The 57,150-nt window shown below is 45.4% G+C and carries 45 protein-coding genes (1 of these 45 cut by a window edge); 19 read left to right on the forward strand and 26 right to left on the reverse strand.

Annotated elements, in window-relative coordinates; all coding sequences use genetic code 11:
* Both VJL_RS13560 and VJL_RS13565 read left to right on the forward strand, forming a co-directional pair.
* Window positions 1-1,568: the 3' portion of a S41 family peptidase gene (locus tag VJL_RS13560; protein ID WP_038878683.1), read on the forward strand. It extends 22 nt beyond the left edge of the window; 1,568 of the gene's 1,590 nt are visible here — the last part of the coding sequence; its start codon lies off the left edge, out of view; the stop codon is at window positions 1,566-1,568.
* Entirely contained in the window at window positions 1,552-1,956 is a 405-nt protein-coding gene (locus VJL_RS13565) for a hypothetical protein (RefSeq protein ID WP_038878686.1), read from the forward strand. The genes VJL_RS13560 and VJL_RS13565 overlap by 17 nt, the downstream gene beginning before the upstream one ends.
* 75 nt (window positions 1,957-2,031) lie before the next feature.
* Here VJL_RS13565 and VJL_RS13570 read toward each other — a convergent pair whose 3' ends face one another.
* The 3 genes from VJL_RS13570 to hrpA all read right to left on the reverse strand — a co-directional run bounded on the left by VJL_RS13570 (window position 2,032) and on the right by hrpA (window position 7,509).
* Entirely contained in the window at window positions 2,032-2,547 is a 516-nt protein-coding gene (locus VJL_RS13570) for an outer membrane beta-barrel protein (RefSeq protein WP_038872315.1), read from the reverse strand.
* Window positions 2,548-2,762: 215 nt separating this feature from the next.
* A complete protein-coding gene (locus VJL_RS13575) occupies window positions 2,763-3,242 on the reverse strand; it encodes an outer membrane beta-barrel protein (RefSeq protein WP_038878755.1) in 480 nt (159 codons plus the stop codon).
* 214 nt (window positions 3,243-3,456) lie between these two features.
* Window positions 3,457-7,509, reverse strand: coding sequence for an ATP-dependent RNA helicase HrpA (gene hrpA, locus VJL_RS13580; protein ID WP_081634971.1), 4,053 nt, complete (start codon window positions 7,507-7,509; stop codon window positions 3,457-3,459).
* Window positions 7,510-7,684: 175 nt separating this feature from the next.
* Here hrpA and VJL_RS13585 point away from each other — a divergent pair, with 175 nt between their 5' ends.
* Window positions 7,685-8,269, forward strand: a complete 585-nt coding sequence (locus VJL_RS13585) for an FMN-dependent NADH-azoreductase (RefSeq protein WP_038878688.1) — start codon at window positions 7,685-7,687, stop codon at window positions 8,267-8,269.
* Window positions 8,270-8,322: 53 nt separating this feature from the next.
* On the opposite strand, the gene VJL_RS13590 is transcribed toward VJL_RS13585, so the two are convergent.
* The 6 genes from VJL_RS13590 to VJL_RS13615 form a co-directional block, all read right to left on the reverse strand.
* The gene (locus VJL_RS13590; protein ID WP_038878691.1) at window positions 8,323-8,820 is read right to left on the reverse strand and encodes a 4Fe-4S binding protein; all 498 of its coding nucleotides are present in this window, start codon (window positions 8,818-8,820) and stop codon (window positions 8,323-8,325) included.
* Entirely contained in the window at window positions 8,807-9,418 is a 612-nt protein-coding gene (locus VJL_RS13595; protein ID WP_038878694.1) for a TorD/DmsD family molecular chaperone, read from the reverse strand. Before VJL_RS13595 ends, VJL_RS13590 begins: the two co-directional genes overlap by 14 nt.
* Before the next feature lie 130 nt (window positions 9,419-9,548).
* On the reverse strand, window positions 9,549-10,400 hold the full coding sequence (locus VJL_RS13600) for a dimethyl sulfoxide reductase anchor subunit family protein (RefSeq protein WP_038878697.1): 852 nt from the start codon (window positions 10,398-10,400) through the stop codon (window positions 9,549-9,551).
* On the reverse strand, window positions 10,400-11,029 hold the full coding sequence (locus tag VJL_RS13605; protein ID WP_005433785.1) for a DMSO/selenate family reductase complex B subunit: 630 nt from the start codon (window positions 11,027-11,029) through the stop codon (window positions 10,400-10,402). The genes VJL_RS13600 and VJL_RS13605 overlap by 1 nt, the downstream gene beginning before the upstream one ends.
* Window positions 11,029-13,476: a DmsA/YnfE/YnfF family dimethyl sulfoxide reductase gene (locus tag VJL_RS13610; RefSeq protein WP_005442705.1), complete on the reverse strand. Its 2,448-nt coding sequence runs from the start codon at window positions 13,474-13,476 to the stop codon at window positions 11,029-11,031. Before VJL_RS13610 ends, VJL_RS13605 begins: the two co-directional genes overlap by 1 nt.
* Before the next feature lie 524 nt (window positions 13,477-14,000).
* Complete coding sequence (locus tag VJL_RS13615; protein ID WP_038878699.1) at window positions 14,001-15,314, reverse strand: MipA/OmpV family protein; 1,314 nt, start codon at window positions 15,312-15,314, stop codon at window positions 14,001-14,003.
* 273 nt (window positions 15,315-15,587) lie between these two features.
* On the opposite strand from VJL_RS13615, the gene VJL_RS13620 reads away from it, so the two are divergent.
* Complete coding sequence (locus VJL_RS13620; RefSeq protein ID WP_038878701.1) at window positions 15,588-17,621, forward strand: M4 family metallopeptidase; 2,034 nt, start codon at window positions 15,588-15,590, stop codon at window positions 17,619-17,621.
* A gap of 50 nt (window positions 17,622-17,671) precedes the next feature.
* Here the strand turns inward: VJL_RS13620 and VJL_RS13625 are convergent, their stop codons facing one another.
* A complete protein-coding gene (locus VJL_RS13625) occupies window positions 17,672-19,480 on the reverse strand; it encodes a ricin-type beta-trefoil lectin domain protein (protein WP_095760072.1) in 1,809 nt (602 codons plus the stop codon).
* A 335-nt stretch (window positions 19,481-19,815) separates the two neighbouring features.
* Between VJL_RS13625 and VJL_RS13630 the strand changes: the two genes are divergently transcribed.
* The 3 genes from VJL_RS13630 to VJL_RS13640 all read left to right on the forward strand — a co-directional run bounded on the left by VJL_RS13630 (window position 19,816) and on the right by VJL_RS13640 (window position 22,713).
* Window positions 19,816-20,166 (forward strand): VC1380 family protein, encoded by a 351-nt coding sequence (locus VJL_RS13630; protein ID WP_038872292.1) that lies wholly within the window; start codon window positions 19,816-19,818, stop codon window positions 20,164-20,166.
* Window positions 20,167-20,188: 22 nt separating this feature from the next.
* Complete coding sequence (locus tag VJL_RS13635; RefSeq protein WP_038878706.1) at window positions 20,189-22,129, forward strand: alkaline phosphatase D family protein; 1,941 nt, start codon at window positions 20,189-20,191, stop codon at window positions 22,127-22,129.
* A gap of 143 nt (window positions 22,130-22,272) precedes the next feature.
* Window positions 22,273-22,713 carry a tellurite resistance TerB family protein gene (locus VJL_RS13640; RefSeq protein WP_005451837.1) on the forward strand — a complete coding sequence of 147 codons (441 nt, stop codon included), beginning with the start codon at window positions 22,273-22,275 and terminating at the stop codon, window positions 22,711-22,713.
* Window positions 22,714-22,935: 222 nt separating this feature from the next.
* Here VJL_RS13640 and VJL_RS13645 read toward each other — a convergent pair whose 3' ends face one another.
* Both VJL_RS13645 and VJL_RS13650 read right to left on the reverse strand, forming a co-directional pair.
* A complete protein-coding gene (locus VJL_RS13645) occupies window positions 22,936-23,466 on the reverse strand; it encodes a 3'-5' exonuclease (protein WP_038872287.1) in 531 nt (176 codons plus the stop codon).
* Between the two features lie 82 nt (window positions 23,467-23,548).
* Complete coding sequence (locus tag VJL_RS13650; protein ID WP_038878709.1) at window positions 23,549-25,090, reverse strand: sensor domain-containing diguanylate cyclase; 1,542 nt, start codon at window positions 25,088-25,090, stop codon at window positions 23,549-23,551.
* A gap of 287 nt (window positions 25,091-25,377) precedes the next feature.
* On the opposite strand from VJL_RS13650, the gene VJL_RS13655 reads away from it, so the two are divergent.
* The 3 genes from VJL_RS13655 to VJL_RS13665 are packed head-to-tail and all read left to right on the forward strand — an operon-like array spanning window position 25,378 to window position 30,855.
* The gene (locus VJL_RS13655) at window positions 25,378-26,010 is read left to right on the forward strand and encodes a DUF2760 domain-containing protein (protein WP_038872281.1); all 633 of its coding nucleotides are present in this window, start codon (window positions 25,378-25,380) and stop codon (window positions 26,008-26,010) included.
* Complete coding sequence (locus tag VJL_RS13660) at window positions 26,010-27,974, forward strand: Hsp70 family protein (RefSeq protein ID WP_038878712.1); 1,965 nt, start codon at window positions 26,010-26,012, stop codon at window positions 27,972-27,974. Before VJL_RS13655 ends, VJL_RS13660 begins: the two co-directional genes overlap by 1 nt.
* A gap of 55 nt (window positions 27,975-28,029) precedes the next feature.
* Window positions 28,030-30,855: an Hsp70 family protein gene (locus tag VJL_RS13665; protein WP_038878715.1), complete on the forward strand. Its 2,826-nt coding sequence runs from the start codon at window positions 28,030-28,032 to the stop codon at window positions 30,853-30,855.
* Between the two features lie 351 nt (window positions 30,856-31,206).
* Here the strand turns inward: VJL_RS13665 and VJL_RS13670 are convergent, their stop codons facing one another.
* A complete protein-coding gene (locus VJL_RS13670) occupies window positions 31,207-31,401 on the reverse strand; it encodes a hypothetical protein (RefSeq protein ID WP_005377692.1) in 195 nt (64 codons plus the stop codon).
* Window positions 31,402-31,487: 86 nt separating this feature from the next.
* On the opposite strand from VJL_RS13670, the gene VJL_RS13675 reads away from it, so the two are divergent.
* Complete coding sequence (locus tag VJL_RS13675; RefSeq protein WP_038872270.1) at window positions 31,488-32,174, forward strand: DNA-3-methyladenine glycosylase I; 687 nt, start codon at window positions 31,488-31,490, stop codon at window positions 32,172-32,174.
* An 84-nt stretch (window positions 32,175-32,258) separates the two neighbouring features.
* On the opposite strand, the gene VJL_RS13680 is transcribed toward VJL_RS13675, so the two are convergent.
* Window positions 32,259-33,236 (reverse strand): Gfo/Idh/MocA family protein, encoded by a 978-nt coding sequence (locus VJL_RS13680; RefSeq protein ID WP_038878719.1) that lies wholly within the window; start codon window positions 33,234-33,236, stop codon window positions 32,259-32,261.
* 11 nt (window positions 33,237-33,247) lie between these two features.
* Window positions 33,248-33,535, reverse strand: a complete 288-nt coding sequence (locus VJL_RS13685; protein WP_038878722.1) for a putative quinol monooxygenase — start codon at window positions 33,533-33,535, stop codon at window positions 33,248-33,250.
* Between the two features lie 103 nt (window positions 33,536-33,638).
* Here VJL_RS13685 and VJL_RS13690 point away from each other — a divergent pair, with 103 nt between their 5' ends.
* From VJL_RS13690 to VJL_RS13710, 5 genes are all read left to right on the forward strand, one after another.
* Window positions 33,639-34,514, forward strand: coding sequence for a LysR family transcriptional regulator (locus VJL_RS13690; RefSeq protein ID WP_038878725.1), 876 nt, complete (start codon window positions 33,639-33,641; stop codon window positions 34,512-34,514).
* 332 nt (window positions 34,515-34,846) lie between these two features.
* Window positions 34,847-35,338 carry a prepilin-type N-terminal cleavage/methylation domain-containing protein gene (locus VJL_RS13695; protein WP_038872259.1) on the forward strand — a complete coding sequence of 164 codons (492 nt, stop codon included), beginning with the start codon at window positions 34,847-34,849 and terminating at the stop codon, window positions 35,336-35,338.
* Between the two features lie 271 nt (window positions 35,339-35,609).
* Entirely contained in the window at window positions 35,610-37,349 is a 1,740-nt protein-coding gene (locus VJL_RS13700) for an ABC transporter transmembrane domain-containing protein (protein ID WP_038878728.1), read from the forward strand.
* A 2-nt stretch (window positions 37,350-37,351) separates the two neighbouring features.
* Window positions 37,352-39,130: an ABC transporter transmembrane domain-containing protein gene (locus VJL_RS13705; RefSeq protein ID WP_038878730.1), complete on the forward strand. Its 1,779-nt coding sequence runs from the start codon at window positions 37,352-37,354 to the stop codon at window positions 39,128-39,130.
* 264 nt (window positions 39,131-39,394) lie between these two features.
* The gene (locus tag VJL_RS13710; RefSeq protein ID WP_038872233.1) at window positions 39,395-39,943 is read left to right on the forward strand and encodes an MSHA operon transcriptional regulator; all 549 of its coding nucleotides are present in this window, start codon (window positions 39,395-39,397) and stop codon (window positions 39,941-39,943) included.
* 47 nt (window positions 39,944-39,990) lie between these two features.
* Here the strand turns inward: VJL_RS13710 and VJL_RS13715 are convergent, their stop codons facing one another.
* From VJL_RS13715 to VJL_RS13750, 8 genes are all read right to left on the reverse strand, one after another.
* A complete protein-coding gene (locus VJL_RS13715) occupies window positions 39,991-42,213 on the reverse strand; it encodes a TonB-dependent siderophore receptor (RefSeq protein ID WP_038878733.1) in 2,223 nt (740 codons plus the stop codon).
* Window positions 42,214-42,439: 226 nt separating this feature from the next.
* On the reverse strand, window positions 42,440-44,416 hold the full coding sequence (gene fhuB / locus VJL_RS13720) for a Fe(3+)-hydroxamate ABC transporter permease FhuB (RefSeq protein ID WP_038878735.1): 1,977 nt from the start codon (window positions 44,414-44,416) through the stop codon (window positions 42,440-42,442).
* Window positions 44,413-45,288, reverse strand: coding sequence for an iron-siderophore ABC transporter substrate-binding protein (locus VJL_RS13725; protein ID WP_038878737.1), 876 nt, complete (start codon window positions 45,286-45,288; stop codon window positions 44,413-44,415). Before VJL_RS13725 ends, fhuB begins: the two co-directional genes overlap by 4 nt.
* A 12-nt stretch (window positions 45,289-45,300) precedes the next feature.
* Complete coding sequence (locus tag VJL_RS13730; protein WP_038872222.1) at window positions 45,301-46,065, reverse strand: ABC transporter ATP-binding protein; 765 nt, start codon at window positions 46,063-46,065, stop codon at window positions 45,301-45,303.
* Window positions 46,066-46,463: 398 nt separating this feature from the next.
* Window positions 46,464-46,679 (reverse strand): hypothetical protein, encoded by a 216-nt coding sequence (locus VJL_RS13735; RefSeq protein WP_038872220.1) that lies wholly within the window; start codon window positions 46,677-46,679, stop codon window positions 46,464-46,466.
* 99 nt (window positions 46,680-46,778) lie between these two features.
* Window positions 46,779-47,903, reverse strand: a complete 1,125-nt coding sequence (locus tag VJL_RS13740) for an HD-GYP domain-containing protein (RefSeq protein WP_038878739.1) — start codon at window positions 47,901-47,903, stop codon at window positions 46,779-46,781.
* A gap of 240 nt (window positions 47,904-48,143) precedes the next feature.
* Window positions 48,144-49,349 carry an aromatic amino acid transport family protein gene (locus VJL_RS13745; protein WP_038878742.1) on the reverse strand — a complete coding sequence of 402 codons (1,206 nt, stop codon included), beginning with the start codon at window positions 49,347-49,349 and terminating at the stop codon, window positions 48,144-48,146.
* Window positions 49,350-49,523: 174 nt separating this feature from the next.
* Window positions 49,524-50,714 (reverse strand): iron-containing alcohol dehydrogenase, encoded by a 1,191-nt coding sequence (locus tag VJL_RS13750; protein ID WP_038878744.1) that lies wholly within the window; start codon window positions 50,712-50,714, stop codon window positions 49,524-49,526.
* A 178-nt stretch (window positions 50,715-50,892) separates the two neighbouring features.
* Here VJL_RS13750 and VJL_RS13755 point away from each other — a divergent pair, with 178 nt between their 5' ends.
* Window positions 50,893-51,390 carry a hypothetical protein gene (locus tag VJL_RS13755; RefSeq protein WP_038872208.1) on the forward strand — a complete coding sequence of 166 codons (498 nt, stop codon included), beginning with the start codon at window positions 50,893-50,895 and terminating at the stop codon, window positions 51,388-51,390.
* A gap of 8 nt (window positions 51,391-51,398) precedes the next feature.
* The gene (locus VJL_RS13760; RefSeq protein ID WP_038878747.1) at window positions 51,399-52,826 is read left to right on the forward strand and encodes a GGDEF domain-containing protein; all 1,428 of its coding nucleotides are present in this window, start codon (window positions 51,399-51,401) and stop codon (window positions 52,824-52,826) included.
* Between the two features lie 37 nt (window positions 52,827-52,863).
* Here the strand turns inward: VJL_RS13760 and VJL_RS13765 are convergent, their stop codons facing one another.
* Window positions 52,864-53,496, reverse strand: a complete 633-nt coding sequence (locus VJL_RS13765) for an SDR family NAD(P)-dependent oxidoreductase (protein WP_038878749.1) — start codon at window positions 53,494-53,496, stop codon at window positions 52,864-52,866.
* Between the two features lie 289 nt (window positions 53,497-53,785).
* Between VJL_RS13765 and VJL_RS13770 the strand changes: the two genes are divergently transcribed.
* The gene (locus tag VJL_RS13770) at window positions 53,786-55,066 is read left to right on the forward strand and encodes an HD-GYP domain-containing protein (RefSeq protein WP_038878751.1); all 1,281 of its coding nucleotides are present in this window, start codon (window positions 53,786-53,788) and stop codon (window positions 55,064-55,066) included.
* An 81-nt stretch (window positions 55,067-55,147) separates the two neighbouring features.
* Here the strand turns inward: VJL_RS13770 and VJL_RS13775 are convergent, their stop codons facing one another.
* Window positions 55,148-55,750: a 2OG-Fe(II) oxygenase gene (locus VJL_RS13775; RefSeq protein ID WP_038872201.1), complete on the reverse strand. Its 603-nt coding sequence runs from the start codon at window positions 55,748-55,750 to the stop codon at window positions 55,148-55,150.
* 155 nt (window positions 55,751-55,905) lie between these two features.
* Window positions 55,906-56,673, reverse strand: a complete 768-nt coding sequence (locus tag VJL_RS13780) for a TerC family protein (protein ID WP_038878753.1) — start codon at window positions 56,671-56,673, stop codon at window positions 55,906-55,908.
* Window positions 56,674-57,150 lie beyond the last annotated feature (477 nt).

Raw genomic sequence — 57,150 nt, forward strand, 5'->3', positions numbered from 1 at the left:
CGTTATTAACCGCCCTCCCTATTGCACTGCTAGGTTGCGGTGGCGGCGGAGGTGACAGCACAAGTTCCGCGACGAGCAATGGTCTTTCTTGGTCTGCTGGTGATTTCTCGCAGACAGCAGCCAACTTAGCCAATAAATGCAGCGTAGCAAGAACGGGCACCGACCCGTATACCGGAAAAAATTACCCAGATAAAGCAGGCTCAACCCTGTATGAAAAGATGTTCCTTCGAGCATTTAGTAACGATACCTACCTTTGGTATGACGAAATCCCAGACAATAATCCAAACAATTATCCGTCTGTCGTCAACTACTTTGATTCACTCGTCACATCATCGACCACAGCAAGCGGCCAAAAGAAAGATCGTTTTCATTTCACACGTTCATACGACGAGGTGATGAAATCTCAACAAGCTGGTCTTGTTGCTGGTTTCGGTTTCAACTGGAAATTCGTTAATAGTTACGCGCCTCGAGAGGTGCTTATTTCTTACACAGAGGATGGTTCACCAGCATCACTCAATGGCGTTGAGCGTGGAGACAAGCTATTAAAAATTAACAGCGTGGATGTCGTTAATACCTCTTCCCAAGCAGAAGTGGATCTCATTAACCAAGCATTGTTCAACCCAGAGTTAGGACGTAATTACACGTTTACCTTTGAAGCGGTTAATGGCGGTATGAAGATCATTACACTCACCTCTTCTGATGTGGCAACAAGCCCTGTACGTAATGTAAAAGTTATCGACAACAACGGAACAAAAGTCGGCTACATGCAATACAACGCATTTGAAGTCACGGCACAGCAACCGCTTATCAATGCATTCAACCAGCTTTCAGCCCAAAATGTGGACGAAATCGTCATGGACTTGCGCTACAACGGCGGTGGCTTGATTTGGCAATCAGCGCAAGTCGGTTACATGCTGGCGGGTTCTCATCCAAACGCGACGTTTGGCGAGTTAATCTATAACGACAAGATCATGAACTCTGGCCAGGTACGAGATAACGTTTACAATTTCGTCGATAAAGAAATCAACTGGGCAACAGGAACGCTCACTAACAACCCTCTACCGACGCTTAGTGCAGAGCGCGTATATGTCTTAACGACGGATAACACTGCGTCTTCAAGCGAACTGCTAATCAACGGCTTGCGTGGTATCGACGTTGACGTTATTCAAATTGGCACAACGACAACAGGTAAACCTTACGGCTTCTCACCTCAGCAGAACTGCGGTAACGTGTATTACACCATTCAATTTAAATCTTCGAATGACAAAGGCTTTGGTGATTTTGCCGATGGGTTTACTCCTACGGCAAAAAATCTTGTATCGTCTAACATTGGTATAGATGACAAAGTGGAAGGTTGTGTAGTGGCAGATGACTTAACCAAACCATTGGGTGATCCATCCGAAGGTATGCTGTCTGCAGCGCTAAACTACATGACAACGGGGGGAACTTGTCCTCCAGCACCTGCAATGGCTCGCTCATATCAAGCAATGCCGAGACTAGGTGGCACTCCACTGACTCAAGAAATTGACCCACTTCGACAAGAGGCGATTCATGTCAAAATTAACTAAAACAATGATCTTACTCACTGGAGCTGGACTTAGCCTTGTACTGATGGGGTGTTCAACATCAAGCAACAGTGATGCAGTTAATGCGTTAAGTATTAAAACCTCCGCAGATACCGTGAGCGAAATCCAAAGTGCAATTAACACGATTCAAGGAACACAAGCACCGACGAAGATCGCATCGAATACCTTTGAGACGAACTCACACTTATTGATCGTGTCGGGGCAATTAATGGAAAAGCACAACATGCCATTAAACGGAGCAGAAACTGAGTTGCCCGATCAATATACCCTACAGTTACGCGGAGAAGATTGCGGGGTTTACTACGAGAAGGACGATAAATTTGTCCCTCTCACGAATATTCAATGTAGACCGAATCCAATTCAGGATTAATGAAAAAGCGCGCCGTCACTTTATCCAAAAGAACGGCGCGCTTCTTTTATTATCTATTGATTGCTCAATTTCTTTCTATAAGAAGTGGAACGTCAAGTTACCCGTGATGCTGCTTACTGTATCACTGTCTCCATCAATATCCACCCCAAAGGCTTGATAACTGGCACCGACAGAAATGTTGTCTAACAAGAAGTATTCCGCGCCAACACCATACATGTAAGAGACACCATCGTCTTTGTCCAAGTTGCTAAGGTTACCATTGTATTCGACGTTAAATGCGTTGATACCACCCTTCGCGTAAACGTGCAGAGGACCAAAATCGATACTTGGTTTAGCTGCTAGATAAAATGACGAGAAGTCCACATCGCCTCGATTACCGCCTAAATTCAAGTCAACTTGGCCGTGATTAAAATAACCTACTTCAATGCCGATCAGTGGCAAGATCCCCGTCCCTACATGAATGCCGTAGGTCGTGTCGTTTTCACTGTCTATGTCTGATTGACCAATTTGACCACCAGCATATAGCCAAGAGTCAGCAAGTGCTGATGTTGAGCATAGCGCCAAAGCCAATAACGAGAGTTTTGTTTTCATAGTTATACCTTTCCTGTTCGATTCCTGAACGGAACATCACGCGAACTGCATCGCGTTCCTTATGTAGCTAGCTAAATACTATATGCGAAAGTTTGATGGTTTTAAGACCGAGAAATGAATAATTTATGCTCAATATTGATTTGTGTGATTTACAGACAAAAAAACACCGGCGCGTTGCCGGTGTTTATCAAATAAATCTTCGAAATGTTCGACGATTATAGGAAGTGCAACGTCGCGTTTAGAGAGAACGTACCGATGTCGTCTTTACCTGCTGTGTAGTTCATGTAGCTTGCGCCAACAGACATTGGACCGAAAATGAAGTATTCAGCGCCGACACCGTACATTAGATCCACATCATCATCGTCTTTACCGCCAGACACTTTCTTATCCCACTGGTGGATACCACCTTTCGCGTAAACGTGCAGTGGACCGAAGTCGATGCTTGGCTTAAGCGCTGCGTAGTAAGAAGTCAGCTTAGTTTCGTGACCTGCGATCTTGAATTCACCGTGCTGAGTAACACCCGCTTCGATACCGATGATAGGCAGAATACCTGTACCTACGTGTACAGAGTATGAAGTGTCAGTCTCGCCTTTGAAGTCAGACTGACCTACAGAAGCACCACCATAAATCCATGAATCTGCCATTGCTGCAGAAGAAGCACTTAGAAGTGCCACTGCCAATAGAGTTTTCTTCATCATCAACCTTTACTCTTTATAATTACCCACTCCTGCACCGTCGCAGAGGTTGGTACTGCAAACACAAGGGAGGCGAATCATTGCCTCCCTTGTGACTTAAAATAACTTGTGAACAATTCTTAGCAAATACTATACCAACAGCGACCTAAACTGGACAAACCATTGATAAGTCGATGAACCTCACAAGAAAAACTGCCGCTATTGTACTTAGCGTTTAGCAAGCATCAATCGCATTTTTGACTCGTTTATCAGAAACCGGATACGGAGTGCCTAATTGTTGAGCAAAAAGGCTTACTCGAAGCTCTTCGATCATCCAACGCACTTCTTTCACGTTTTCTGGAATCACCATGCCTTTCGGAATCTTATTAAGTAGTTCTTTGTAATCACTCGCCACTGACTCGATTCTCAACATGTGTAAACGGTCTTTGTTTGGATCGATCGGTAGCTTCTCCATACGACGTTCAATGGCACGCATGTAACGCAGAATGTCCGGAAGACGCTTCCAACCACACTCTGTTGCGAAGCCTTTGAAAATCAAACCTTCCACTTGCGCTTTAATGTCAGATAACGCAAATGCCATGGTGAAATCCACTTTGCCTTTCAACTTTTTGTTGATATTGAAAGCCGTCGTCAGAATGGTTTCGACTTGTTGTGCAATATCCACAACTGTGTCACCCAGCTCTGCACGAACGTGTTCTTTCAGCGCATCAAACTTCTCAGGCTCCCAAACCAAACCGCCCTGCTCTTCGATAAGCTTATCGACACCACACGCGATACAGTCATCAATCAGATCCAACACTTTACCGTAAGGGTTAAAGTACAGACCCAACTTCGATTTGTTCGGTAAGTTGGAGTGCAGATATTTGATTGGCGACAGCACGTTTAACAAGATCAGACGACGCTGACCCGCTTGCATAGCCGTCACCTGTTCGTATTCAGTTTCGTACAGTTTGATTTCTACACTGTCTTTGGAATCCACAATCGCCGGGTACGCTTTAACGTCGTAACCACCGCGTTTTTGTTGATATACCTTAGGCAGCTCACCAAAGCTCCAAGTATGTAAGCCTTGCTGCTCAATGTCATCATCGGCGACTTTAGACAGCGTTTCTTGAACTTTGTCTTTCAGGCTTTCTTTCAACGCATGAAGGTCGCTATTTTCCTTCAACTTGCGATTTCTATGGTCAACCGCGCGGAAAGTCACCTTCAAGTGCTCAGGAATTTGATCCATATTCCAATCTTCGCGCAGAACTTCCACACCAGTCATTCGACGAAGCTCTTTTTCAAGCGAATCTAATAAAGGTGCTTCCATTGGCGTCGAGCGAGCTAAGAAAGCATCAGCATAGTTTGGTGCAGGAACAAAGTTTTTACGAATCGTCTTCGGCAGCGATTTAATCAAGCTCACCACAAGCTCATGGCGCAGACCAGGGATCTGCCAGTCAAAGCCCGCAGGCTCAACTTGGTTAAGGATCGGCAGCGGTAAGTGTACCGTCACACCATCGCTGTCTTCGCCCGGTTCAAACTGGTAGCTCAGCTTAAGTTTTAGGTTGTTTTGGTGCCAGAAGTTCGGGTAATCCAAATCGGTTACGTGGCTAGCATCGCCTTTGAACAGCATCTCTTTCTCGAAGTTCAGCAGCTCTTTGTTCTCTTTCGATGCCTTCTTCCACCATGTATCGAAGTGCTTACCAGAAACGACTTCCGTACCCACACGTTGGTCATAGAAATCAAACAACTCATCATCGTCCACCAAAATATCGCGGCGACGAGATTTATGCTCAAGCTCTTCCACCTCTTGCAGAAGTTTGCGGTTTTGCTTAAAGAACGCGTGTTTGGTATCCCATTCGCCTTCTACCAACGCGCTACGGATAAAGATCTCACGGCTCACCGTTGGATCGATACTTCCGTAGTTCACCAAACGGTTAGGAACAATCGGTACCCCGTAAAGCATCACTTTTTCGTGTGCCAAGACTGCTGCGCGTTTCTTCGACCAATGTGGCTCGCTGTAGCTACGTTTAATCAGGTGCTTCGCTAATGGTTCAATCCACTCTGGCTGAATCTTAGCGATGATGCGACCCCAAAGTTTTGAGGTTTCCACCAGTTCAGCAGACATGATCCACTTAGGCTGTTTCTTGAATAGACCTGATGCAGGGAAGATATGGAAACGAGCGTTACGCGCACCTTGATATTCATTCTTCTCTTGGTCTTTCATACCGATGTGCGACAACAAACCCACAAGAATAGAACTATGAACGCCATGGTAAGACGCAGGCTCATCGTTGAGTTTGAACTCCATTTCACGCATGGATTGGTGAATTTGGAAGTACACATCTTGCCACTCACGAACGCGCAAGTAGTTCAAGTAATCTTGCTTACACTGTTTGCGGAATTGGTTGCCCGTCAGCGCTTTTTGTTGCTTCTGGATGTAGTCCCACAAGTTCACCAACGTCAGGAAGTCTGATTCTTCATGGAAGAAGCGTTTGTGTTTGTCATCTGATGATTGCTGCTTGTCACTTGGACGCTCACGCGGGTCCTGAATCGACAATGCCGCTGCGATAACCATGACTTCTTTCAGCGCGCCTTGTTTTGGAGCTTCCAATACCATACGCGCTAAACGTGGGTCGATTGGAAGGCGGGCAAGTTGACGGCCAATACTGGTCAGGCGTTTCTTATTACCTTGAGAATCGGACGGTTTCGCTTCTGCGTTAATCGCACCAAGCTCTTCCAGCAAACGAACACCGTCTTGGATGTTACGTTTGTCTGGCGCTTCCACAAACGGGAAGGCTTGAATATCGCCCAAACCAAGTGCGGTCATCTGCAAGATAACCGACGCTAGGTTAGTACGCAGGATCTCAGGATCGGTAAACTCCGGGCGTGACTCAAAATCTTTCTCTGAGTACAGACGGATACAGATACCCTCTTCCACACGACCACAACGACCTTTACGCTGGTTCGCACTCGCCTGAGAAACTGGCTCGATTGGAAGACGCTGAACCTTAGTACGGTAACTGTATCGGCTAATACGCGCCGTACCTGGGTCGATAACGTACTTGATGCCCGGAACCGTCAACGAGGTTTCTGCTACGTTGGTTGCCAGTACAATGCGGCGACCAACATGAGGTTGGAAAATCTTGTTTTGCTCACCCGCCGACAAACGCGCGTAAAGCGGCACAATTTCTGTGCTCTTCAGGTTACGTTTAGACAATGCATCAGCGGTATCACGGATTTCACGCTCACCGTTCATGAAGATCAGAATGTCACCTAAACCTTCATCGCACAGTTCGTCTACCGCTTCGAAGATACCTTCAAGTTGGTCACGATCATTATCGTCATCACCGCTTAGTGGGCGGTAACGCGTTTCTACTGGGTAAGTACGACCTGACACCTCAATGATTGGTGCGTTGTTGAAGTGTTTTGAAAAACGCTCTGGGTCAATGGTTGCCGACGTGATGATCACTTTCAAATCAGGACGACGTGGTAGCAACTCTTTCAAGTAACCCAAGATGAAATCGATGTTAAGGCTGCGCTCGTGCGCTTCATCGATAATGATGGTGTCGTATTGATTTAAGAAGCGGTCATGCTGAATTTCAGCCAGCAAAATACCGTCCGTCATCAATTTGATTTGGGTATTTTCAGAGATCTGATCGTTGAATCGAACCTTGTAGCCAACAAACTCACCAAGCTTGGTTTCCATCTCTTCGGCAATACGGTTCGCAACCGAACGTGCCGCAAGGCGACGAGGCTGAGTATGACCAATCAAACCGAATTTACCGCGACCAAGCTCAGCACAGATTTTTGGCAGCTGAGTGGTTTTACCTGAACCGGTCTCACCCGCAACGATAACCACTTGGTTTTCTTCGATCGCTTTCGCAATGTCGTCGCGTTTTTGGCTGACTGGCAGGATTTCAGGGTATTCAATCGTTGGTTTGTAGCTACTACGTTGCTCCACAACCATCATGGATTTGGCGATGTCTAATGCGATTTCATCAAACACAGCGTTACGCGCTGCGTCTTTTTTGATTTTGCTTGCACCAGAGATTCGTTTACTCAAGCGGAAGCGGTCACGCATCATGCACTGATTAAGTGCCTTGCGTAGTGACGCCGCGTTATTTACTTGAGCCTGAGGCGTAGCATTCTGAGAAGCTTGTGCTTGAGATGCATTAGCCTGCTTCGCTTTGGCATTTTGCGCACCATTTGACGGTGTCGATTGCTCTTCAGCGGGATTCTTTTTTGGGGGCTGTGACGAAGTCAAAGCGTTTCCTATTCTTTTCATTACATAAAACTGCGCGGATTGTAGCACATAAGGGCTAGAACAAGATAACGGAAAGCAGCTTCAAGCAGTCATTCAATTTTTTCGAACAACTTAAGCGAATCCATCGGGTTTTGAGTCGCTGGGCATTGCCTATAATGCATCACATAGCCGAAAGCACTTATTAAAGGAAATCCATATGTCTCGTGTACTAGCTCTTAAATCAAGCATCCTTGGCGATTACTCTCAATCAAACAAACTGGTTGAAGACTTCATCAAAAATGTAGACCAAGATAAGCTAACTGTTCGTGACTTAGCTGCAAATCCACTGCCAGTGTTAGACTTTTCAGTTGCGACAGCACTACGTGCAACAGAAGATCTTTCACAAGAGCAACAAACGGTGGTTGACCTATCTGATACCTTAATTGAAGAAATCAAAGCAGCAGATACTTTGGTTATCGCAGCACCAATGTACAACTTTACGATTCCAACTCAGCTTAAAAACTGGATTGATTTGATTGCTCGTGCAGGCGTGACATTCAAATACACAGAAAACGGCGTTCAAGGTCTGATTGAAGGGAAGAAAGCAATTGTAGTCACCACACGTGGCGGTCTTCATAAAGACTCACCAACCGACAGCATGACACCATACCTACGTACAGTATTGGGCTTTGTTGGTATTACGGATGTGGAGTTTGTTTACGCAGAAGCGCTAAACATGGGTGATGACGCAGCAGCGAAAGGCATTTCAGACGCGCAAAGCCAATTGGCAACCTTGGCGTAAGATTAAATAGAATTGAATACAAAAAAAGGGATTGGTTCGCGCCAATCCCTTTTTTATCGTTTTAAGTCAAAGCTGATCATGCTGTTGTAGCAGCTTTGCGCGCATTGTCCGCAACCTTTGCATTTGGCAGCGTCAATTTTAGGTTTGACATCATCTTGCCATTGCAAAGCATCATAAGGGCAACTGTCCTCGCAACTACCGCAATAACCGTATAAGTTTTCGCAGCTGTTCGAGATAGTTGCTATCAAGCCTGTAGACTCTGTTTGGTTAGAAAGTGCCAATGTAGGGCATGCCGACTTGCACGCACCGCATAAATCACATGCCGAGTAACTGATGTCTAACGCGGCAACGCCATCAACCATTTCAATGATTTGGCTTGGACATGCAGAAGCGCACTTACCACATCCATCACAAAGCCGAGTGAACATAGACTCTTCCACCGCATACGGCGGTCTCGCTTGAACACGAGGCTCTTGAGCTTGTTCCACTGGCGCGCGACGGAACGAAAACAGACGTCGCTTGCTTAGATCAACCGATTCAGACTGGCGCATCCGAGTAATCTCTCTTTACTGACACAACGACTTGGTATTGCTCACTCAAAGATTGAAGTAGTTCTTCAGTAAGGTTCGACAGTTTTGAGTAAGGCGCAAGAGTCACCGCTTTTTTGAAGCGCTTGTTGAAAAAACCAAACCACGTCATCAAGTGCTCGCGCAACATTTCAGCCGCCAGTTTTTGTTGATCAGTTTCAATCAACATGCCTAACACCATCAGCATCAAGCCGATCTGGTCTTCTGGCTCACGTTGGTCAGATTCCAAAGCAAAACCACAACGCTGCAAGAAGTAACGATATTCAATGGTTGATTCGCCAAACAACACTGCTTCTTTATCTAGATAAGCCGAACCCCAAGGTGGCGCTGGCATCTCACCAATACCGGCAAACATACGATCGTGCTCCATTTGCAATGCCTCTTCACTCTCGCTTTGAAAGCTGCGCAGCATGTCATTAAGCGCTTCGATTGGCGTATCAGTATTGCTCAACAACGTATCGAGATTTGCCGCTGGGTAATCTTTTGGTTGGTAGTAAAACAGTGCACCAAACAGCTTAAGAACGATGCTGGTATCTTGTGGTTCAAGTTGAGAAATTTGCATGAAGTACCTTTGATGACTGGTGTTTTTATTCTTCGATTAAGTAAAACGGAAAAGAGATGGGACGAACACTCGCCCCACTCTGCTAATTGTTATCAGTACAAATAATGGTTATCAGCACAAATAACGGTTATTAGTACAAACCAGATGTAAAGTGCATGCCGTAGAACACATTGCGACCTAGAATCTCTGCAACGAACAAGGCAACGAATGCCACGATAACTAGCAAGTTCTTCTGACGACCTTCTGCGGTAAACAACTCAGCGAATACCCAAAGAGCAGCAGCAACCACAAGCAACAACACATGACCAGCAACATAGCCAGACAGCATTGTGATTTGATCCAAGCCACTGTGAATCGCCGTTGAGATACCTGCGAAATAAATCGTCTGCATTACTGAGAACGCTAGGTTCAGCGCAATCAGGCTTGCACCAGCCCACATTAGGCGACGATTGGTTTTCTCAGCCGTCACGTCCAATACGTTGATAAGCGTGTAACCGAACATCAGACCCGAAGTCACGACCGTGAACCAAAACGCAACCGTGGTCATTGGTGAGTACCATGCTGGTACCGTTTCTATTTGGTAAACATTTGCCATCGCGAACATGAAAATCACGCCAACCGCGATAGACAACCAGTTCACAATTTTACGCACGCCTTCGCTGCCGATTTTTAGAATCGTTAGCAACCAGTACAAACCCGCTAGAGACAGAAAGCTTGCACCCGTTAAGATCTCGTTAGATAGCGCCGCACTACCAACACGGTTTAATGCGTTGAAGGCACGAAGTGGGCTACCTAAGTGAGTTGTTGAGAACAAGAAACCCAACCCCATCACAACCAAAATAGCAAAACGAGCGATGTTCATACGAGGTTCTGTCACGCGTGGTGGCTTACCGAATTTCTCGAACGCGTTAACCGTTAAGTGCGCGCCAACCGCTGTTTGAGCAAGAACCGTAAAGGCAACTAATGGTGCTTCGTATAACATTATTTCACCTCTCTTGGATTCTGTAGGAAACCAGTGCGGTCATTGGTTGGACGACCATTTGGATTTAGCTTCACGATCAGGTTCGGGCTCGTAATGCGAGAATCTGGCAGTGGTGCCACATCCGCGTTTGAACCGTATTTCGCGCGTAGCTCATCAATTGGACCAAACTCAATCGCACGCAATGGACAGCTATCAACACACACTGGCATTAAGCCTTCTGCGACACGTTCGTAACAGCCATCACACTTAGTCATGTGACCTTTTTCTTCGCTGTATTGAGGTGCGCCGTATGGGCATGCCATGTGACAAGATTTACAGCCGATACACACGCTTTCATCGACAACAACAAAGCCATCTTCTTCACGCTTGTGCATTGCACCTGATGGACAAACCTTGGTACACGCTGGGTTAGTACAGTGGTTACAAGAGATTGATAGGTAGTACGCGAACACGTTTTGACGGAACGCGCCGTTTTCTTCTGTCCAGTTGCCGCCTACGTATTCGTAAACACGACGGAAGTTGCGGTCGATACCCAGATCTTTGTTATCTTTACAAGAGAGCTGACATGTCTTGCAGCCAGTACATTTGCTTGAATCAATGTAAAAGCCATACTGCTTCGCTGTGCTCATTATTTAGCCCCCATTTTCTTAATTAGCGTCACTTCAACGAGGTTGGTATGGCTCGGGTTTGATTTTGCCAACGGGCTTGGACGTTGTGTCGTCAGCACGTTGATTGAACCCGCTTGGTCAACACCTTTACCATTTGGTGAGTACCATGCGCCCTCACCTAAGCCAACGATGTGTGGCATGATGCGTGGGGTTACTTTTACGCGAACGTTCATTTCACCGAACTTACTGCGCACGCTAACCAAGTCACCGTTGTCGATGTTGCGTGACGCTGCATCAATCGGGTTGATCCAAAGTTCCTGTGGTGCCGCTGCTTTTAGGATGTCGACGTTACCGTACGTAGAGTGCGCACGAGCTTTGTAGTGGAAACCCGTTAACTGAAGTGGGTACTCTTTACGATCAGGAGAATCCCAGCCATTAAACGTCGAAACGTATTCTGGTAATGGCTTGATTGATTCATCTTCGTCCAATTCCCATTCTTCGTTGATCTTCGCTAACGTCTCCGAGTAGATTTCAATCTTGCCCGATGGCGATGGTAGTGGGTTCGCTTCTGGGTCACGACGGAAGTCTTCGTATGCCACGTGTGGACGGTCGAATTGCTTCTTATAGATGCCCTGCTTTCTCATCTCATCGTAAGACGGCAAGTTTGGATCGTTGTTTTGTTTAACGGTCTGAGCGTACATCCATTGCAGCCACTCTTCTTGAGTGCGACCTTCAGTAAACTCATCAAACACGCCCATGCGCTTCGCCACACCAGACATAATGTCGTAGATAGGTTTGCATTCGAAACGAGGTTTAATCGCTTGGCTTGCAAAGATGAAGTAAGGCATTGATGCAGCTGCACCATCCATACAGAAATCCGATTGCTCTGACGTTGTGCAGTCTGGCAATACGATATCGGCATACTTCGCCGAAGACGTCATGTGGTTGTCGATCACCACAATCATTTCACACGCTTTTTCATCTTGAAGAATTTCGTGTGTGCGGTTGATGTCTGAGTGTTGGTTAATCAGACAGTTACCTGCGTAGTTCCAGATAAACTTGATGTTGTTTTGTAGCTTCTGAACGCCTTTAATGCCGTCGGTCAGATCTGTCATTTCCGTACCGCGGTAAATCGCGTCTGTCCAAAGGAACATTGGGATAGAAGCGCTGATCGGGTTTGGCACTTTCGGGAAGCGTTGGAATGGGTATGAGTGGTTACCTTCACGAGCACCAGTACCACCACCTTGCAAGCCAACTTGACCACGTAGCAATGACAACATCATTACCGCTTTACACGCTTGCTCACCATTTGCTGAGCGTTGTAAGCCCCAACCTTGGGTAATGTAAATGCGTTTAGCATCGCCAACTTCGCGTGCAAGTTTCAAAATCACATCAGCAGGAATACCGGTGATTGGCTGTGCCCACTCTGGGGTTTTCTCGATGCCATCTGGGCCAGTGCCCATAATATAATCTTTGTAGCTGCCGTTTTCTGGCGCTGATGCAGGAAGCGTTTTACGGTCGTAACCCACACAGTAACGGTCAAGGAAGTCTTGATCGACTTTATCTTCCGTAATCAATACATGGGCGATGGCTGCAATTAAAGCTGCATCTGTACCGTGCTTGATAGGAATCCATTGGTCTTCACGGCCTGCAGCAGTGTCAGTGTAACGAGGGTCGATACAAATCGTGCGAGTGTGACTGATGTTTTTCGCATCCACATAGTTGTGAACCTGACCACCACCCGACATACGGGTTTCCGCTGGGTTGTTACCAAACATCAGACATAGGTCTGCATTTTGAACATCGTCAATCGAGTTGTTATCAACGAACGAACCGTAGAAGTACTCCGACATACATTCGATGTTTGCTGCAGAGTAGTCACCGTAGTGATTTAGGTAACCACCACAAAGGTTCATCATACGAGCAACCAATGTCGCGCTCGGATCCCAACTCTTAGTTACTGTGCCACCAAGCGTACCTGTACCATAGTTTAGGTACACCGCATCGTTACCGTGGTCTTTAATTATGCGTTTTAGGTTATCACCAATGAGGTCAAAGGCTTCATCCCAAGTGATGCGTTTGAACTTACCTTCACCACGCTTACCAACGCGAAGAAGTGGGTATTTCAAACGGTCTGGCGAGTAAACACGGCGACGCATAGAGCGACCACGCAAACAAGCACGAACTTGGTGATTGTGGTTGTAAACATCATCACCCGTGTTGTCGGTTTCTACCCATTTGATTTCACCGTCGACCACGTGCATACGAAGCGGACAACGAGAACCACAGTTTACGGTACATGCCGACCAGACAATTTTTTCGTTTGGTTTTGCTGGTGTTTCTTTGGCAACCGCTTTAGTTGCAAACGGGAGAGAAAGCGCGTTTCCTGCTAACGCCAAAGCGCCAAGTGCAGAACCGCCCTTTAAAGCATCACGCCGAGTAATATTAAACTTACCATTTTGACTCATGGTTTTTTCCTAAATTACGTTTTTGAATTTGGTCGTGGCGCTTAATTAATGGCTTTAAGTGGGGAAAGAACACTCGTTAGAAATAAAAGACATAGAGATTGTATTTTCAAAATAGGCATTCATTGAAAATATCTAATTTCGCTTTAATTAATACACAGGGCAAATCAAAGCAACATTTCTACAAAACCATCAATTAAGCTAAACAGCACAAGCCTTGAGCAACTAAGGCATGGCCACCCTCCACTATTAATATCCTTGTAGATTTAAGGGGTGATAATCTTGACCACAGTCAATTATTAAAAAATACCAAATGCAATCTTATATTTCATTTCAGCGTTTTATATGAATGAAATATTAATAGGTCAGAGGTGTGTCAATTCAATTAAATATTAGAATGGTTTTTAAATTGAATGGATAATAAATACGAATGCAGAAGAATGGAAATAAGAATAATTACCAATTAACAGAAAATAAATAAGCCTCATGTCAAGATGAGGCTTATTCGTATTTGTTTTCAGCTGAGCTTAAAAATCGTACTGTAAGTAGATCGTATTGTAGTTACTACCGCCTTTGATGCGGCCAAACTGAGAAGCACTCTCGAAGATAGCACTACGGTGATGTAATGAGTAACCTACCCACATGTTTTCCCAATCTTTCTGGTTAAACAGATCGCCTACATTCACATCAAATGAGAAGTCGAGATAGTTCAGCAAATTACTTGCGGTGTAACCTTTCTCTTCCATCTCAGTACCTTCGATGTAGGTGATGTTATCGATGTAAGACATACCCTCTGCGACACCGAAACGCCATTTGGTCGGCCAATCAAAGGTGTAGTAAGCCTTAATCGCCATTACATACTCAGTACTGGACGATTGAACGTCAGATGACCAATGATGAACCAAACCTGGTGTTAGATAGATATCAATTGGGAAACCGAAGATTTCATCCGTCAATGGGTGTCCGTAGAATAATGAGGTGAGCTGGTTGTTGTACTCGTCCTTCTCGGCATTAAATTTGAAAATATCGCCAATATTGGAAGGCGTTGCCCAACCGTGTGCAACACGCAGATACGGACGGTTGCTCAACTCTGATTTACGAGCCTTCCCTTTGTCATTGAAGAAACCAAAGCCAACGAATACTTCACCCTGATAGCGGTCTTCAACAATTTGGCTGTTGTACGCTTCGCTGTCTAGACGAGTAATGCTCGTTTCGCCGAGTAGGTACAAATTAGAAATGACGTGGTATCGGGCTTTAATGCCTAAGTTCGCATCAATACCTGCACCAATTTTCTCGCCCGTTACTTCATCAAACGAGTAATAAGTACTGTTGAAATCGGCATCTTTATAACGAATGGTAAAAGAAGGTTCCAACTCCCAGTCGCCTAACTCATAGTTAGCCGCGATACGGTAGTTGGAATGAAATTGGAATTCGTCATCCGTCATCACTTCGAATTCGGCGCGCCAGTTCTCGTCAAAGTTGTAACGAATTTGGCCACCGAAGTCGACACGATCACCCTCAAAAGCGTTTTGAACCGATTTAGGTATGTCAACAAAGCGCAAGCGCATGATCGCACTCGCACGCCAATCTGAGTCCTCCTCATCATATAAGAACACACCACCTTCAAGGCCATCAATGTAAAGGTGCTCATTCTCAAAGAACATCATTGGCACAAACGTTCTTACCGTCGAGTCATCGTCAGCAGTATAAAAAGGAATCGCAGCAGTCCGGTACATCGCAGCAATGCCCCACTCTTGTTCAGCATGCTTCGACTCAGCAAATGCGGCTCCGTTTAGCAATAAGCCTGAGCAGGCTAGCGATGTTCCTAGTAGGTGTTTCATAACTCTCCTATGTCGCTGTAATTAGAGACAGTATTCAATCACAAAGAGTATATCTGACTTTATTCGTCTATCGGTTAAAAATTCCTACAGGACTACTTAACCTCGTTATAACCGCCCATATTTTAGGCGATTTATAAATTTGTTTTGAATTAACCTCAAATATTCAACCAATTGCACTTACGTATTTCTGGATTTTATCTTTAATCTGCAATCGCATTTTTGCTATGAATACATACACATAAGAAAATACACAATCATAATCAAAGGTTAATTATGCGAAACGTCACTTTATTATCGCTTGTCCCTTTCGCGTTTGCCTCGCAGGCAGCACAAATTGTGGAACACTCTCAAACTGAACTCTCTGAAGCACTCAATATTGCTGGTGGATCATCCTATATGCCAGCAAGTACCGAACTGAGTTATCAAAACATCAACCGAGTAGAAATAGGTCAACAAACGTTAGTTCGTAAGCAACAATTGCATTACGGCGTACCTGTATATGGTCACTCTGTCGTCGCAGATCTTTCCGCAAAAGGCTTTGCTCAATCGATTGACGGTAATGTGGTGGTTGGAATCGACAACGACTTAGACTCGACGCTGCCAATGATCAGCGCAAACCAAGCGATTGAAATCGCAACGGGCACTCATCAGCACGGTTTTGCATCTAACGAGTCTCCAGAGAATGATGCTCGTGCGGAACTAATGGTTTGGCTAGACGAACAAAATACCGCGCACCTTATCTACAAAGTCGATGCGATGAAAATTGTCAATCTACGTCCCTCTCGTCCTATCACGCTGGTCGATGCAAAATCAGGAGAGATCATGGACCAATGGGAAGGTCTTGCATTTCTTGAAGCAGAAGGCCCAGGCGGCAACCAAAAAAGTGGCCGTTATTACTTTGGCCCAAATACAAAGTTTGGTGGATTCCAAGTTGACCAATACTGTCAGATGAACAGTGATAATGTCGAAACGATCAACATGAACAACCAACAATGGGGTGGTCAAGTTCATCGCTTCAACTGCAACGTGAATAACTACCGAGAAATCAATGGAGCGTACGCGCCAATGAACGACGCACACTACTTCGGCCAACGTGTATTTGACATGTACCGTGAGTGGCTTGGCGCACGTCCTATTCAACAAAAACTCACCATGCGCGTTCACTACGGCTCAAACTATGGCAACGCGTTTTGGGATGGCCGTCAGATGACCTTTGGTGATGGCAACAGCTCTATGTACCCTCTTGCGACTTGGGATGTTATCGCACATGAAGTCAGCCACGGTTTCACCGAGCAAAACTCCGGGTTAGAATATCGCGGCATGTCTGGCGGAATGAACGAATCATTTTCTGACGTCGCTGCTGCAGCACTTAGCCAATACGTGCATGGCAGCTTTAATTGGAAGATGGGCGAACACGTGATGAAGTACTCGCCCGCTATGCGTTACTTCATCAACCCAAGCCATGACGGTTCCTCGATCGACCATATAAACCAATACTACAATGGCATCGATGTGCACCACAGCTCAGGCATTTTCAACAAAGCCTTTTACCACCTAGCGACAAGCTCAGGCTGGAGCATCAAAAAAGCATTCATGGCTTACGCAACGGCGAACCAGTTGTACTGGACGCCAAACTCAACCTTCCAGCAAGGTGCAGAAGGCGTATGTAAGGCAGCGCAAAAGCTGGGATATGAAAGCTCCGCTGTCACGTCTGCGTTCTCTCAAGTGGGTGTTCAGGTGATGAACTGTGAAAGCGGTCAACCTAATCCGAACCCAAATCCAAACCCTGGACCGGATACTGGCATGACCGAGCTTTCGCTCAACATGCCTGTCGCGATCCAAAGAAACACGGCAGAAGAGCAACAGTTCGTTCTGCGTCGAACCTCTAGCGATGATGTTTGGGTACAAACTTACAATGGCTTTGGTAATGTGGAACTTTATGTAGCGATTGATCGCCCAGCAACACCTTCAGATTACGACTGCTCATCGACCAATATGGGTAATGAAGAAGCGTGTGGTTTTGGTGGTATTCAAGGTACAGACATTTATGTCACTGTAACAAATACGCAGAGCGCTTCTGACGCCTACCTTGCCGTCAGTGAGGCATACGGAACGCCACAGCCAAACCCAGAACCACAAGACCAGTGCGCATCTCTGCAAGAGTGGTCACCTTACAATTACTACCCTGCCGGTTCTTCAGTGAAGTATTGGGGCAACCGCTTTGTTGCGACACAAGATAACTGGGGAGCAGACCCTTATCAGAACTACTGGTTCTGGACATTTGAAGGCAGCTGTAACGACTATTAAGCAATGATAAAGAGAGCCTGCTACGATAGCGGGCTCTGTATTTATCTCAACTATTCCAAGTACCACTCACTGCCTTGTACATCGGCTTCAACTAGCCAAGTGCGGTCATTCCACTTCAACGAATTATCAAGGCGGTTCTTTATCTGCCCGTTTTCCCATCGCCATTGTTGGGTAGGAACATCCCCACACTCCTCAAGAGTAATCTCGATACCTTGCTGATCGAGGCACAATTCTGAGTTGCTTCGACTCATGAGCTTCCCTGCAGAAGTTAACTTCCACTCTTGGTTATCCCCATTATGACAACGCCAACCAAATACTCTTGAGCCCTCACCTGATGCGCGGTACTCCACATCAAGACACTGCGAGCCACTCTCCGTGTTGGTTTTTATTTTTTTCCATCCATCTTGGTCATCCTGCTTACCTGACGAAGCGGTAAACAGAGCTTCGACGACTGCCGTCATTGGTTGTGTGTAGCGAGAAGCACGTGGAGCTTGGTACTGCCAATTCTGCGGAATCGGTAAAGACATATCCCATTCGCCATTTCCGTCATAATAGGATTTCGCCATCGCTGCTGGTGTTGGCGTCCAAAGAAAATCTGGGTGACGATTTTGATACCACTCCCCTCCAATCACTTGTCCATTTGCATCGATTTCAAGGTCGTAGTAATACGTCACTCGTGATATGCCATCATAACGGGGCATGTCAGTCGAGCGATGCGTAGGATTCGTTTCAACCATGTATTCGACTTGCATTTGAACACCAACAATGGAAGCTGCGCGACGTGAGCGATATGCAGAGAAACGATCTTTGTCGTAAGATTCCAATTTGATCATGACATCTGCAGGGTCGGAGGCCGAGCGGTACGTTTGTGGATTAAAATATTGCAAGTTGTAGCCTAAAACAGGCTGGTTCCAAACTTGATAATCGTAAGTAGCATCCATGATCAAGCTACGGCCAGATAACCCCAACTGGTTTAGCACCGCTAAGTGCCAACTGGCTGGGTTGGTGTCATTACAATCCGGTTCAATCACTCGCCCATTTTCATCTTTTGCTGGGTTCTTTATGTTACATCGCCCACCAATAAAACGAGTTTCAAACGGCGCTTCTGCCCACAATAAAGTTCCAAGTGCTTTGATATCAGAAGGGTAAAACTTTAAAGGCTCCCCATTGGCATCTGGCACAGTGACGGATTGCGTTGGTCGAGGAAGCATATAAGCCGCAGCAGCCCATCCATGGCAGAGCCCCATCCAGCGTTCTACACTGCCATTCGATTCGTAGTACCCTTTGCCAGAGTCCCACGAACGTTTTGATAGCGTAAATTGAGTATCCCCCACCAGCAAATCGTATTTTTCTGCCGGAGATAAATCCTCTCGATCCTGTCCTTGAACCGAGACTACCGGTTTTTGAATGTGCGAAAAGTCAAAATACTCTTGCCAATTGCTCGCACTGAGTTCCCTGTCGCCATAACGCCAAGCAGCAGCACCAGAATACAGAGGCCAGTAGGTGTCGGACCAAGGTTGTACTTCAAGTCGCTTTGAATTCGGTATTTGACGGTGAAGCTCATCGAGATTGCGAATCAAGCCAGTACCCACATCCACCAAACGCGCCGGGTTGTCATTATTAAGATTTGCAGAAAATGAGTGATGAGATTCTGATGTCGCTCTCTCCATAATGACATCACGCACGGATGCTCGAATGGATTCCGATTCTTCAACAATGATGGGAGACGTGTCGCCTTCTTTCTGAGGTAACTCGTTCATTACTTTTGAAGGATTCTCATGAAAAGCATTCATGAAAGATTCAATCTTGTTATCAGCAGCACTCACACCAAATACAGGCGCTAAGCAAAGTAAGGTCATTATTCGTTTCATTTCAGAACTCTATTTATACGTCAGTTAAATTAATTATCGATAATTATTCTCATTATCGATTGGTGACGTAGAGTGCTGAGATTTGTTGATGAAATCAATCGACTCATCGGACCAATAATTGAATTCGTGATTTCACCTTTGAAGATTGATTAGTTATATCTCCTAATTTATTTAAAGTGAAAGTTATCGATATTTGGCGGTCTACTCACAACAACAAAATGATGACAATGCAAGCAATTAAAACGTTTCGATGATGAAAGGGCTTAGTTTTTTCCGGTTTGGTCGATACAATAGAAAACCAATGACCAAAGCCGCAGTTTATCGTGAAAGCATCTGAACTCATCTCCCTTATCAACAATTTGCCTGATGGTAGCGATCCCGATATCGTAATGGGTGAAGAATGGCTACCAGAGCGTTTAGAGAGCACCACGCTTGATGGTGATATGCTGTTTATGCATTTCGATAATGCACCAGAAGATGGCCAAGGCGAAGAAGAAGGCCGTGGTTTTGTTGAGCATGAAATTGACTTGATTCGTACTCGCCTACAACAAATCCTTGATGAAGATAGCGACAGTGCGTCAAAAGCCGACGCCATGTTAGGTTTGTTTCTGATGGGACATGAACTTAGCAGCTCACAAGTTATCGAAATACTCGAAGAAGATTCAGAACACTGATTCAAAATACTAAGGAACCACTTTGCCAACATCGCTCAACACCAATGAACTTTCCTCTCTTCCCCTGATTGTTGCCGGCCCGATTTTAAGAAAGGTCACCGCGAAGGAAGTGAATATTTGGTTGGTGACCACGCAACCTCTCGAAGGCTTGGTTGAAATCAGCGATGCTGGCACGGGTGAACAATACTATTCTCAGCCTGTTTCAAAAGAGCATCTATTACAAGTCGGTAAACGTGCTTGGGTTTGCATGCTGACGCTGCAAGGCGAATTTCCTACCCACCGTGCACTGCGTTATCAACTCCATACTCAATCCGGTTTGTTAACCGAGTTGATGCCCCATCTTATCTATGGCGAAGATAAGCAAACAGAGCAAGGTGTAAAATTCTTGATCAGCGAGAAAGCTGATTATGTATTGCACGGTTCTTGTCGTAACCCACATCATTTTAGTAAGGACACTCTCGTCCAAGCAGACGCTAAAGTTGCTAGTCAGCAGATAGAACACCGCCCAGATATGCTGATCATGAGCGGCGATCAAATCTATGCCGATCATGTGGCGGGGCCAATGCTGGACGCCATCGAACAGTTGGTCGAGTTATTGGGCTTACCTGACGAAGAGTTCGAACAAGCGCCGATTAAAAACACGCAAGAGCTGTATCAAAGCCCAGATTGCTTTTATGGCCGAGATAACATTCTGCCTCACTACGTGGACGACGGAAGCTTACTGAGCAAGTTCTTCCCCCATCGTGGTATCCCTATTTTCAGTTCACGTGAATGCGAAAACCATCTCATCAGTTTTGCCGAACTGTTTGCGATGTACCTGCTCGTTTGGTCTCCAGTACCATGGACGCTAGTCAATCGTGAACGTTTATTGGAAAGAGAATTTACAACGGGCGGAAAAGCGTTAGAGCCGAAATGGCAGCAGCATTGGCGTGATGAGAAAGTCCACATCGATGCGTTTGTCGAAGGCTTGAATAAAGTCCAACGTTTGCTTGCTCACGTTCCTACTTACATGATCTTTGATGATCATGACGTGACCGACGATTGGAATCTCACGGTTGGCTGGGAAAAAGCTGCCAATGAGAACCTCTTCTCACATCGCATCATCGGTAACAGCCTGATCGCTTACTGGCTATGCCAAGGTTGGGGAAACGCGCCAGAAAAATTCAACGCCCCGTTTATGGAGCATGCGCGCCGTTACTTTGAAGAGCTGACTTCAGAATCTCAAGACGAGTTCATAAAGTACCTCTATCGTTTTGAAGATTGGCACTACACGATTCACACCTCACCAAAAGTGGTGGTACTGGATACACGTACTCGTCGTTGGCGTTCAGAGTCTCGTATGAACAAACCATCAGGCTTGATGGATTGGGAAGCCTTGATTGAATTCCACCAAGAGTTGATGCATCAAGACAAAGTGATCATTGTCTCTGCCGCGCCCATGTTTGGTGTGAAGTTTATTGAAACGCTGCAACGCATCATGACGGGCTTGGGTCAGCCATTACTGATTGACGCAGAAAACTGGATGGCGCATCCGGGCAGTGCAAATACTTTGATCAGTATTTTCACTCACACCAAAACCCCAACTAACTTCGTGATTCTCTCTGGCGATGTGCACTACTCTTTCGCTTATGACATCAAGTTGCGCTTCCGCCGCAATAGTCCAAACATCTATCAGATCACTTGCAGTGGGATTAAGAACCAATTTCCTGCGCAACTGCTGAACGCATGTGATGCAATGGATCGTCTGCTGTATAGTCCTCGTTCACCATTGAACTTGTTCACAAAGCGCAAGCGTTTGAAGATTTTTAAACGCGCACCAAGCAACCACAATTTTTATCGACTCGTGAACCAAAGTGCGATTGGCGAGCTGAGGTTGGATGAAGACGGAAAGCCAAACAATATCAGTATTTTAACTGGTGAAGGTGATTCAATACATTTCCCGCCTACAAAGGTTGAGGAATAAATCCGCTTTTTGGCGGTCAAATACTGTATTGAGCAAAAATGTCATCTCAATCGTATGAGATCTTGATCAAATTTCATCAAGACCTTGAGATTTGCTCAAACCATTACCATCTTAAATAAATAGATAACAGCTTGGTGCTCAACATGTTTAATTCGCTTACTTCATTATTTAAACAACTTATAGAAGGCTCGGACCTTAGCCAATCCAACACGCTGTCACCCAATATGGCAATAGCTTGTTTGCTTTGCGAAGTAGCTGGTGCGGACCATCAAATCGATGAAAGAGAGCAAGCGACCAAACGCTCTTTGATCATGAAATTACTTTCCCTAACAGAAGAAGAGACCGACACCCTACTGAATCAGGCTCAGAACCGATCGAGTGAGTCGACTTCCCTTTATGACTTTACGTCTCAACTGCGTGAGCTTTCACAAGAAACCCGCTATGAACTGATCAAGAGTATGTGGGAAGTAGCGTACGCTGACGGTGAAATTGACCCATTGGAAGATGCCGTCATTCGCAAAACAGCGGAGCTGCTCTATGTAGACCACAGCGACTTTATCCGTGCGAAATTACAGTCTCAGTAAAGCGCTGCCTCAATAAAATACAGCCTCAACAAAAGTAAGAACCAATAAAAAACGCGCTACATGAGCGCGTTTTTTGTGTCTCTAGTCTGGATTAAGCCGAATCAAACATCGTCATCTCCGCAAGAGGCTAGCCAACATTGTTGTTATTTACTAACAACCAAAGTAAAGCCGGCTTATGACGAGAAGACTGAAATCCGATGAAAGATTTATGAAAACAGAAGCTTATAGCATGGTCAGTGCAAGTTTCGCCAAGTTGTATGCATCCACATAACCGGAATGCTGGCGACCTTCCCATTCGATGCCTTTGGCCTCTTGTGCGGCTTTGTGACCAATGCGTTTTTCTTTCAAGCGGTTTTGTATGCGATACAAGGTCGCTAGATTAATGAACTCACTAAACGGGGCATCAATGCCTTTTTGTTGGCACTCTTCAAGCAAGATGAGGTCATCACGTCCCCAAGAGGCATAGATCTTATTACGACCGCCAAAGTTCTTCAGCATCGACTTCAGCACTTCCTCTAATGGTCTGCCCTGCTTTTCAATTTTACGTGGTGTGATACCAGTTAATTCTGCGCAAAACAATGAGACTTCATCATGTTCAGGCTTTACGTAGTATTGAGCGCGCTTAACGATTTCACCTTTCGACAAATCTATTTCAGCCAAACCAACTTCAATGATTTCACCCGTGCGACCTACGCCGTTTTCACTCCAGCAGCACATTTCTAAATCGAAGCAGACGATACGGTTATGGTTCATAGTTTGTCTTGATTCCTAACGTAAATTTGAAAGCGTGAGATTCTACCGTAACCAATCTCAAAACTCGAATTTGCTCGCTGAATTAATCACCGATCGATACTGAGTTTCGGCCATTTTCCTTACTTTGGTAGAGCTGCACGTCCATTTTGTGGAACAAACTCTCAGGATCTTCATCTTTATGCACTGCTGCACCAATGCTCAAAGAACAGATAATAGGAGTTGCCCCGTATTCAAAAGGAGAGCTGGCGACAATACCACGCAGTTTCTCTAAATAAGCAGCCAACTCTTCTTTATTGGTTAAACGAGAGAGTATGCAGAATTCATCACCGCCAGCTCGGTAGAAGCGATCGCCTTCAAGCAAATTCGCATTGACCAATCGAGTAACATGGAGCAAAGCTTCATCACCAGCTAAGTGACCGTGCTTATCATTGATGCGTTTAAAGTGGTCGATATCAAAGCCAACCAAACTAAAGGCAACGCCAGTATTAATATAATGCAGTAAGTTGTCGTTAAATACGCGGCGATTGAGTAACTGAGTCAACGGGTCTAACTCTGCCATGCGTTTTAGTTCTACCGTTTTATTATCCAGCATGACCGCTAAACGCTCTTTTTCCCGTGACTGTAGATTCACTATATAACTGATCAAAAGTGCAATAACCAAGCCCGCAATCCCCGTCCCGTAAAGCACGGAGCGCTCCCAAGCAGAAACGGATTCCGTTAGCTTGAATTCTACCTTCCATTCTCTATTGGGTAGTTGAATCTTGCGGCTAATAGTTTTCCCTTTCAGGTCACTCCAATTATCGCTCTGAAACAGCAATGGGTCGTCGTATGCATCAAAGCCTAAATCTTCCACCTTAATCGACATATCGAGCTCTGTCGCTGTCTTGGTGATCAACTCGTCGAAGTAGACAGTGCTGCGAACAACACCGACGACAACGCCCAGAAGCTCGTGGTTGTCGTAGCTAAACACTGGGTGATAGACCAACAATCCAGTTTTATCGAGGGATTGATCGTATCCATCTTGAAGCAAGCGCACTTTATCGGAAATGTTGGCTCTACCCTGAGTAAGAATGTCATCTAGAATCAGTTCAAAACGCAAACGCGAAGAATAGAAGCCAAGCAGAGAAAGGTTCTGCGGCGTTCTTGGGTAAATGTCGGTTGCAATAAACGCCGGAGCGCCATCTTTTAAGATGTAGCCATTGGTTTTAGGCCCATCTTTTGGCACGGTAAAGATATGAAAATCAGGGAACGTTTTACGCGTTTTTTCCAAGAAGCGATCGAGATCTTGTGGGTCAACACGCTCCATCCATTGCAGACCAACTAGGCTTTTGGAACCATTAACGACTTGTTTGGCATACAAGGGAAATTGTGACCAGTATGAGTCATCGACAGAGTGAAAAAAATTCGCTCCTGCCCCGATAAACTCAAGGTCATTTTCTACTGCAGATTTTAAAGATTCAGCTTGGCGATCCGCCAAGGTATCGAAGATGGTCATCGTATAGCGCTGCTGGATTTTATAAGCAACACCAACCATAGCCGCTGTCACGATAAGCACCGCAATGAAAGCGACAATAGAAGCAGAATACCGTTTGAGAATGCTCTGTTGAGCCGTGCTGTATGTCATTTAGTGTTCCACGTTAATTACGTGCAAAGCTTCGATAATGATGGAAATACTGCGCCACATGTGGATAAACATCAAGCAACAACGTTTGCATCCCTATCTAATCGTTGATTTTTCATGCTAATCATGCGGTATATTCACGAATTATTACAGTCTTAAGCCTTGAATATGCTACCATCCACCATCATTTTAATGTCTAAACTTGGTGCAGGTCGCAAAGCCGATCCTTTTAGTAAACACACATGAGCCAATACTGAGCACCAGTAAATCAATAGAAAGAGAAAAATGTCATGAACATTGATTTGAACCTAATTCCTCAAACGTTCGATATGTTGCACGCAGGCCTTGCGGCTTCGAGTGTTTTACTTCTTCTAATCGCGGTATCTCGCAAATCTAAAGTGATCGAGAAAGTGGTAGAAAAACCAGTCGAGAAAATCGTCGAGGTTGAGAAGCCAGTCGAGAAGATCGTAGAAGTAGAAAAAGTCGTGGAAGTAGAGAAAGTCGTCGAGCGTGTTGTAGAAGTTGAATCTAAGCTTGCTACTGCATCTACAGACTCTGCAATGCAGCTGCTTTCTATCATGCAGCAAGAAGCTCGTCTGATTGACTTCCTAAAAGAAGACCTAACGTCATTCTCTGATGAGGAAGTTGGCGCAGCCGCTCGCGTAATCCACACTGGTGGTCAAAAAGTATTAAGCGACTACGTGACGCTAGCACACGTTCGTAACGAAGACGAAGAAACTCGCATTACGGTTGAAGAAGGCTTCAACCCACAAGAAATCCGCCTAACTGGCAACGTAACAGGCAGCGCGCCATTCAACGGCACGCTAGTTCACAAAGGTTGGAAAGCAACATCAATGACGTTGCCTAAACTGGCTGAGAACTACGATGCATCTGTGATCGCTCCAGCTGAGGTTGAGCTGTAATGGAACACATGAACCAAGAAAACCATTCTCAAGAAGCGTCTGTTGAAACTCAACAGACGCCTAAATTCAGTGTTGGTATCGACTTAGGTACAACACACTGTGTCATGTCTTTTGTTGATACACACAACGAAGACGCTCGCGTTGAAGTGATGCCTATCCCGCAACTTACTGCGCCGGGCACGGTAGAGACTCGTAGCCAATTAGGCTCTTTCCTTTACCAACCACACGAGCACGAAATGAACTCGCAATCACGCGTACTTCCGTGGTCGAGCGAGCCAAAAGCTCTAGTTGGTGCGATTGCACGTAACCTAGGTTCAAAAACACCAATTCGTCTTGTTGCAAGTGCGAAATCTTGGCTTTGCCACGCAGGTGTGAACCGTCGTGATGCTTTCCTGCCAGCAGGTAGCCCAGAAGAAGTGGAAAAAGTATCCCCTCTTCGCGCGACAGAGCTTTACCTAGAGCACCTAAAAGACGCTTGGAATCACACGAATCCAAATCACAACCTTGCCGATCAAGACGTGACTATCACGGTACCAGCTTCTTTTGATCCTGCTGCCCGCGATCTAACTGCAGAAGCAGCACGCAATGTTGGTTTTGTGCACCTAACACTGTTAGAAGAGCCACAAGCTGCGCTTTACAACTGGATCGATAACAGCAACGACAAATGGCGCGACGAAGTTGAAGTTGGTGACATCGTGCTTGTGGTCGATATCGGTGGTGGTACAACCGACCTTTCTTTGGTGGAAGTAACCGAAGAAGACGGCAACCTAACTCTGAACCGTATCGCGGTAGGTGAACACATCCTACTTGGCGGTGACAACATGGACCTTGCACTTGCGTACCGCTTGAAGATGAAGCTAGCGCAAGAAGGCAAAGAGCTACAGCCATGGCAAGTTCAGGCAATGACGCACGCATGTCGTGACGCGAAAGAAGCGTTATTGAACGACAGCGAGCTTCAGTCAGTGCCAATTGTAGTACCAAGCCGTGGTTCTAAACTGCTTGGCGCAACGCTGAAAACAGAACTGACTCAAGAAGAAGTACAACAAACACTGGTTGACGGCTTCTTCCCTCAAGTTGCGATTACGGACCACCCTGTTCAACGTAACCGTGGTGCACTAACGCAAATGGGTCTGCCTTACGCACAAGATGCAGGCATTACTCGTCACATTGCTGCGTTCTTGTCTAAACAAGCCAATGCTCTTTCTACTTCAGGAAATGGCGCAGAAGCAGCAGCTCAAGATTTCAACCCATTCGCGAACATGCCTGGTATGCCAGGTGCGGATGTAGCGCAATCGGCTGACTTCATCAAGCCAACCGCAATCCTATTCAACGGTGGTGTTCTGAAATCGAAACTTCTAGCAACTCGTCTAGAAGACACGATCAACGAATGGCTAATTGAAGCAGATGCTGAAATGGCAAAACGCCTAACAGGTGTAGATCTAGACCTTGCGGTTGCTAGCGGTGCGGCTTACTACGGCTCTGTACGTCGTGGTCAAGGCGTTCGTATCCGTGGTGGTATTGCTTCGGCGTACTACGTGGGTATCGAAAGTGCGATGCCAGCGATTCCGGGCATGGCGCCTCCAATGGAAGCACTTTGTGTTGCACCATTTGGTATGGAAGAAGGTTCAAGCGTTGACGTACCAAGCCAAGAGTTTGGTTTGATCATCGGTCAGCCGGTTAACTTCCAATTCTTCGGCTCAACCGTTCGTCGTGATGACCTAGCAGGTACTCACCTAGACTACTGGGCACCAGAAGAGCTTGAAGAGCTTCCAGAAATCCAAGTAACGCTGCCTGTATCTGAAGGTCGTCGTGAAGGTGAAGTGGTTCCGGTAACCCTAGCCTCTCGCGTCACAGAGCTTGGTACGCTTTACTTAGAAGCCATTGCCGCTGATAACGGTCAGAAATGGCATGTTGAGTTCGATGTGCGCGAAGACGCAAAAAGCAACTCAAACGAAGAAGAATAAATAGAAATCAAACGGCATCCAATCGGGTGCCGTTTTTAAATACACGAAGGTTTGTATGGCATCTCCTCGTTTTCTTGTTGGTATTGACCTTGGCACCACAAACACTGTGGTGGCGTATTGTGAAATCACCGACAACCTTGAACAATCCAAAGTATCCCTATTCGACATCGACCAATTGATTGGTCCGGGTGAAGTGGTTCGTAAACCATTGCTGCCCTCTTTCCGCTATCACCCTGCGGTTGGTCAAATCTCCCCTTCCGACCTAACACTCCCTTGGGAAAACGAACCTGTATCTGGCGACATTAGTAATGTGATCGTGGGTGAATGGGCTCGTGAATTAGGCGCTAAGGTGGAAGGACGTCAGGTATCCAGTGCTAAAAGCTGGCTATCACACCAAGCAGTGGATCGTAGCTCAGACATTCTTCCTTGGGCTGGTGCGCAAGACGTAGATAAAGTTTCTCCCGTCATTGCCAGCGCAAGCTACCTCAACCATATTCGTCAAGCATGGAACTACCGTCATCCTAGCAATAAGTTAGAAGACCAAGATGTGGTTGTGACCGTTCCAGCGTCGTTCGATGAAACCGCTCGTAAACTCACGCTTGAAGCCGCTGAGTTGGCAGGTTTGAAAAAAATCGTCCTGCTCGAAGAACCACAAGCCGTATGTTACGACTGGTACGCACGCCACCAGCAAACCGCAGCTGATGAGCTCAAAGAGTTGCCACTGATCCTAGTGTGCGATGTCGGCGGTGGTACCACCGACTTAAGCTTGATTGAAGCCAGTTTCTCTTCTCAAGATGAACTAGCCCTTGATCGTATTGGTGTTGGCGAACACTTGATGCTGGGCGGTGACAACCTCGACTTAGCATTAGCGCACCTTGCGGAAAGCCGCCTTTCTCAAAATAAAGGGGAACAAAGTAAGAAGCTCACTGCAGCAAGCCTAACTAAGCTGATTCAGCAAACTCGCAAGGCGAAAGAAAACCTGCTTTCAGCAAGTGCACCTGAAGAAGTAAAAATCACCATGCTAGGCAGCGGCTCGAAACTTCTTGGCGGAACAAAAAGTATTGGGTTGAGCAAACAAGAAGTGCACCAAATCGCTTTAGATGGCTTCTTCCCGCTTTCTGATTTCAGTGAAGTACCAGACAAGCGCCGCAGCGCCGTCGTCGAGTTTGGTCTTCCATACGTTGCTGACCCAGCTGTGAGCAAACACGTTGCCGAGTTCTTAACTCAGCACCAACAAGTTGCTCGTGCCGCTCTCGGCATTGAAGACGACAAACAAAATGCAATTCCGGTAGGTTTGCTACTTAACGGTGGTGTGTTCAATAGTGAACTTGTGACTGAGCGAGTCACTACCCTACTGTCCGATTGGCGCGGCGCTCCGGTTACGGTATTAGATAACCCACATCCAGATTGGTCTGTTGCACTAGGTGCTGTTGCGTTTGGTAAAGCACGTCGTGGTGCACAGCTAAAAATTGGTGGTGGTGCAGCGCGTTCTTACTTCTTGCATCTTCAAGAAAAGAACAAGATGGGCAAAGCGCTCTGTTTGCTTGCAAAAGGGACAGAAGAAGGTCACGAGATCCGCTTAAGTGGTCGTCGTTTCTCGCTTACCTTGGGTGAACCCGTTCGCTTTAACCTGCTGACTTCCACCCACGACACCTTAACCAATAACACCGCCATTCAAAACGGTGTGATGGTGGACGTTGACCCCGACTTATTTGCTCCTCTGCCACCTTATATCACCACCCTTGAAGGTGAAGGTGCCGAACTGCAAGCCAACCAGAAAGAGCGCGTAGAAGTGCAACTGGCGTGTCAGTTGACCGAAGTCGGCACGCTTAAGATGGAATGTGTCAGCGCAGAAGATGACAGCAAACGTTGGGAGCTGGAATTCGAAGTTCGTAACAAGCAAACCGACGACAGCGAGCAAGTTAAGCTTCACCCTAAACTGAACGAATGTAAGGAGCTGATCGCTCGCCTATACAGCGGTAACAAGAAAAGCGCAGAAAGCAAAGAGATCAAAACCTTGGCCAAAGATCTTGAGAAGAAACTTGGCAAACGGGACGAGTGGGATTTCACTACCCTACGTCAACTTTTTGATACCTTTGCACAAGGTCGTAAGCGCCGCCGTCGTTCTGAACAGCACGAGAAAAACTGGCTTCGTTTGGCCGGTTTTGCACTGCGTCCGGGGTTTGGCGATCCAACCGACTCATGGCGCATTGAGCAAGTTTGGGGTCTCTACCAGCAAAACATTCAGTTTAAGAACCATCAAGGTTGGACTGACTGGTGGGTATTCTGGCGTCGTATTGCAGGTGGCTTGAGCCAAGAGCAGCAAGAGACTATCTTGGCGGACATCGCGAAATACCTACACCCTGGCGCGATGAAAAACCCACAATCCGCCAAAGCGGCGCAAGATATGGGTTACGAATCAATGGTTCGCTTGTCTGCCTCTCTGGAGCATTTAGAAGTCGAAGACAAAGTTCTATTGGCAACGTGGTTCTTGAGCAAAGCCATCAACCATAACCAGTTCGAACAAGCGCACTGGTGGGCTATGGGTCGCTTGGCATCACGTACGCCTTTGTATGGTAGCCAGCATACCGTTATTCCTCGTGAACAAGCGGAACAATGGTTACCTAAGCTGTTAGAGCAGAACTGGCAGAAAGAACCAATGATCGCTTTCGCAGCCGTAATGATTTGTCGTAAGACGGGCGACCGCCTATTCGATATCTCAGACGACTACCGTGAACAGGTACTGGCTAAGTTGAAGCAAAGCAAGGTGCCTGAATCTTGGGTATCATTGGTTGAAGAAGTCAAAGAGCTATCTGAGAGTGAATCGAAGCGTATCTTCGGTGATGCACTCCCAAGCGGTCTAACGCTGGTAAATAACTAAGCTCCCATGCTTATAAGCGCAACAAAGCCCTTCGAGTGAAGGGCTTTGTTTTACCTGATTCTACTTGCTGACGAAAGACGACTCATAAGGGTCTGTTGATCTTTTGCGGTTAAATTTTGTTCGAGATAAAAGTGTTTTAATCGCGGCGAGAGGTTTGTAGCCTAGTTATTCTAAGCAAAATCCTCTCAACAAAGAGTAAAACGCTTTTAGCCGAACCCGTCGGGCAGCGTTTGTGGCTCCTTTCTACTGCGTTATCGGCTTATCAGGTAGGGCAACTACATTTCAAAGCCTCTGCCTTGTATAAAGAACCCACAAACTGCTGCAAAAATCAGCTCAAAAGGTCAACAGACCCTAATTCATTTCCGTATTGATCACCACATCACGCGTTTCATTATCCATATCACTGATGCCGACCACTGAGATTTCACGGTCAGATAAATTCTCAATCATGCTGTCTTCTAACCCACCATCGGTCATCCACGCATAAAATTTTTCTGCAATACGATCCGAACCTTCCCCGACAAATGTTAATGTGACCTTCTTCATTTGTGACACTCCATCAATTTACGATTCAGCCACTTAAGCGTAGTATGTTTCGCAAATATCGACATAAACTAGGACTAACTTCTTTTATGAGTATCGAAAAATTTGACGCGATTTATCAGCGTGCTGCTGAGCGTAAAGGTGGTGAAGATCAACTTGAAGCGCTTTTGTCTCATCCACTAAACAAAGAAGAACTGGCAGCGATTCCCGATGACCGTTGGCTTGCCGCTTTTTCGATGAAGGTATTCCAAAGTGGTATTTCGTGGAGCGTGGTTCGCAACAAGTGGCCGAACTTTGAAGAAGTATTCTTCGGATTTAAGATTGAGCCGCTGTTGATGCTGTCAGACGAGCAATGGGAAACCAAAGCAACCGATAAACGCATTATTCGCCACCTCACTAAAGTCATGTCGATCCCTGCCAACGCTCGAATGATCCACGAAGCAAAAATCGAATACGGCTCGTTTGGTAAAATGGTTGCCGATTGGCCACAAGAGAAAATCACCGACCTATGGGCATATTTGAAGAAACGCGGTAATCGCCTAGGTGGAAATACCGGCCCTTACACACTTCGTCAAATGGGCGTTGATACCTTCATCTTGTCTAGCGACGTTGAAGCTTACCTGCGTAATTGCAAGATCATTGAAGGTGGCAAAGATACGAAGAAATCGCTCGATGCCACCAACAAAGCGTTTGTTCAATGGCAACAAGAAAGTGGTAGAAGTCTGTCTGAGATCAGCCAAATCATTGCGTTTAGCACCGGCGATAATCGCATTTAATCCAGACTGAACACAAAATAGAAACGGCGCACTAAATATTGTATTTAGTGCGCCGTTTTTATGTTCATTGGTTCAAATACACACTTACTTTGAAGCCAGTGACTCCCACTCCGTCAGTAGCTGCATGATTCGGTGAGAGTCTTCCCATGTTGCACAAGGGTTTTCTAACGAGGTACGCCCCTCTTCAACCGCTTGGCGAATATTGCGCACTTGATAGAAGAAAGCATCCCCTACCGCCGGTACAAACACTTCACGCTTCGACGTCTCGTAAATTTCCACACTAAACTGATTTTCTTGCGTTGGTAGCCATGGGTTTGAATCTAACGTAATACAACCTTTGCTACCCAGAATGGTGAATTGGTGTTTCAATCCGTGATCTTCGGCAGTGTGTACGCTCGCCGTTTGTTGCTCACCAAATTGCATCATCAAGTTCGACTCGCAGATGTTCCCATCGTTACCTCGTCGATCAATCGCCGTCATAGAGCGGTTTCCAAAGGCTTGTTCACCCAACATGGTTTTCACCACCAAATGCACCAATGACATTGGGTAGCAACCTAAGTTATACAAAGCACCTTTGCTGTCTGGATTCACAAACTGTGCAATCGACGCAATATAAGAAGAATGAATCGAGCGAAGTTCACCAATCTCTCCTGATTTAAGCACCGAAACCAACTCGCTGATCAACGGGTGATGTAAGTACATTAAACCTTCAGCAAAGAATACCTTGTGTGTTTCAACTGCTTTTAGTGCCAACTCGGTTTTTTCCATATCTACCGAAAGCGACTTTTCACACAGGATCGCTTTACCCTGTTCTGCCGCTTTGACGATAAAGTCATGATGAAGGTGATTTGGCAATGCGATATAAATAATGTCGACTTGCTCATCGGCAATCAACGCATCGTAATCGTTGAACGTATTCTCGATGCCATATTGCTCAGCGAATGCCTTTAAGTTCTGTTCCGAACGCCCAGCAACCGCGTACAGTTCACTCTTGTCATCGCCTTGGATTGCCTCAGCCATAACACCTGAGATAAAGCTTGTGCCTAAAATGCCCCATTTCATGTTCGCTTATCCTATTGAGCTTGGGTTTCGAATGCTTGGACTAACTCTGCCATTTCAGCCGCAATAAACGCTTGTGTATGCGGCATAGCAAAATGCGCTTCAATCGCGGAGCGGTTTTCATATCGCTCCCAAAGAATCACACGTTGTGGATCTTTAGAATCGTAGGTCGCATTCGCTTGCAAGCACCCCGCTTCGCTTTGCATATCAAGGCAAAATTGTTCAATGGCTTCAACCACTTGTTGTCTTGGTTTATCGGCATTCATTTTTAGTTCGGCGGTAACAAAAATCGTCTCGCTCATGATGGATCTCTTTCTCCATTCTTAATCATACGCCCACTGTAATTAACCTCATTTGATTGATAAACTCTGCTTTAGTTATTTCTTTATCAACTCTAGGTGTGCAATGGACAAATTAACAAGCATGAAAGTTTTTGCTTACGTGGTCGAACATGGCAGCTTTCGTAATGCTGCACACCACTTTGATATTTCACCGACCATGGTTGGCAAGCACGTGGGCTTTCTTGAGCAAAGCTTAGGTACACAGCTAATTCATCGCACCACGCGCAAACAGTCCCTAACCGAAGCTGGTAGACTCTACTATCAAGAGTGCCACCGCATTATTGAAGACATCACCAACGCAGAGAACCTAATCCAGACGCTGATTAACCGTCCAACCGGAACAGTAAAAGTTAACTGCCCTGTCACTTATGGTAAAAAGGTCATCGCCCCCATCGTGGCTGACTTCTTAGCTGAATTTCCCGATTTGAACATTGAGCTGATGTTGGATAACAACTTGATTGACCCATATCGAAGCGAAGCTGACGTGATTATTCGAATCGGTGAATTGGTCGATTCGTCGTTAGTCGCGAGAAAATTGGGTGAATACCACATGACTTATTGCGCCTCACCCTCTTACCTTGAGCAACATGCCCCTATCCAATCGCTTGATGACCTTGAACACCATCATTGTTTGGGGTTTCAGTATCACCAAGGAGAAAGCCAACAAGTGGTGAACATGCCATCTAATACCTTTGGAAACAGCAACACCCGATTAACGTCTAATAATGGCGATGTGCTTAAGTTTGCCGCGTTAAAAGGCTCTGGTGTTCTTCTGCAACCAAAGATCTTAGTTGAACAGGAAATCCAATCTGGTGCCTTGGTAGAAATTCTCCATCAACATGCTCCCAAGCCAAAACCGATCCACCTGCTTTACCGTTCAAAACAGCTTTCCCTTAAAAATCGCACGTTTGTCGATTTTGTTCTTTCTGACACTAACTAATCCACCTCTCGTCGCCAAAAGCCGATTTCATTTACCATGACAAACTTCGCTGGTACATCAGTGATAAAAATGTCAAATTCATCAGAGGGTGTGCACGATTGAGGACATCATCTTCAACACCTTATTCCAACGTGTGTTTCACCTCTTCTTGTTGAGAGAAGACTTACTTTTTGTGTGAGAATGAATGAATTTCTTCTGTAATTTTAAGCAACTTGTTTAATAAACAAGAACCATGTTATTCATCCAAAAACTTCATTCTTTTTCAATCCTCTCCCAGCCATAATTTTGCTCCAGAATAGCAGACGATAAAAATGCAAATTTGGAGGTTGGCTGTGCGTAATACAAAAGGTTTTACACTGATAGAATTAGTGATTTGCATCGTCATTCTTGGCGTATTGAGTGTCGTCGCATTTCCCAAGTTTCTGGACATTCAAAAGGATGCGAGAGTCGCCGTGCTCTATGGGGCACGTGAAGCTTTAATGACAGCAAATAATCAGGTGTACGCTAAAGCCGTTATTCAATCTCAAGAGCAAGTCGATTCAGGTGATCTTAAAAACATCGATTTGGACAATGATGGTGTGAACGATTTGATTGGTTATTACGGTTATATCAAGAATGTGATTCCCGCTCATGATTTAGCAGGATTTGATCCGCAATTAACGATCAATCGATGGTATGGGGTTGAAGACGAAAATGAACCCTATTTCCTCATCGGTTTTGCTAACAAGCCTGTAGACATCTTTCACCTTTGCTATGTTGAGGTATACTACCCACATACAGCCGGTGGTCAAATAAAGTACGAAATTAAAACTGACGACTGCTAAAACGCCTTAAAATGGGCTTCAAGAGACTTACTTTTGAAGCCTTCCCTCTTTTACACGACAGAAACCCGCAAAACCAAGCATTAACATAAATTTCACAATATTTTGTTACATCCGGTCCTTACAGAGATAGATAAAGCTCTAAATCAATGCACCATGACAAAATCGACACATTGTATTGTTTTTTATTTCGCTCAAAAATTATGCTTGTAAACTCATCATTTCGCTCAATAATGGTTCCATAATAAATTCAATCATTTAAGCAGGAGGCGAAATGCGAATATTCTGGCAATTGCGTTGGTATTTTCGACAAAAGTGGAAACATTATGTAGGTTCAATCCTATTATTTGCTGTTATTTCCGCCCTGCAATTAATTCCTCCCAAAGCGGTTGGTATTATCGTTGACGGTGTCGTCGATAACACGCTAGAAACCCGTACCTTAGTCATGTGGTTATTGGGCCTTATCGTGTTGTTTTTTGCGATATATGCCTGTCGAATACTCTGGCGTATATGGCTATTTGGCGCGAGTTGGGAATTAGGGACCATTTTGCGTAATCGCCTGTATCGTCACTTGTCGACTCAACCTCCTCGTTTCTTTGAGCGTTTTAAAACTGGTGACCTCATGGCCCGAGGCACTAATGACGTGCGTAATATCGTGATGACCGCTGGAGAAGGTGTACTAACGGCAGCTGACTCACTGATTACTGGCATTGCAGTACTGATTGTGATGGTCACTCAAGTCAGTTGGAAGCTCACTGTCATGGCGTTGTTACCAATGCCATTCTTGGCGGTAATTATCTTCTTCATTGTTCGTATTCTTCATAAACGCTTTAAAATTGCCCAAGAAGCCTTCTCTTCAATGTCAGATATGACGCAAGAATCTCTCAATGGCGTTCGCATGTTGCGTGCTTTTGGATTAGAAAACCAAGAGCAACAACGCTTCGAAGACGTCGTTGATGATACAGGCGCAAAGAACATTGCAGTTGCAAGAGTGGATGCTCGTTTTGATCCTGCCATTCAGATCACCATTGGTATGTCATTCTTCCTAAGTGTGGCTTCTGGCGCTTACTTGGTAGATAAAGGCGACATCACTTTGGGTGACTTAACCGCATTTACCATGTATCTCGGCTTAATGATTTGGCCAATGCTGGCCTTTGCATTTTTGTTTAATATTCTTGAGCGTGGTTCTGCCGCTTGGAATCGCCTACAAGAAATCTTCGATGAACAACCTGAAATCATCAGTGGTGAGAAATCGTTAGGTAAACAGCCATTACCATTGAACATCAAAATTGATGAATTCTATTGGTCTAAGAATTTACCCGCCGCACTAACCGATTTATACGTCACATTAGAACCTGGAAAGATGTTGGGTATTGCGGGACCGGTTGGTAGTGGCAAATCAACGCTGCTGACTCTCTTGCTCCGTCAACATGATATGGATAATGGCACGATTCAGTTCGGTGACATTAACATTAAAGATGCCGTATTACCTGAGTGGCGAAATCGTTTTGCCGTCGTTAACCAAAGTCCTTTCCTATTCTCTAAATCGATCTTCGACAACATCGCTTTGGGTAATCCAGATGCGTCGAAAGACGAAGTCTACCGCGCGGCAAAATTGGCGTGCATTCATGACGATATCGAAAAGTTTCCTGAAGGTTACCAAACCGAAGTGGGCGAAAAAGGCATTACCCTTTCTGGCGGTCAAAAGCAACGTATCGCGATCGCTCGTGCGATGTTATTAAATGCTCAGGTTCTCGTGTTGGATGACGCACTGTCTGCCGTAGATGGCCGCACAGAACATCAAATACTTAAGAACTTAGAAACTTATTATCGTGACCAATCGCTGATTGTCATTGCCCACCGCCTAACGGCTCTAGAGGCGGCTGAAGAAATCATCGTACTAAACCACGGTCACATTGGAGAGCGCGGACAGCACAAAGCGTTGCTTGAACGTCAAGGCTGGTACGCTGAAATGTATCAGTACCAAAAACTTGAACAGGCAATGGAGGACTAATCATGAAGCAATCAACAACATTTAAGCGGTTAATGTCTTACCCATTGTCTCAGCCAAAGCCAATGATTAAAGGGCTTTCTCTGCTGTTTATTGCGGCGTTAGCCAGTGCCGGTGGGCCTTGGTTGATCCAATACTTTATCGATGAACATATTGCCAAAGGCGACTACTCGCGCGATATTTTGATTTCGCTCGCGGCTGGTTACATCGCTTTGCAAATCATCTCCGCGACCTTCCAATACTTTCAGTCGCTACAATTCAGTATTGTTGCAACCGATACGATAAAAACCATTCGTAAACAAGTTTTCTCTGGTGTCATCAAACAACCGCTATCAGCATTCGATTACACACCTGCAGGGAAGCTGGTTTCTCGCATCACTAACGATACGGAATCGCTTCAGCAATTTTATGAACTGCTTATCGCGACGGTGGTGAAAAATGTTGTCATGATCTTAGTCATGCTTGGCGTAATGACTTACATGAGTTGGAAGTTAACACTGGTTGTGTTGGTACTACTGCCTATCGTCGTTGGCTTTATGTACCTATTCAAACAGCTGAGTACCGAGAACTACCGCAACATGCGCGATTTGCTCACCGATATCAATGCGAATTTAAGCGAATCAATCCAAGGGATGAGTGTTGTTCAGCTCATGCAACAAGAAGCGCGTTTTAACAAACAGTTTAATGACCTAACCGAGCAGCACTTGGCTGCTTCTAAAAAGGTGATTCGTTTGAATGGCTACTTATTGCGCCCGTTAATGGACTTGTTAGCGGGCCTCGCCCTACTCTCTTTGGTGGCTATCTTTGGTTTCAACGGTATCGAACTGATTGGTGTGGGTGTGCTTTATGCGTTCATCAGTTATCTTGCTCGCGTTACCGAACCTTTAATTGAGATGACTCAACAATTGGCACTGCTTCAGCAAGCGCTCGTATCAAGTGAACGTGTGTTCGAATTGATCGATGCGAAAGAGCAAACTTACGGTGATGACCATCAGCCATTAAGAACTGGATCAATTGAGCTTAACCACCTGACTTTCAGTTACGACGGAAAACAAGATGTATTGAAGGACATTTCTTTAACGACCAACCACCAAGACTTTATTGCGCTTGTCGGTCATACCGGAAGCGGCAAAAGTACCCTAGCGTCCCTGTTAATGGGCTTCTACCCAGCAGAGTTCGGTGAACTGCTCATTGATGGGCGCCCATTAAAGTCGTTAGGTAAAGATGTCCTTCGTAAAGATGTGGCCATGGTTCAACAAGATCCGCACATTCTCCCAGCAAGCGTGCGAGAAAATATATCTCTGGGTAGACCAATGGAAGACGCTCAGATTTGGGATGCTCTTGAAAAAGTCGGATTAGCTGAACAGATTCGTCGTTATCCGAATGGCTTGGATACGCAACTTGGCCAAGGTGAAACCAATCTTTCGGCAGGCCAAAAACAATTGCTTGCACTCGCGCGCGTATTAGTGGCGAAGCCAAAGATTCTTATTTTGGATGAAGCGACTGCGAACATCGACTCGGGGACCGAAGCGTTGATTCAGAAGAGTCTAGAAGTACTTCGCCAAGACATGACACTTGTGGTGATTGCCCACCGTTTATCGACCATTTTGGATGCCGATAAGATCATCGTCTTACACCATGGTGATTTGGTAGAAAGTGGAACACATAAAGCACTATTGAAGCAAAATGGTCGTTACGCGCAAATGTACCAACTTCAACAAGCAAACCGCCATATTCAGCAAATTGAAGAAGAGGACGATAAGCAGTTCGAGGAAGCTGTTTAAACAGCTCAGAGCGAACATGAGCACTTACGTCAAGCCCGTTTTAACGAAACGGGCTTTTTCTTAGATGCAAACTTTCATTCATAATCTAAACAATTTCTTTATTTCTTACCTATTATTGACATAACCCCTCGCTATTATCAGCAAGGTCGTTGTAAAATCGCGCTAACTACCGACTCAACCTATTCAAACAATACCTGTTTATGACGTTTGTGGGTTTGTGTTTGCGAATTTTCACATTGCATATTAATTTCATGACAGAAGTCCATGGACCAAGATAAGTTTACTAACATCTATCGCTTGCCAGGTTCGTTACAGATACGAATCGCTAAGTGGCAAAAGACCTTTCGCGGCACATCTGATTTAGTTCTTCATCAGGTGCTAGTGGAACGTAATAAGCAATTTAAGAAGCCGAGCTTTTTACCGAAGAGCTGGTTTATCACGCCTATTGACGAGAAAGATATCACCATCACTCATCATGGTAAGTATATCCAGACGGTAATGCGTACTATGCTCGACAGAAAAGTGTCGTACAAACGCCTTTTCTTATCACGTATGGACGCCGAAAAAGGCGAAAACGTGTTGCGTGAATATAAGCTCGAATGGGTGAGAAAACACAACCAAATCGCAAAGAAATACAACCAAATAAAGAAAAAGCAGTACATGAACTTTGCAAGGGAAGAAGAAGAAACACTATACCCTTCCATTCCTAAAGGAGAGTTCGATAAAACGCTTTGGAACAAGTTGGTGGTTTCTAGTTTTGGACCAGAGAAGAAATACAAAAACCCCCACTACGTCCGTAAAGCTGATTTCTAAAAAATCCCCCGACTGCTCGGGGGATTTTTCGTTTCGCTCTCGATGATTTACCAATCGTAGGTAAGATTCGCAATCACATTCCTGCGATCACCATACCAACAGAAGCCGTCACACGTCGCAACATACTCTTTATCAGCTAGGTTTTTCGCCGCCACCTGAAGTTTGTAATCACCAATACGATAGCTTACCGTCGCGTCCATCAAGAAATAGCCTGGGACCTTCAACGTTTCAGTGTTGTCACCGTAGGATTCACCCGTATATCGAGCACCCAGCCCGAAAGCTAAACCATCAAAAGTTCCTTCAAGGAAACGGTAATGTGCCCATGCAGAAGATACCGTGTTTGCTACTTGAGACGGCGTATTGCCAACCCAAGATGTATTTACATCCTCTTTAATTTCCGAATCCACATAAGCGATGTTACCAAGCAGAGTTAGTGACGGCGTCACGTTAGCAACCGCTTCTAATTCGAGCCCTTTGTTCTCTACCTTACCAATCTGAGTCAGCTCGTTGAGGTAAATACGAGCGAGGTTCTCTTTAGTTGCTTGATATGCAGCAACGTTAAAGTAACCATCAAACGAACGAGGTTGGTATTTCACACCAACTTCAAACTGATCACCGCTTTCCGGTTTAGCGGGTTTACCAGCACTGTCCTGTTGAATGATTGGGTCGAAGTATTGTGAGTAACTAAAGTAAGGCGTAAATCCAGAATCCGTGATGTACGCAGTACCTAAGCTTAACGTCCACTCTTCATTATCCACTTTGGTGCGTGAGCCTGTGGTTACGTTATGTACTTCATTACTCGTATTGTCATAACGCGCCCCCAATAACACAGCCCATTTATCGTTGATCAACATGTGATCTTGAAGATAGATACCAAGCTGTTCATTATCCACCTTAGTACGTTGTTTATCTGCGTCCGTTAGCGGTTGAAGTGTGGTTGAGTCAAGTAACCAAACGTTGTCTGAATAACTTGGGTTAAACACATCAAAACGTGGGTCAGGCAGCATACCAATTGACGTTGTTAAGATAGAGTCACCGTCCGCAACCAATGGATCACTGGCAAAGTCTTTGCCATCAATGCTCACCATTTGGTAATCAATTCCCACCATGAGGTTGTGTTCCACACTTCCCCATTTCATATTGTGTATCAGACGGTTATCAATATTAAACGCGTCTGATGCCCCCTCTTCTGTGGTCGCTGCACGTAAAATACTCTTACGCTCGTTAAGCGGGTCAAGCAATGGACCTAGCCCTGGAACGTCTGCTGCATACACATAGGAGTACATCTGCCTCAGGTTCACCTCCATTTGGCTGTAACGCGTCGACTGCACAAAAGACGTAGTGTCGTTAAACCTGTGTGAGAACTCGTAGCCTAAAGAAAGCTGTTCACGCTCGAATGTTTCCCAATCCGTGTTTCCTATTGCAAGGCTATCACTGATCTTTCCATTTTTGTTTGGCTTTAATGTCCCCTCAACCGGTAAGAATTGCAGATACGGGTCGGAGTCATCTTTCTGGTAGCTAGTCAGCAAGGTAATTTCCGACATATCTGTAAATTTGTACGTCAGTGACGGAGCAATTAAGAACCGCTCAGCCTCGACGCCATCAACACGCGTGCCATTTTTTCTCGCCAGACCTTGAACACGGATCGCGAGCTTTTCATTCACTTCGGAGTTCACGTCTAACGAAATTTGCTTACGATCTTCAGAGCCATATTCCAGAGACACCTGGCCAGAGCCACCATCAAATTGTGGGCGTTTGCTTACTAGGTTGATCACCCCACCCGGTGGGTTTTGGCCATAAAGAACAGAAGCAGCACCGCGCAACACTTCTACTCGCTCTAGTGCAAATGGGTCTATCTGCCAACTGTAAAAACCTGATGAGTAAAGACGAGTGCCATCTTGGTACAAGCCGCTGTTTGCCTGTTTGAAACCTCGGATGATAAACCAGTCTTGCTTGTTATCTTCACCAAAGTAGTTGGTTTGAATGCTTGGCGTATATTGCAGCGCATCTGAAACACTGATGGATGCGCGATCATCCATTTGTTCGCGAGTCACTACAGAAACCGCGCGAGGCGTTTCATTGATCGCTAAATCCATTTTGGTTGCAGTGCGACTCTTAGCGCCAAGATAGCTAAAGTCGGGACCAACAGCACTGTCTTCTTGTAGGCCAATAACAACCAGGTTTTCATCTTCTTGAGCAAGCACTTGAGGGGTAGCTAACACCATTGCAATAGCCATTGACGCTGGTGTCAGCATAAACTGCCGATTCATTATTTTCTCCTTTAGTCGGCAACCTTTCCAACCTTTTATAAGCAATATCAACGCACGAATACGATGAGGTTGGTTCCGGCATAACCACTGTTTTCCATAAATGCAAAAGCACAGAATGTGTTTTGCGAGCACTACTTAGTGGGTGATGAGAGCGATCACCCAGTCATAGAATTCTTATCAGTTGTCTTTGTTTGGGTTCGTCGTCTTGCCCAGTGGATTTAAACTCTTACAAACGACGTAACCCCCACATTAGGTACAGGCCCCCTATGATTGAGGCCATGAGACCTGCGGGTATCTCTTGAGGGTAAAGTACTTGCCTGCCTAGCCAATCTGCCAACAGCATTACGCCAGCGCCAATTAAAGCCGCGCACAACATATGTTGGGATGCTTTATTAAATCCAAATAGACGTGCCAAATGTGGCGCAAGTAAACCGACGAAGCTGATAGGACCGACGACCAACGTTGCACTCACAGTGAGACAAGCGACAAGGAGTAACAGAACGGCACGGGAGCGATCTACATTTAGCCCTAATGCCTTTGAAGAAGAAGCGCCAATTGGCAAAATATCCAACCATCTTACACACACAAAGCTCAAGCCGATGAAGGTCAACGCCGACACGGCCAAAGGCAGCAAGGTATCCAAAGAAACGTAATAAGTAGAGCCAGAGAGCCAAGCTAACGCCTGATAACTACGTGGATCACCGGTAGCCAAAATAAAACTCTGTATCGCATTCATCAGCGCAGTAATCGCAATACCTGTCAGCAAAATGCGCTCTGGTTGGAAGCCAGATTTTCTATTCAGTAAAACGATTACGAATATCGTAAGTAAAGCGCCGATCAAACCACCTATCGACAAAGTAACCACAGACGCGCCAACGCCAGTAAACATGGCAATAATTAAGCCAATTGCCGTACCAGAACTGATACCGATAACTTCAGGGCTGGCCATTGGATTGCCACTTAAGCGTTGAATAATGGTTCCTGCTATCGCCAACATAGCACCTGCAATCGCCGCGGCTAGGAGTCTTGGCGTTCGCCATTCTAAAAATAGCCATTCTTTAGTCGAGAAAAGCGACGTCCAACCTTGATTCTGTACAGAAACCGTACTGAAAAGAACCACGCCCGCCAGAATAATCAGAAAGGTAAAAGCGATGGCGTGTTTATTCAGCTTATTGACTCGTTCGGAGTGTCGAGTAAGCACTGTTTGGGTATGCCCTTGTGTCTTTTGCGACAACCGCGGCAGTAACCAAAGTAGGAGCGGAGCACCAAGCGCAGCCGTTGCAGCTCCCGTAGGAATAAAGCTAGCCATTAGACCGGGTAATTGCTGAATAACCAAATCGGTCAATGTCAATAACATTGCGCCGATCAACATCGATATCCAAAGCTTGTGCTTGATCTGATGAACACCAATTAAACGCGTGATTGCCGGAGCAGCTAGACCGATAAAACCGATGATACCAACCGTCGCCACCACCCAAGAGGTAATCAAAACCGCTAAACCCAGGCATACAAATCTTAGCTTTGCTAGAGATACACCTAAGCTTTTTGCTCCCTGTTCCGATAACTCCAATAAAGTTAATGGCTTAGCAAACAGAAATGCGACCAGGCCGGCAATCGCGACACGTGGGGCCAAATAGCGAAAGTCATCCCACCCACTTTGAACTAAAGAACCTGCTCCCCAAATCATCAATCCATTAAGCTTCTCGGTATTCATCATCAAAATGACCGTACTTAGCGAAGCAAAATACAAGTTAATTACCAGACCGGAAACCACAACAACGGTTGGAGACAAAGCGCGTCGCCAAGATAACAACATCACCAGCGCCATAGACGTAACACCGCCAATCAACGCAACAAGGTTGGCTGAAAAATCCAGCAACCAAGGGGCGAATAACGTCGCCAACATTAAGGTAAAATTCGCACCACTTGCGACACCAAGTGTAGTTGGTGAAGCCAGTGGATTACGCAAGACTTGTTGCATCAATACGCCAGCGACCGCCAATCCTGCGCCCGAAATAATGGTCGTGAAAACTCGCGGCCACCAGCTAAAATGCAGTAAAACCGAATCTATCGATTGAAAACTTGGTTGCCAAAGGCTTTTCAGCGCAACCGGAAATGCCGCTGTGTTGTGCAGATGAACCACACCAACAAACAGAGTAAGCGCCGAAAGTAACACCACCAGCGTCAAAGGAACGGTTTTCATTCACGTTGCTCCTTTTCTTTTTCTGCAGCCACTAAGTGCGCAAATCGAACAGCAGAAGGCATCGAACCAAAGCTCCAAACGGGAGCGACTCGCATAACGGGATGGCCTGATTGCTCAACAATGTATTGCCAGAGTTTATCACTCGCGAGTTGCTGCTCCCCTCCATGAGGAAGTGGATCTACAATGACGATCTGTGCTGAGATTCCTGCCAATTTATCAATCCCAACCATGTTAAATCCCCAACTGTTGGTTTCTTCTTTCCATGCGTTAGAGAGACCGAGCTTGGCAATCGCCTGAGAATAAAGACTGTTTTCACCAAAAACGCGTACGTGCTTGGTATCCATAAATTGAATCATCAATAAAGGAACAGAATCTGCATCTATTGTTTGCTTGAGTTTGGAAAATTGCACCTCAGACTGTGTTATTAGAGTTTCCGCCTGCGCTTCTTTTCCCAACTCCTTTCCAAAAGTACGGGTAAATTGAGTGAGTACCGACCAATCCGTAATGCCTTTACCATAGAGATCGATGGTAGTCACAGGCGCGATATCGGCAAGGCGCTCTTTCATAGCAGAGAAATAAGGCGCAATAAAAATACGATCCGGCTTGAGTTCATAAATACGTTCGATATTAGGTTGCGTCCTCAAACCCACATCTTTGGTTTGCACTGGCAACAATGGCGCTTTTACCCAAGCATCGTAATCTTGCCCTTGCGCAACCCCCACAGGCACAACACCAAGCGCCAACATGGTTTCAGTTTGGGTCCAATCGACAGACATAACTCGTTGCGAGGTTGCATCAACTGGGAAGGTTAAAAAGAGAGCCGTAAGGGAGGCTACGTGCTTTAACCAAGAAAAACGAAGTATGAAGTTCATTGTCGACTCCGCTTAGCTTGGCATTGCTACTGGATATCCAGCGGGGTGATCTGAAATACGCATTTCAATGCCATATATTTCTTTCAGCTTGGGCTCAGTGAACACTTGTTGAACATCACCTTGTGCAATCAAATCACCTTGATGTAGGGCTACGATGTGGTCACAGAAGCGAGCGGCTAAATTGATGTCATGCAGAACAATGATGACCCCTAATCCAAGCTCTCTACTTAACTTAGCGATCAAAGAAAGCATATCGACCTGATGGCTAATATCGAGCGCCGACAGTGGCTCATCAAGTAGCAAGTATTCCGTCTTTTGAGCAAGTAGCATGGCCAGCCACACACGTTGTCGCTCACCACCAGAAAGCGTGTCGACTAAACGATCAGCATATTTCAACGTTCCAGTCATCTCCATCGCTTCTTCGACTATGGTTTTGTCTTTTGCACTTAAACGCCCTAACAAACCATGCCATGGATAACGACCAAAACTGACCAAATCACGGCTAAGAATACTGTCCGTCATCGGTAAGTGTTGGGGTAGATATGCGATATGTTGTGCGAATTTTTTTGCGGAAAAATGATTAATATTGTCGCCGTGCAACAAAACATCACCGTCACTGTATGCCTGCTGCTGGGCTAACAACTTGAGAAGCGTGGATTTTCCTGAACCATTGTGGCCAACGAGCGCGTACGTTTTTCCAGTTTCAAACGTCAAATCAAATGCTTTCAACAGAGACTTTCCGTTAATATTGAACTGAAGAGCTTTGGCTTCTAACATCCCTACTTCACCTAATCCATTTAACTATCGGCATCGGTAATACGTCATTAACCCATTCACCTATCCGTTACGTTTCATTATTTTATTCAACAAAACGATTAATAAGCTTGGCTTTATATAACAGGGTAGATACAAATGCAAACCATTATTATTATCATTAGTTGATTATTTTATAAATTTAAAAGATGGTAGGGCTCGGTAATTCAGATCGAGTGTGCTCCTTGCTTATCGATAAGGAAAATAACCAAGTGACTTCAAAAAGCAGGATTCAAAACAAAGAGGGAATTTACGTTTCGAGACGATTGGGCAAGCGGCTAAGTGATAGGCACTTGCCCATAAGATGAATTACGCTGCGGCGGTGAGAAAAAGTGGATGAGGTCCGCAGCCGTTTGATGACATTAGTGACGAGCGTCAGCGCCAAATTCTACTTCTTTATAGATATCGGCCAGCGACTTCTTACCTTGTCTGTCTTTGGCTGAACGCTTCTTAGGTTGGTAATAATGCTCTTGGTCATGCAAAGCTTCTTCGTGTTCTTTTGCAGACTCTACGAATTCATCATTCGCAAGTGCTTGTTGGCGTAAGCGGTTTACTCTTTCAAGGGTTTCCCACAACATACTTCACCTCCAAACGAGTTACTGTATACATATACAGTATTGTTTATAATGACCTCCTAGTCAACATTTTGATTCCCTTCACGGTTTACTCCTCTACTTTCACATTAATCCCATGCCTGCATAATGCTCTGGGTATTTATGGATGATTTGCTTTAAGTAATCTTGATGATCACGTAAAGCGTTGACGCATTCTCTTGATAACAATCCCTGATACACAAGCTTTTCTAACTCTAATAACGCATATGGGATCGACCACGCCTGACGATATGGATGGTGGGTAGTCATCACATCGAACACATTAGCGACAGCGACAATTTTGGCCGCAATAGGAATATCGATGTCCTCCAATCCATACGGATAACCCGACCCATTTAAGTTCTCGTGTTGATATGTCATGATTTGGTGGAACAAGGTAATGCTTGGATGCACTGGGTTACCAATTCTCGCAACAATGTTATCTGCGGCTTCTATGCATTGTTCGATGTGCTCTTGTAGTCGCGATTCTTGCTCGCGAGATAAATGATGGCGACGGCAAACAATGTCGGCTGGTAAAGCGGTCTCACTCAAAGAGTGGTACCTCGCAAACATCCCAATCTGCTCCACCACTTCATCACTGAGTTGGTGACGGTCGGCAATGTGAGTGGCGATCACTTGACTGTAAAGTCCCATCCTCTTGCTATGAGAAAACACTTCGGGCGAATAGCCTGGCATCAAGCAGTGCATCCGTTCTGCAAGTATTTCGATTGCATTAACCACATTGTCCTCCGATTCCACAGCAAACTGTACCATTTCGAAATACGGTTTGAGGCCATTCAGCGCTTCTAAACTAAAGGCATTTGGTTGGATGGAGTTGAGGAACACAAAACCAGTAAAGGTTTGCTGATCATAGCAAGGGACAGCAACAGAGGAGTGATAACCGTGTTTAAGTAATGTCTGAACACGTGAGCAATGGTTGATGTCGTAGAGATCGTTAACCACACGAGGGACGGCGTTATCAGCCGCGAGACTAAGATTGTGAAGCTTGCGCAATGGCGCTTCATGATGCGCTAGACACCAAGTATCAAACTCACTTTCAGCAAAAGATTTTAGCACACCTTGCTTAGGGTGATATTTGGCAAACGACACCCTATCAATGCATGGCAAATGGACCTGCATCCTATTTTTCAATGTTTGCATTTGCTCATTAAGCGGCTTTGCAAACGGGTAAAAACTCTGGTGCGCCATACTTCACCTCCACACCCAAGTAGAGAAATACCGAAGAAAAGGCTCATTAAAGTCAGCGTATTTGATGTGATTAGAGCGGCTTTTCTCCACCTAAATTATCGACATACCACAGTCTAAGTGTACGAAATAAAAACAGTTTTCCGCCAATATTTTCACCGAATATTCTACGGTAATTTAATCCAGATCAAAAAAAACCAGTGCGCTGTAACACACTGGCTTTCGTTTTATTCACCGTTTCTATTAACCAAGCGCAGGTAGCACTCCCAGAGTAATCAATACTTGTGCCAAAACAATGCCTGTTCCTACAATCCCCGTTACCGCCAACGCACCTTGGCCTCCTGCAACGCGGTATTCACCAGTAAACTCTTCAGATCGACGTACTTTCACCACCATCACCAGAGGTAAGAAAATCGCAAGGATTGCCAACGCAATTGCAGCGTAACCTAATGCCATAATAAAGCCTTGTGGGTAAAACAGTGCAAAGCCAAGCGGCGGCGTAAAAGTTATGACAGCCGCCACCAAACGGTTTGGTTTTTCGCTATCGCCTTTGATGGTGTCACCCAAGAATTCAAACAGGCCTAAACTCACTCCCAAGAAAGAGGTCAGAAGAGCTAAGTCGGCAAATACACCAACAACACTGCCAAGATTGGACTGATGAACCGTTTGAGAAAGCTGTCCAATCAGTGCACTCAAACCACCATTTTCAACCAGTGTTTCTTGGCTTACGACGCCTAAAGTGACGATCTGCCAGAAAATGTAAATCACTAATGGAATGGTCGAACCCACAATGATCGCTTTACGTAGCGATGATGTGTCGCCGTCTAGGTAGTTCACAATCGCAGGAATACTGCCGTGAAAACCAAAAGAGGTGAAGATGACTGGAATTGCTGCAACGATAAGGCCTTGTTCAATTGGCATGCTCAATAAGTAAGATTCGGTCACATTTGGCGCAAGAAATGACAACACTGCAATCATGGTCACCATTTTAAGACCAAACAATACGCGGTTTACTTTGTCTACAGTGCCAGTACCCACTGTCACAACCATGGTTACAATAAGAGTAAAGATGATGGTTGAAGTCGAACCTGAAATATCCAGCCCAAACCACTCTGTTAGACGGTCACCAAACTGAGCACCACCACCAGCGATATAAGCAGCACACAATGAGTAAAACAAGAAAAGCATGGCAAAGCTTGCAACCCACTTGCCCTTCTGACCAAGAATTTGTTTCGCTAGAGTATGAAGAGTTGCACTGCTATCGGCATACTGATGAAGCTCCAACATCAATAGCGCGGTAAACGCCATTAATGCCCACAGACCTAGCATGATCAGCAAGGAAGTCGTGAAACCAATACCCGCAGAGGCAAGAGGAAGTGCCAGCATACCGGCACCAATTGTAGTCCCTGCAATAATCAGGGTACTACCAAACACTTTAGATCGACTCATTGTATATTTATCTTTACAGCTTAATAAGATTTATTAGCATCAGATCGGGCAACGGCACCATAAACCTAACACCATGTTCGTAATGAAGCTGATTCTGTAGGATCTTTAGAATAATATCAAGCAAAGTGTAAGGATAAAAAACCACTACTGTATATTTTAATTTACAACCATATCTTAAGTGCGAATTTCAGAAAGTAACTGAGCACATTCTTGCTCATTCATGAATTTGGGTACTGGGTAGTTCCAATGCGCTTCTTTCAAGATCAACGCCACTAACTCTTCTGTGTCCGAACTGTTAAGCACTGGTGTGTGTTTTTCGATGCCAATCACTTCATACAACTCTTCGATACGATCGAGAAAGTTTTGGGCACTGGCAGAATCGGCGCTACTTCCTAACAAGGCGTAACTCAAAGCAATCAGTTGTGGCTCTATCTCTGGCAGCGAAAACTTAAGAACCGGTAACAAAGCAAGACCATTCGCCATTCCATGAGGCAATCCATATTTTGCTCCTAAGTTATGGGCAAAGGCATGAACGTAACCTAAGCTCGCTTTGGTGAACGCTAACCCGGCATAATAAGATGCCATCGCCATTTTATGCCTTGCTTCTACGTCTTCCCCCTGTTCTACCACTTTAGGCAAATACTTAAAGATGAGTTTAATGGCTGCAACGGAGTAGGCTTTTGTTTCTTGTGATGCATTGCGGGATACATACGCTTCAACAGCGTGCGTCAATGCATCAATCCCCGTATCCGCCGTAATCTTTGCTGGTAAGCCCAACAACAGATCTGCATCCAATGCCGCCATCAATGGCACGAGTTTAGGATCCATTAACGGCGTTTTAAGGTGGGTAACGGGGTCGGAAACTACAGCGGCAATGGTCACCTCAGATCCTGTACCCGATGTGGTTGGGATAACAAATAAAGGCGCTGGTGTTCTCCAGACACGAAACAACCCCGCGAGTTTTTTGATGGGACGCTTATTCGTCACTTTAGCGGCAATCACCTTGGCACAATCCATTGCCGAGCCACCACCCAGCGCTAAAATCGCATCGCATCCGGATTCCAGATAAACATCTAAGCCACGTTCAACATGGTCATAAGTTGGGTCTGGCTTCACCTCTGAGAATACAACAACCTCTAATCCATTAGAGCTTGCGCGCTCTGCAACTTGCTCTGCCATTCCGATCTGGACAAGCCCCTCATCTGTCACCAACAACAATCGCTGAAAGCCCAGATCGCTGACCGCCTCACACAATTCATTAACGGAGCCAGAACCCGAAAATAGCGTTGGCTTTGGCAGAGGAAGAACGTGAGCGGCCACTTTGAGTCCATTGGTATAACCGCGATAGAGAAAATGTTTCAGCATACAAATTCCTTTTGTGTTTTGGCTGAGCGTATGACTTAGTCATTCTAGATGTTTTTTCAATCACTTCGAGATCGAGAGCTCACAGAATCTTGTATTTGTTTCTCTCACAGCCCAACCCGACCAAACCAATGATTATCGACTATTCTATTACTTATGTACCAACGCTTGAGGACATGCCATGGGATACAAGCTGTTTGCTCTGATGGCCTTTTCTGGCTCAGTTTTCGCGAGTTCATTAGCGAGCTTTCCAGAAAACCTCGACAGACTTGTGCTTGTAAAACAGAGCGTTATTCCGGCCAGAGATGTAGTGTTGCCACCAAACACACCCACTTTTGTGCAAGAAACAGTGAAGATGTACAACTGGACGAATCAAGGAAGAGGCACAAACCTGAGCATATATGTCCCAAAACACAAAGTAGAAGCTTATAAAAAGCACGGCCCATATACCGATGGCTTAACGGCAGTTGCGATATACGAAGAAGAAAACATTATTTTTGTCACCGAGCATCTTGCTGGTGAAGCGCTTTACGGGAGTTATGATCGGCAGGGAAACGACATATCCGATAGTCACCCCTCTCTGAGAATTGAAGCTTGCTATCGCTGTCATAACGGATACAAAGACATCTGCGTCAATGGTACTTGTGCGGTGCCCATCATTGATGTGTTTAATGAGTAATTCATATTGTGGGAACATCAATAAGAATAAAGATCTTCCTCTCGCATTTTGTTCTCGTCATTCTCATGATTGGTGCTTTGGGTTACTACAACTTTCATAACTCAATGGACACCATCATTAAAACGACGATCGTCTCTCGTGAGCAGAGTGCGAGCGCGCTAATTCATCACATCAGCGATGCGGTTCATGGCGGCAACTATGCAAACTTAATGTTGCCAAGCTTTAAAGATGAATTGGAAATGCATACGGATTTGCGTTACCTCTACGTCAACGGCCATTCCTCAGTGTCGAAAACCCCAGTGTCCGTCACTTACAATCGAAATGCCCAAGAGATTTGGCGATCCGATTATCCCCCAACTTTTGAGCAGGACTTAGATCAACGCATTGCCAGACTGACATCCGTGAAAAAAACAGGCTCACAATCGAGTGTAAAAGTGCAATACCTGCTCGCCCGACTCAACGACGCCCGTGAGCAGTACTATTTAAGTAAAGAGTTGGAAGAAGACCACACGTTGGATCTCTACCCTTGTCGGGTAATCGGAAAAAGCCACATAAGCTTTGAGAAAGACATCCTCTATATCACATTACCATTAAACGGGGACATTCAAGGCAACATTGAATTGCTTTACGACATACAGCTCGTAAGGGATATTCGAGAGGAGTTTGTTGTCGATTCTATCCGCGAAATCGTGTTAGGAATGGCGATTTCTTATCCTCTTTTATTGCTGCTTTCTTATCACATCTCTTCGCCAATCAACAACTTATCTACTTTTATGCGTCAAAATTTTGAAACCATCAGTTTGTTTCAAGTCCCTAATACCAAAAGAAAAGATGAAATCGGAGATTTAGCGCGCGCCTTTAGCCATCTTGTCGACAAAGTTGTCCGCAAAAACAGAGAACTCGATGACATGGTGAAGCACGACCCCTTAACCGGTCTGTATAATCGCCGTTCTCTTGAAGCATCATTTCGCTCATTGTGTTATCAATCGAACAAAATGTTCATCGCGTGTTTCTTTATCGATATCGATCACTTTAAGGAGTTTAATGATCATAGGGGTCACTTGCAGGGTGATAAAGCCTTGCAAAAAGTTGCGAAGACCTTGGAATCTTTCGCCGTACAAACTCACGGCTATGCTTTGCGCTTAGGAGGCGAAGAATTTGTTGTGCTTGCCCCTGTTCACGATACTAGAGAGGCGTTAGCGCGAGGCAACCAACTGCGCGGACGGGTTAAACAACTGGAAATCATTCATCATGATGAGCCGATCATCAAGTATCTAACGATCTCCATTGGTATTAGCCTTTCAGAGCGCACGCAAGCCGACATCATAGACCCAAACCGCCTGTTAGATGAATCAGACGAAGCCTTGTATGCAGCAAAAGATCTAGGCCGCGACCAAGTCGTGCTCTATTCAAACGAAAGCAGGGACAGCGCCTAAACCCAGCCCCTCAAAATCATTCGCTTAAAAGGCCGACCTAGTAAGCCAGCTCTGGATCGACACAGTGGAAGATCTCACCACTCCCCTGACCTTTTTCCAGCATCTCAAAAAGTAAACGAGCCACTTCTTGGCGGTATACCAAACCATGCACTTCTTTAGGTTCAACCAACACACCATTGCCCGTCACTTCACCATCTTTCAAGCCGCCTGGACGAATGATGGTGTAATCCAAGTCGCTGGTTTGTAGCCATGCTTCCGCTAATGACTTCTCACGCACAACACCACCAAAACCCGCTTTAGAACGGTCAGAAAGGTATTTCCAGCTATCACCACAACCAAGTGACGTCACTAGAACAAAACGCTTTAGAGAAGCCAGACACGCAGCGTCAACCAGATGTCGATGCCCAAGATAGTCCACTGGGATATCAGCACGGAAGCTACCCATGGTGCTGATGATAATGTCATCTTGATTGAGCTGTGCAACCACCGCGTTAACCTCTTCCGCAACAGTGGCATCACATGCAAACGTTGACTGACAAATCGCCTTTAATTCTGGGCTTTTGTCTGGATTTCTCGCCACACCGACAACTTCAGCACCTTTCTCTGCAAAATACTGTGCAATTGCCAAACCAAGACCACTACTTGCACCCCAAACCACCACTCTTTTCATAACTTACCTTCCACACAACAATGATAATGAGAATACTTTACATCACTAATTGGTGGCTTTTCAAAGGAAGTCAATCGAACACCTAAAATTCTTTCTAAATCAATACGTAGTTCAAAGAACTGAACGATACTTTCCCCCTAGTGATGAAATTTACGTGCGACAACCAGTATTATTCCCGCCATAACTATAAACACATCCTATGCTCGTCATATTTGCTATCAGTTCGCTGCTGCATTCCCTTAAAACTAGAAAAATGAGCATAGGGAAAACAAAAACGTCGGTATTTACCATGTCGGTTTTAACAAAGAATCAGGCTTATGATTCGTCGAGTAATCACGAATTTGAAGTCGATCTAAAACAAGCCCTTATCTGGGTGGCGCGTGCGTTAGATTACGTAGGCGTCGACGATTCTCACCACAGCCATCGGGTGGCTTACATCGCATACCAATGCGCTCTCGCTTTAGGTTGGGATAATCACCAAGCCGAGTTCTGTTACTTCGCAGGAATGGTTCACGACTGTGGCGTCTCAGAAACCCGCGAGCACATGATGTTGCTCGAACAGCTCGTCCCTCAAGACGCCAAAGCCCACTGCATTCGTGGTTACCACACACTTAAGCAGTGTCGCTTGCTGGCACAATTCGCTACTCCGATTCTTTACCATCACACGCATTGGGATGAGTTGGAACAGATTGATATTCCCTCTTTCGAAAAAAACGTCGCCGCATTACTCTATCTCGCGGACCGTTTAGATTTTATGCGCGCCCACTACGTCATTAACTGCCATAGTGATCTTGTCACTTTACATGAAGAACTGATCGCGGAATGTGTCTTGGTTAATGCCGGTACTTTGTTTCATCCCGAAATGTGCCGTGCCATGGTCAAACTTATCATGACAGACGCGTTTTGGTTCGCCATGGAATCAGAACACATCGAAACTATTGGTATGCAGTTCGAAAATATCGATTGGCTGCAAAAGCAATTAAGTATCGAAGATCTCACCAGTTTAGGACTTTTCCTTGCAAGAATTGTCGACGCAAAAAGTTCTTTCACCTATCAACATTCACAAAAAGTGGCGGAACTGTCTCGTTACTTAGCGAAGAAAATGGGATTGGATGAACACGAGCAAGAGATGATTTTTATTGCGGGATTGGTTCATGATATTGGCAAGCTCAAAACCCCTGATGAGATCCTTCACAAAGAAGGCCCACTAGACAAGCAAGAATACACACGCATCAAGCGCCATACGATTGATACTGAACTTGCTCTGCACAAAGTATTTCCGAATGCCAAGATTGCCGAGTGGGCTTCCAACCATCATGAGCGGTTAGATGGTTCAGGTTACCCTTATCATAAAACGGCGGAAGCTTTGGATGTGCCTTCTCGTATCATTGCCGTTGTCGATGTCTTTCAAGCGCTTTCTCAAGATCGCCCATATCGAGGCCGTATGACATTACAAGAAATCGCAATCATCATGGGTGAGCAAGTAGATTCGGGAAAACTCTGTACCGAAGTCTATCAGGTGTTATGGTCCAACAGGCAAGCGTGTTATGAGCTCTCAGTAGGTATGTAACGCCGAGCGTTCTAGACAAACCAAACAACAAAGGGACACCAAGTGGGTGTCCCTTTGTCTTCTTGAAATCAATGAAACCGCTTAGTGAGCGATATCAAGCTGGTTGTCTTTCACACCATTAATGCGGAACCAACCTGCAATGCTAAAACGCTCTGCATTTGTCGGTAACACTTCGTGAGGAAATTGCTCTGATAAGAATACAAACAAGCGACCAGAACGTGGTGGGATCGTCGCAATCACGTTGTCATTCAAATCATAAACCACCAACTCGCCAGCATCTTCTTCGCTCCACGATTCATTCATGTAGAACACGGTGGTTAGACGGCGATTTTCATTGCCTTTAAAACAGTCAAGGTGTTTTTGGTAGAAATCACCTTTCTCATATTTCGCAAAATGCGCTTCGTACTCAAACAAACCGAGATAGAAGTAACGGTTTGCTTCTAAGCGAATCGCTTCCATCTTGTCTAAAAATGAGGTTACTGCCGAGCCCATGTCACGCTTCAACCATTGAATCTTATCACTACGAATCGATTCAACACGTGTCACATCGTCGTTACGACCAATACGTGCTTTCTTCCAATTGTCTGGAATACAGTCACGCAGCTCAGCCACTTCTTCTTGAGAAAGGAAATCATCCCAGATGTAGTATCCGTCCGTCGATAACGCATCGATCAGTTTGTTCATTCTATTTCGTTCACTTGTAAGAGTTAGGGCGGTCTATATAAGAAATTCGTGCTACAACAACAAATTCCATTTTTAATCGACACGACAAACCCTTGCTTTTCCTTATGTCCAGACGTAAAAAAGCCGCTCAGGAGAGCGGCCAGTTTTGAGTTCGATTATCGCACTTGCAATGCAATTGAACGAGGTCGAATTGGACGAATTCGTTGAATCATTGGGCGTTGTTTTTTCTTAAGTTGGATATGACACATTTCCAACACTAAACCAAACGCCATCGCGAAATACACGTAACCTTTGTTGATGTGAATAGCAAAACCTTCTGCCATCAACAGACCACCTAGCAAAACTAGGAACAGTAGAGCAAGGGTCTTAAAGCCGGGGTAACGCGTCACTAGGTTGTTGATTTTCTCCGCCGTTAACACCATCACAATCGCTGACGAAATGATCGCTGCCACCATGATTGGTACTTCGCTCGTTAGACCAACCGCAGTAATCACCGAGTCCATCGAGAACACAGCATCAACCGCGACAATCTGAAGCAGAACCACAGCCAGACCAGTACGAACATGAGTCGAGTGACCGTGCTCAGTATGCGTTAACCAACTCCACAACTCTTTCAAGCTTTTCGCCAGTAGGAATGCACCACCCGCAATCATAATCAAATCACGACCAGTAAACGCGTAGTCACTGAAGCTGATTAACGGCTGAGTAAGCTGCATGATCCAAGAGATCGAGAACACCAAAACAATACGCGCCATCACCGCTAGGCCAATACCTAGATTTCGGGCAAGTTTACGCTGGTGTTGTGGTAATCGTTCACACAGAACGGAGATGAATACGACGTTATCAACGCCTAAGACTACTTCAAGAGCAAACAAAGTAGCGAAGATAGCCCACGCTTCTGGTTGCATGAAAAGTTCTAACATGAGTACGCCTCCGGTGATTGGAAGTCATACAGTGAATTGTTCAGTCGACTAAAGGGGTCGTCCATTAAGTTTTTAAAACCTCTGTTACTTAGGAAACGCGAGTAAATCACCTCCTCCAGTTGTACGCAACCCCTTATTTTGTCAGGCTTGTGTAAAGCATCTTTCGTCCTCTAAGGGATATAAGCCATACTCACCCTATCAAGTGCCGAGTTGAGCCAAACTATTACATCGAACACGAAAAGAAACGCCTCTTTTTGCGTGCTTCAACAATCGTAAAAAAATGTTTCATAATAATATTTTGATATACTGAGACAAATCACACGAGTTTGGGTCTGTTGACCTTTCGTGATGATTGTTGCAGCAGTTTGTAGGTGTTTTATACAAGGCAGAGGCTTTGATATGTAGCTATTCTACCTGATAAGCCGATAACGCAGTAGAAAGCACCTACAAACGCTGCCCAAAGGGTTCGGCTAAAAG

Origin of the sequence: Vibrio jasicida CAIM 1864 = LMG 25398 (assembly GCF_000400365.1) — a bacterium.
In the GTDB taxonomy this organism is placed as follows: Bacteria; Pseudomonadota; Gammaproteobacteria; order Enterobacterales; family Vibrionaceae; genus Vibrio; species Vibrio jasicida.

Coding starts and splice junctions, on each gene's coding strand:
- VJL_RS13565 (WP_038878686.1), top strand. CDS start 1,552: ATGTCAAAATTAACTAAAACAATGATCTTACTCACTGGAGCTGGACTT.
- VJL_RS13570 (WP_038872315.1), bottom strand. CDS start 2,547: ATGAAAACAAAACTCTCGTTATTGGCTTTGGCGCTATGCTCAACATCA.
- VJL_RS13575 (WP_038878755.1), bottom strand. CDS start 3,242: ATGAAGAAAACTCTATTGGCAGTGGCACTTCTAAGTGCTTCTTCTGCA.
- hrpA (WP_081634971.1), bottom strand. CDS start 7,509: ATGAAAAGAATAGGAAACGCTTTGACTTCGTCACAGCCCCCAAAAAAG.
- VJL_RS13585 (WP_038878688.1), top strand. CDS start 7,685: ATGTCTCGTGTACTAGCTCTTAAATCAAGCATCCTTGGCGATTACTCT.
- VJL_RS13590 (WP_038878691.1), bottom strand. CDS start 8,820: ATGCGCCAGTCTGAATCGGTTGATCTAAGCAAGCGACGTCTGTTTTCG.
- VJL_RS13595 (WP_038878694.1), bottom strand. CDS start 9,418: ATGCAAATTTCTCAACTTGAACCACAAGATACCAGCATCGTTCTTAAG.
- VJL_RS13600 (WP_038878697.1), bottom strand. CDS start 10,400: ATGTTATACGAAGCACCATTAGTTGCCTTTACGGTTCTTGCTCAAACA.
- VJL_RS13605 (WP_005433785.1), bottom strand. CDS start 11,029: ATGAGCACAGCGAAGCAGTATGGCTTTTACATTGATTCAAGCAAATGT.
- VJL_RS13610 (WP_005442705.1), bottom strand. CDS start 13,476: ATGAGTCAAAATGGTAAGTTTAATATTACTCGGCGTGATGCTTTAAAG.
- VJL_RS13615 (WP_038878699.1), bottom strand. CDS start 15,314: ATGAAACACCTACTAGGAACATCGCTAGCCTGCTCAGGCTTATTGCTA.
- VJL_RS13620 (WP_038878701.1), top strand. CDS start 15,588: ATGCGAAACGTCACTTTATTATCGCTTGTCCCTTTCGCGTTTGCCTCG.
- VJL_RS13625 (WP_095760072.1), bottom strand. CDS start 19,480: ATGACCTTACTTTGCTTAGCGCCTGTATTTGGTGTGAGTGCTGCTGAT.
- VJL_RS13640 (WP_005451837.1), top strand. CDS start 22,273: ATGTTTAATTCGCTTACTTCATTATTTAAACAACTTATAGAAGGCTCG.
- VJL_RS13645 (WP_038872287.1), bottom strand. CDS start 23,466: ATGAACCATAACCGTATCGTCTGCTTCGATTTAGAAATGTGCTGCTGG.
- VJL_RS13650 (WP_038878709.1), bottom strand. CDS start 25,090: ATGACATACAGCACGGCTCAACAGAGCATTCTCAAACGGTATTCTGCT.
- VJL_RS13655 (WP_038872281.1), top strand. CDS start 25,378: ATGAACATTGATTTGAACCTAATTCCTCAAACGTTCGATATGTTGCAC.
- VJL_RS13660 (WP_038878712.1), top strand. CDS start 26,010: ATGGAACACATGAACCAAGAAAACCATTCTCAAGAAGCGTCTGTTGAA.
- VJL_RS13665 (WP_038878715.1), top strand. CDS start 28,030: ATGGCATCTCCTCGTTTTCTTGTTGGTATTGACCTTGGCACCACAAAC.
- VJL_RS13670 (WP_005377692.1), bottom strand. CDS start 31,401: ATGAAGAAGGTCACATTAACATTTGTCGGGGAAGGTTCGGATCGTATT.
- VJL_RS13675 (WP_038872270.1), top strand. CDS start 31,488: ATGAGTATCGAAAAATTTGACGCGATTTATCAGCGTGCTGCTGAGCGT.
- VJL_RS13680 (WP_038878719.1), bottom strand. CDS start 33,236: ATGAAATGGGGCATTTTAGGCACAAGCTTTATCTCAGGTGTTATGGCT.
- VJL_RS13685 (WP_038878722.1), bottom strand. CDS start 33,535: ATGAGCGAGACGATTTTTGTTACCGCCGAACTAAAAATGAATGCCGAT.
- VJL_RS13690 (WP_038878725.1), top strand. CDS start 33,639: ATGGACAAATTAACAAGCATGAAAGTTTTTGCTTACGTGGTCGAACAT.
- VJL_RS13700 (WP_038878728.1), top strand. CDS start 35,610: ATGCGAATATTCTGGCAATTGCGTTGGTATTTTCGACAAAAGTGGAAA.
- VJL_RS13705 (WP_038878730.1), top strand. CDS start 37,352: ATGAAGCAATCAACAACATTTAAGCGGTTAATGTCTTACCCATTGTCT.
- VJL_RS13710 (WP_038872233.1), top strand. CDS start 39,395: ATGGACCAAGATAAGTTTACTAACATCTATCGCTTGCCAGGTTCGTTA.
- VJL_RS13715 (WP_038878733.1), bottom strand. CDS start 42,213: ATGAATCGGCAGTTTATGCTGACACCAGCGTCAATGGCTATTGCAATG.
- fhuB (WP_038878735.1), bottom strand. CDS start 44,416: ATGAAAACCGTTCCTTTGACGCTGGTGGTGTTACTTTCGGCGCTTACT.
- VJL_RS13725 (WP_038878737.1), bottom strand. CDS start 45,288: ATGAACTTCATACTTCGTTTTTCTTGGTTAAAGCACGTAGCCTCCCTT.
- VJL_RS13730 (WP_038872222.1), bottom strand. CDS start 46,065: ATGTTAGAAGCCAAAGCTCTTCAGTTCAATATTAACGGAAAGTCTCTG.
- VJL_RS13735 (WP_038872220.1), bottom strand. CDS start 46,679: ATGTTGTGGGAAACCCTTGAAAGAGTAAACCGCTTACGCCAACAAGCA.
- VJL_RS13740 (WP_038878739.1), bottom strand. CDS start 47,903: ATGGCGCACCAGAGTTTTTACCCGTTTGCAAAGCCGCTTAATGAGCAA.
- VJL_RS13745 (WP_038878742.1), bottom strand. CDS start 49,349: ATGAGTCGATCTAAAGTGTTTGGTAGTACCCTGATTATTGCAGGGACT.
- VJL_RS13750 (WP_038878744.1), bottom strand. CDS start 50,714: ATGCTGAAACATTTTCTCTATCGCGGTTATACCAATGGACTCAAAGTG.
- VJL_RS13755 (WP_038872208.1), top strand. CDS start 50,893: ATGGGATACAAGCTGTTTGCTCTGATGGCCTTTTCTGGCTCAGTTTTC.
- VJL_RS13765 (WP_038878749.1), bottom strand. CDS start 53,496: ATGAAAAGAGTGGTGGTTTGGGGTGCAAGTAGTGGTCTTGGTTTGGCA.
- VJL_RS13770 (WP_038878751.1), top strand. CDS start 53,786: ATGTCGGTTTTAACAAAGAATCAGGCTTATGATTCGTCGAGTAATCAC.
- VJL_RS13775 (WP_038872201.1), bottom strand. CDS start 55,750: ATGAACAAACTGATCGATGCGTTATCGACGGACGGATACTACATCTGG.
- VJL_RS13780 (WP_038878753.1), bottom strand. CDS start 56,673: ATGTTAGAACTTTTCATGCAACCAGAAGCGTGGGCTATCTTCGCTACT.